The 57,671-nt window shown below is 63.8% G+C and carries 39 protein-coding genes; 30 read left to right on the top strand and 9 right to left on the bottom strand.

Annotated elements, in window-relative coordinates; all coding sequences use genetic code 11:
- Positions 1 to 217: 217 nt before the first annotated feature.
- From FFY45_RS15885 to FFY45_RS15860, 6 genes are all read left to right on the top strand, one after another.
- Entirely contained in the window at positions 218 to 2,974 is a 2,757-nt protein-coding gene (locus FFY45_RS15885) for a TonB-dependent receptor plug domain-containing protein (RefSeq protein WP_439333548.1), read from the top strand.
- Positions 2,975 to 3,046: 72 nt separating this feature from the next.
- A complete protein-coding gene (locus tag FFY45_RS15880; protein ID WP_176341171.1) occupies positions 3,047 to 7,390 on the top strand; it encodes an Ig-like domain-containing protein in 4,344 nt (1,447 codons plus the stop codon).
- The gene (locus FFY45_RS15875; RefSeq protein ID WP_176341170.1) at positions 7,387 to 8,985 is read left to right on the top strand and encodes a family 43 glycosylhydrolase; all 1,599 of its coding nucleotides are present in this window, start codon (positions 7,387 to 7,389) and stop codon (positions 8,983 to 8,985) included. The genes FFY45_RS15880 and FFY45_RS15875 overlap by 4 nt, the downstream gene beginning before the upstream one ends.
- A 191-nt stretch (positions 8,986 to 9,176) precedes the next feature.
- Entirely contained in the window at positions 9,177 to 11,540 is a 2,364-nt protein-coding gene (locus FFY45_RS15870) for a S9 family peptidase (RefSeq protein ID WP_176341169.1), read from the top strand.
- A gap of 560 nt (positions 11,541 to 12,100) precedes the next feature.
- Entirely contained in the window at positions 12,101 to 15,016 is a 2,916-nt protein-coding gene (locus FFY45_RS15865) for a TonB-dependent receptor domain-containing protein (protein ID WP_176341168.1), read from the top strand.
- 166 nt (positions 15,017 to 15,182) lie between these two features.
- Entirely contained in the window at positions 15,183 to 17,558 is a 2,376-nt protein-coding gene (locus tag FFY45_RS15860; protein ID WP_176341167.1) for a glycoside hydrolase family 127 protein, read from the top strand.
- 331 nt (positions 17,559 to 17,889) lie between these two features.
- Here the strand turns inward: FFY45_RS15860 and htpG are convergent, their stop codons facing one another.
- Positions 17,890 to 19,794 carry a molecular chaperone HtpG gene (htpG, locus tag FFY45_RS15855; protein WP_176341166.1) on the bottom strand — a complete coding sequence of 635 codons (1,905 nt, stop codon included), beginning with the start codon at positions 19,792 to 19,794 and terminating at the stop codon, positions 17,890 to 17,892.
- Positions 19,795 to 20,032: 238 nt separating this feature from the next.
- On the opposite strand from htpG, the gene rsmD reads away from it, so the two are divergent.
- From rsmD to ggt, 5 genes are all read left to right on the top strand, one after another.
- Positions 20,033 to 20,656: a 16S rRNA (guanine(966)-N(2))-methyltransferase RsmD gene (gene rsmD / locus FFY45_RS15850; RefSeq protein ID WP_176341165.1), complete on the top strand. Its 624-nt coding sequence runs from the start codon at positions 20,033 to 20,035 to the stop codon at positions 20,654 to 20,656.
- A complete protein-coding gene (gene coaD, locus FFY45_RS15845) occupies positions 20,653 to 21,159 on the top strand; it encodes a pantetheine-phosphate adenylyltransferase (protein WP_006448932.1) in 507 nt (168 codons plus the stop codon). The genes rsmD and coaD overlap by 4 nt, the downstream gene beginning before the upstream one ends.
- A gap of 47 nt (positions 21,160 to 21,206) precedes the next feature.
- Positions 21,207 to 21,704: a hypothetical protein gene (locus tag FFY45_RS15840; protein ID WP_023904336.1), complete on the top strand. Its 498-nt coding sequence runs from the start codon at positions 21,207 to 21,209 to the stop codon at positions 21,702 to 21,704.
- Between the two features lie 234 nt (positions 21,705 to 21,938).
- The gene (locus FFY45_RS15835; RefSeq protein ID WP_003489796.1) at positions 21,939 to 22,223 is read left to right on the top strand and encodes a YfhL family 4Fe-4S dicluster ferredoxin; all 285 of its coding nucleotides are present in this window, start codon (positions 21,939 to 21,941) and stop codon (positions 22,221 to 22,223) included.
- Positions 22,220 to 23,998 carry a gamma-glutamyltransferase gene (gene ggt / locus FFY45_RS15830; protein WP_176341164.1) on the top strand — a complete coding sequence of 593 codons (1,779 nt, stop codon included), beginning with the start codon at positions 22,220 to 22,222 and terminating at the stop codon, positions 23,996 to 23,998. The genes FFY45_RS15835 and ggt overlap by 4 nt, the downstream gene beginning before the upstream one ends.
- Positions 23,999 to 24,151: 153 nt before the next feature.
- Here ggt and FFY45_RS15825 read toward each other — a convergent pair whose 3' ends face one another.
- On the bottom strand, positions 24,152 to 24,520 hold the full coding sequence (locus FFY45_RS15825) for a hypothetical protein (RefSeq protein WP_176341163.1): 369 nt from the start codon (positions 24,518 to 24,520) through the stop codon (positions 24,152 to 24,154).
- A gap of 512 nt (positions 24,521 to 25,032) precedes the next feature.
- Here FFY45_RS15825 and FFY45_RS15820 point away from each other — a divergent pair.
- Positions 25,033 to 26,775: a glycoside hydrolase family 9 protein gene (locus FFY45_RS15820; protein WP_176341162.1), complete on the top strand. Its 1,743-nt coding sequence runs from the start codon at positions 25,033 to 25,035 to the stop codon at positions 26,773 to 26,775.
- A gap of 386 nt (positions 26,776 to 27,161) precedes the next feature.
- Here FFY45_RS15820 and upp read toward each other — a convergent pair whose 3' ends face one another.
- Positions 27,162 to 27,794 (bottom strand): uracil phosphoribosyltransferase, encoded by a 633-nt coding sequence (gene upp / locus FFY45_RS15815; protein ID WP_006448928.1) that lies wholly within the window; start codon positions 27,792 to 27,794, stop codon positions 27,162 to 27,164.
- A 151-nt stretch (positions 27,795 to 27,945) separates the two neighbouring features.
- Here upp and FFY45_RS15810 point away from each other — a divergent pair, with 151 nt between their 5' ends.
- From FFY45_RS15810 to FFY45_RS15795, 4 genes are all read left to right on the top strand, one after another.
- Positions 27,946 to 30,504 carry a TonB-dependent receptor gene (locus FFY45_RS15810; protein WP_176341161.1) on the top strand — a complete coding sequence of 853 codons (2,559 nt, stop codon included), beginning with the start codon at positions 27,946 to 27,948 and terminating at the stop codon, positions 30,502 to 30,504.
- Positions 30,501 to 31,637: a phytase gene (locus tag FFY45_RS15805; protein WP_176341160.1), complete on the top strand. Its 1,137-nt coding sequence runs from the start codon at positions 30,501 to 30,503 to the stop codon at positions 31,635 to 31,637. Before FFY45_RS15810 ends, FFY45_RS15805 begins: the two co-directional genes overlap by 4 nt.
- A complete protein-coding gene (locus FFY45_RS15800) occupies positions 31,634 to 33,013 on the top strand; it encodes a purple acid phosphatase family protein (RefSeq protein WP_176341159.1) in 1,380 nt (459 codons plus the stop codon). The genes FFY45_RS15805 and FFY45_RS15800 overlap by 4 nt, the downstream gene beginning before the upstream one ends.
- A 243-nt stretch (positions 33,014 to 33,256) precedes the next feature.
- A complete protein-coding gene (locus FFY45_RS15795; RefSeq protein ID WP_176341158.1) occupies positions 33,257 to 33,964 on the top strand; it encodes a glycosyltransferase family 32 protein in 708 nt (235 codons plus the stop codon).
- Positions 33,965 to 34,184: 220 nt separating this feature from the next.
- Here FFY45_RS15795 and FFY45_RS15790 read toward each other — a convergent pair whose 3' ends face one another.
- Positions 34,185 to 35,681 carry an aminotransferase class III-fold pyridoxal phosphate-dependent enzyme gene (locus tag FFY45_RS15790; RefSeq protein WP_176341157.1) on the bottom strand — a complete coding sequence of 499 codons (1,497 nt, stop codon included), beginning with the start codon at positions 35,679 to 35,681 and terminating at the stop codon, positions 34,185 to 34,187.
- Positions 35,682 to 35,802: 121 nt separating this feature from the next.
- Here FFY45_RS15790 and FFY45_RS15785 point away from each other — a divergent pair, with 121 nt between their 5' ends.
- The 13 genes from FFY45_RS15785 (at position 35,803) to FFY45_RS15725 (ending at position 48,847) form a co-directional block, all read left to right on the top strand.
- The gene (locus FFY45_RS15785) at positions 35,803 to 36,234 is read left to right on the top strand and encodes an Lrp/AsnC family transcriptional regulator (protein WP_006448917.1); all 432 of its coding nucleotides are present in this window, start codon (positions 35,803 to 35,805) and stop codon (positions 36,232 to 36,234) included.
- A gap of 254 nt (positions 36,235 to 36,488) precedes the next feature.
- The gene (gene queA / locus FFY45_RS15780) at positions 36,489 to 37,559 is read left to right on the top strand and encodes a tRNA preQ1(34) S-adenosylmethionine ribosyltransferase-isomerase QueA (RefSeq protein ID WP_176341156.1); all 1,071 of its coding nucleotides are present in this window, start codon (positions 36,489 to 36,491) and stop codon (positions 37,557 to 37,559) included.
- An 81-nt stretch (positions 37,560 to 37,640) separates the two neighbouring features.
- Positions 37,641 to 38,786: a tRNA guanosine(34) transglycosylase Tgt gene (gene tgt / locus FFY45_RS15775; protein ID WP_176341155.1), complete on the top strand. Its 1,146-nt coding sequence runs from the start codon at positions 37,641 to 37,643 to the stop codon at positions 38,784 to 38,786.
- Positions 38,787 to 38,917: 131 nt separating this feature from the next.
- Positions 38,918 to 39,271: a preprotein translocase subunit YajC gene (yajC, locus tag FFY45_RS15770; protein WP_006448914.1), complete on the top strand. Its 354-nt coding sequence runs from the start codon at positions 38,918 to 38,920 to the stop codon at positions 39,269 to 39,271.
- A gap of 191 nt (positions 39,272 to 39,462) precedes the next feature.
- The gene (secD, locus tag FFY45_RS15765) at positions 39,463 to 41,307 is read left to right on the top strand and encodes a protein translocase subunit SecD (protein ID WP_176341154.1); all 1,845 of its coding nucleotides are present in this window, start codon (positions 39,463 to 39,465) and stop codon (positions 41,305 to 41,307) included.
- Between the two features lie 91 nt (positions 41,308 to 41,398).
- Positions 41,399 to 42,367, top strand: a complete 969-nt coding sequence (gene secF / locus FFY45_RS15760; RefSeq protein ID WP_104551151.1) for a protein translocase subunit SecF — start codon at positions 41,399 to 41,401, stop codon at positions 42,365 to 42,367.
- A gap of 472 nt (positions 42,368 to 42,839) precedes the next feature.
- The gene (locus FFY45_RS15755; protein ID WP_176341153.1) at positions 42,840 to 43,511 is read left to right on the top strand and encodes a PhoU domain-containing protein; all 672 of its coding nucleotides are present in this window, start codon (positions 42,840 to 42,842) and stop codon (positions 43,509 to 43,511) included.
- A gap of 76 nt (positions 43,512 to 43,587) precedes the next feature.
- A complete protein-coding gene (locus tag FFY45_RS15750; RefSeq protein ID WP_176341152.1) occupies positions 43,588 to 44,271 on the top strand; it encodes a hypothetical protein in 684 nt (227 codons plus the stop codon).
- 81 nt (positions 44,272 to 44,352) lie between these two features.
- Complete coding sequence (locus FFY45_RS15745; RefSeq protein WP_176341151.1) at positions 44,353 to 45,084, top strand: hypothetical protein; 732 nt, start codon at positions 44,353 to 44,355, stop codon at positions 45,082 to 45,084.
- A 451-nt stretch (positions 45,085 to 45,535) separates the two neighbouring features.
- Positions 45,536 to 46,021: a hypothetical protein gene (locus FFY45_RS15740; RefSeq protein WP_176341150.1), complete on the top strand. Its 486-nt coding sequence runs from the start codon at positions 45,536 to 45,538 to the stop codon at positions 46,019 to 46,021.
- A gap of 93 nt (positions 46,022 to 46,114) precedes the next feature.
- Positions 46,115 to 46,327: a hypothetical protein gene (locus FFY45_RS15735; protein ID WP_053841515.1), complete on the top strand. Its 213-nt coding sequence runs from the start codon at positions 46,115 to 46,117 to the stop codon at positions 46,325 to 46,327.
- 476 nt (positions 46,328 to 46,803) lie between these two features.
- Positions 46,804 to 47,460 carry a hypothetical protein gene (locus FFY45_RS15730; RefSeq protein ID WP_176341149.1) on the top strand — a complete coding sequence of 219 codons (657 nt, stop codon included), beginning with the start codon at positions 46,804 to 46,806 and terminating at the stop codon, positions 47,458 to 47,460.
- A gap of 466 nt (positions 47,461 to 47,926) precedes the next feature.
- Positions 47,927 to 48,847 (top strand): CPBP family intramembrane glutamic endopeptidase, encoded by a 921-nt coding sequence (locus FFY45_RS15725; RefSeq protein WP_176341148.1) that lies wholly within the window; start codon positions 47,927 to 47,929, stop codon positions 48,845 to 48,847.
- 329 nt (positions 48,848 to 49,176) lie between these two features.
- On the opposite strand, the gene FFY45_RS15720 is transcribed toward FFY45_RS15725, so the two are convergent.
- The 4 genes from FFY45_RS15720 to ptsP form a co-directional block, all read right to left on the bottom strand.
- Positions 49,177 to 50,454: a carbohydrate porin gene (locus tag FFY45_RS15720; protein ID WP_176341147.1), complete on the bottom strand. Its 1,278-nt coding sequence runs from the start codon at positions 50,452 to 50,454 to the stop codon at positions 49,177 to 49,179.
- A gap of 185 nt (positions 50,455 to 50,639) precedes the next feature.
- Positions 50,640 to 52,379 carry a PTS fructose transporter subunit IIC gene (locus FFY45_RS15715; protein WP_176341146.1) on the bottom strand — a complete coding sequence of 580 codons (1,740 nt, stop codon included), beginning with the start codon at positions 52,377 to 52,379 and terminating at the stop codon, positions 50,640 to 50,642.
- A 149-nt stretch (positions 52,380 to 52,528) separates the two neighbouring features.
- A complete protein-coding gene (pfkB, locus tag FFY45_RS15710; RefSeq protein WP_176341145.1) occupies positions 52,529 to 53,485 on the bottom strand; it encodes a 1-phosphofructokinase in 957 nt (318 codons plus the stop codon).
- Complete coding sequence (gene ptsP, locus FFY45_RS15705) at positions 53,482 to 56,001, bottom strand: phosphoenolpyruvate--protein phosphotransferase (protein ID WP_176341144.1); 2,520 nt, start codon at positions 55,999 to 56,001, stop codon at positions 53,482 to 53,484. The genes pfkB and ptsP overlap by 4 nt, the downstream gene beginning before the upstream one ends.
- Positions 56,002 to 56,178: 177 nt before the next feature.
- Between ptsP and FFY45_RS15700 the strand changes: the two genes are divergently transcribed.
- Entirely contained in the window at positions 56,179 to 57,171 is a 993-nt protein-coding gene (locus FFY45_RS15700) for a LacI family DNA-binding transcriptional regulator (protein WP_023904310.1), read from the top strand.
- A gap of 247 nt (positions 57,172 to 57,418) precedes the next feature.
- Here the strand turns inward: FFY45_RS15700 and FFY45_RS21985 are convergent.
- A partial coding sequence (locus FFY45_RS21985; RefSeq protein ID WP_217902622.1) for a hypothetical protein occupies positions 57,419 to 57,671 on the bottom strand: 253 nt, incomplete at its 5' end.

Genomic DNA, 57,671 nt, shown 5'->3' with positions numbered 1-57,671 from the left:
GAGAGCAGCGTCGTCGTCTTGCTTGGATAGTTGCCGCTTCGTGCGGCAACTCACTGGTGTCGTGTTTGTCGCGATCGATCTCTCATCTTGCGCTGTCGCAGTGCGGCTTGGCCGTGCGCGCAGGTTGGCCGTTGTCCCCACGAAAGCACAAGGAATTCCGATGTCGCCCAGCCGCTCCGCCTTTCTGTCGCAACCCCTTGTTTCCACGCGTCATCCGTTGGTCAAGGCAATTATCCTGGTCTTGTCCATCGTTGCAGTGCCGGCAGGCGCACAGCAGCGCACACCCGACGACGACGCCACCCAGACCCTGGATCAGATCAACGTCACCGGTACCCATCTGCGCCGCGTGGATGCGGAGACGGCCAGCCCGGTCATCGTGGTCGACCGGCAGCGCATCGAAGACAGCGGCAAGAGCACGCTTGGCCAGTTGCTGCAGCAATTGCCGGCGATGGCCGGCTTCATGCCGGGCCCGGCGCTCAACTCCGGCTTCAGCCATGGCCGCGCGCTGGTGTCGCTGCGCAATCTGGGGCCCGAACGCACCCTGGTGCTGGTCAACGGTCATCGCATGGCCGGTCCTGCGAGCAGCGTGGCCTCGGCGCCGGGCGTGGACGTCAATGCGATTCCCGCATCGATGGTCGAGCGGGTGGAAGTGCTCACCGATGGAGCCTCGTCGGTGTATGGCTCCGATGCGATCGGCGGCGTGGTCAACATCATTCTCAAGGACAAGTACGACGGTTTTGCCGCCACGGTCGATTACGCACAGAGCACGCATGGCGATGCCAACAGCCGCACGCTGGGAGTGGAATGGGGCAAGACCTGGGAGCGCGGCGGGTTGATTCTCGGGCTCAGTCGCAATTCGATGAACCCGGTATTCAACCGCGATCGCGGCTACGCGGCCAAGGCAGTGGAATATCTCGACGGCCAGGTCAGCGAAATCCGTGGCGGCAACACCCGCGCGTTCTTGAACGACGGGCGCGTGCTCACACCCGTGGCCGGCGTTGCACCTGGCGCTGTAGGTGAAGACGCGTTTCGCCCCTATCAACGCGCGACCGACAGCTATAACGTCTACGACGCGCAGTATCTGATCACGCCGATCGAGCGCACCAACGCCTCGTTGCACGGCAGTTTCGAGTTCACTCCGAACGTGCAGGGCTATATGGACGTGTTCTGGACCCGCAGCAAGACCACTTCGCGGCTGGATGCGTTCGGCATGGAGATGCAGGGTGCGGCCGACAATTACTACAACCCGTTCGGCGATCAATTGGACCGCTATCTGTTGCGCTCCACGCAAGCCAATACGCGCGTCTACACTGCGACGATGTTCCAGACCAACATCGTGGCCGGGCTGCGCGGGCGCGTGGAAGGCACCAGTTGGCAATGGGACGCCGCAGCCGGTTATGCGCGCTACAAGGACACCTTGGTGCGCACCGGGTTTTCGATCACCTCTGCGTTGAACAACGCGGTGGGGGCCTCGTTCCTTGACAGCGATGGGGTGGTCAAGTGCGGTGCGCTGGGTGCGGTGATTGCCGGCTGCACGCCGATCAACATCTTCAACCCCAACGACCCTGCCACCATCGCCGCATTGCGCGGCACCCAGCGGCCGGTGGATCTGATCGACGAGAGCCAGATGCGCTTTGTCGATATCAGCGCCAACGGCGATCTGTTCGAACTGCCGGCCGGGACGGTGCAGGCCGCCGTCGGCCTGGTCTATCGCACCAATAAGTTTGCGCAAGGCACCAGCAGCGAGGTGGCGGCTGCCGATGCCGACGGCAATTGCGACTACAACGATGGCTGCATCCTCAAGCAGGGGCGCGACGAATCGGTACGCGAAGCGTATGCAGAACTGCTGGTGCCGCTATTGAAAGAGGTGCCGTTTGCCAACAGCCTGAATCTCAATCTCGGTTCGCGGTATTCCAAGTACGACGCCTGGGGCGCCACCACCAACAGCAAGGTCGGCATCGAATGGCGGCCGATCGCCAACCTGCTGGTGCGCGCGACCGGCTCGCAGGTGTTTCGCGCGCCGGCGCTGGGGGATCTGTATGGCTCGCCGTACACGGCTGTGGTAGATAACACCGGCGATTTCCAGGACCCTTGCGAAGGCTTCACCGGCACGCCCAATCCGGCCTGCGCGAACGTGCCCAACGATGGCAGCTTCCGCAACACTGCGCAGTTCGATGTGGTGACGTCGGGTGCGAACAACGTCGGTTTTCAGCTCAAGCCCGAGCGCGGTCGCTCCTACAACGTCGGCCTCGTCTACGACCCGGATCGGATGCCCGGCTTGTCGCTCAACGTGGACAGCTGGCGCGTGGTGCTGGACGACATGCTGTCCGGTGTGGGCCTGCAGCAGGTGGTCAACGATTGCTTCGAGGGACGCGACGCCGCGTTCTGCCCGTTGATTCAGCGCGATGCGGCGGGTCAGCTGACCCGCGTGTCGGTGCCGTTTTCCTACAATAGCGGCAAGGTGGATATCCGCGGCTACGATGCCGGCATCCACTACACGCTGGCCGAGACCGCGTGGGGCGATTTCTCTGCCGGTCTGGACGCGACCTTCTTCTCCAGCTTTCGTTTTGCCGGCGAAACGCATAACTATGTTGGCGAAAATTCCAGCTGGGGCAACATGCCGCGCTGGCGTGCGGTGGCCAATCTGGCCTGGGACAACGGGCCGTGGCATGCAAGCTGGACCACCCGCTATCTGGGCCGTACCGTCAACGGGAGCGCGTACGACGATTTTTGCGCCGACACCGAAGCCGATGGCAGCTGCCGTTACTTTCCGATCGGGTCGGTGGTCTATCACAACGCCTCGCTGAGCCGGAAAATCGCGTCGCTGCATAGCACGCTCGCGCTGGGCGTGGATAACCTCGCTAATCGCGCGCCGCCGCGTTTTTATAGCTACTCCAATGCGGCCAACACCGATGCCACCACCTACGACACCTTGGGCCGTTACTTCTGGAGCAGAGTGCGGGTGGAGTTTTGAAGTGCCGGTGCAGAGGTTGATCGCGTGGACTTGCAGCTTTCAAAACGCCTGCGCCTACGCAGATCCGGCGTGATGTCGTTCCTGGATCGGCACCGGCGCTGGCCTCGCCTGCTCCAGCGTTCCGGTGCGGCCGCGCTGCTCTGTGGGTGTGCGGTCTTGAGCGTGCCGTCGGCAACCGCCAACGAAACGCAGGACACGCCGATTGCGGCGACCAACGCCGCCATCGGCGAGCCACGTTTTCGCGGGCTCGCGCATCCGGTGCCAAACAGTGGTGTGGCCTTCGCGCCTGGCGGACAACTGGCAAGGATCTATGCCGCCGATATCGCACACGGGGCCGGGCAGGTGCCGGGCAAGGATTTCTGGATCGACCGCATGCTGGCGCGCGACGGGGAGGACGGTGGGGCAGGCGATAACAACCAGTGGTTGTTGACACGTGGCCGCGCCGCTTATCTGGCCGATCACCAACCTGCGCAACCCGGCTTCGTTGGCCAGGTGGCGTACTGGCATGCCACCGACTACGACGCGCTGCTGCGGATCCAGTCCATGCAGGGTACCCAGCCGGTGCAGTGGAAGGAGGACGCCACGCAGCGACGGCAAACGCCCAGTTATTTCAGCAGCGTGTACGACGATGCCGGCGCAGGCGTGCGCATGCGGCTGGTGAAATACATCACCGAACAGAATGTCGCAGTGGCCAGTCTCACCTTTTCCAGCCTTGATGGCGCAGCGCATGCACTATCGGTGCAGGCGCTTTCGCCGATGGCGCAGCATGCAGACGGCAATGAATTGACCGGCGCCTTCGCTGCCTACAACGCAATCACCACGGTGTTTCCACGCATGTCTGGCGATGGCTTTCAGGTGCAAGGCAAGCGCCTGGTGCGTGAGGTGGCCGTGCCCGCCACCGGCGAGACTGCTGCAGTGAAAGTGCAGTTGGGCCTGCTCACGCACGAATTGCCCGAAGCGCGCGCCGAGTACCTGCGCATCGCCGCGCAGTCGCCACAGCAGGCCTACCAGGCACATGTCGCCAGCTACAACCGCTGGTGGGTGGACAACCTGCCGTATCTGGACACGCCCGACGAGAACATCACCAAGAGCCTGTTCTATCGCTGGTGGGTGCTGCGCTTCAATTTTCTCGATGCCAACGTGCCGGGCAACGACTACCAGTTTCCGGTCGCCATCGAAGGCGTGCTTGGTTACAACAACGCGATCGTGCTGACCACCGGCATGTTTCTGGATGACCTGAAGTATCTGCGCGATCCGCTGTATGCCTACGGCAGTTGGCTCAGTGCAGGCGAGACCGCCGGCGGCGGCAAGTACACCGACAATCCCGGCTCGCCGGAACACTGGTCCAACTCCTATGCGCAATACATCACTGCTTCGGCGTGGCGGTCGATGCAGTTGCATGGCGGGCCGGCCGCACTTGCGCAAAAACTGGCGCGTTATGGCAGCGGCGATGTGGATGGTGTCCTGGCCGCTTACGACCTCAATCACAATGGATTGATCGAGTACGACTGGGCCGCGATGACCGGCAACGACGCCGATGTGGTGTCGTTCGATTGGGCCAAGCAACATGGCCAGATCCGCATGGATCGCACCGAAAGCGCCTATGTGTATGCCAACGCGCAGGCGGCCGCTCAGGCTGCATTGCTGGCCGGCGACACCGAGACGGCGCAACGCATGCAGGCCACCGCGCAACGCATCCGCAAGGCGGTGGTCGAGGTGCTGTGGCAGGACCACAGCGACTCTGCCGACTCGGTGGGCCTGCACGGCGATCTGCTCAAGCACCGCCAGGCCAGCGGGCCGCGCTTACCGGTGGACTGGAAGGAGACCAATAACTATTACCCCTTCAGCGTGGGCTTGATGCCCAAGCAGGGCGAGCCCGACTATGACCCCAAATATGTGCGCGCACTGCGCCTGTTCGCCGATGCGGCGCAGTACCCGCTGTTTCCGTTCTATACCGCCAACCAGGTCGATCTGCAGGCGCGCAGCAGCGGCGCCGATGCCGGCAGCAACAACTTTTCCACCATCAACGCCACTGTCGCGTTCCGTCTGTTGGGCGAGGCGCTGCGCGATTACCCCAGCCCGTTTCTGAGCGCGCAGAGTTACCGCACATTGCTGTACTGGAACGCGTGGGCGCCCTACATCGACGGCGACAACCGCTACCCGGACCAGAACGAATTCTGGGCCAAGGGCAGTGCAGGCAACGGCGGCAAGATCGGCTACCGCTCATGGATCCACCACACCCAGTTGGGTGCGACCAACTTCAGCATGATCGAGGATGCGATGGGCTTGCGTCCGCGCAGCGACGAGAGGATCGAGCTGTATCCGATCGATATCGGCTGGGCGTATTTTGCCGCCGAACATCTGCGCTATCGCGATCGCAACCTGAGCATCGTCTGGGACCGCACCGGCACCCATTACGGTGGCAAGGTGGGCAAGGGATATAGCGTGTATCTGGATGGACGGCTGGCGTTTCGCGTCGACCGGCTGGCACACGTGATCTACGACCCGGCGAGCGGCAAGGTGAGCGCAGCGCCGGATGCGGTCAATCGCAATGGCGTGGCGCAGGTGCTCGACGCACACCCTCTGCAACTGGCTGCGATGTCGCAGGTGCGCTTTGCGAGCACCTCGCGCACCGCCCAGATCCTGGCCAAGGCCGGTGTGGATGTGACACTGCCCACCACTGCCAGCCGTAATCTGGCCGAAGGCGCCGCTGTCACCGCCAGCTTCGCCGCACCCGGATTTGCGGCAGCTGCAGCGGTGGACGGCAGCACCGCCAGCACGCCGTTGTGGGGCACGGTCGGCTCGCCGTTGGCTAGCGACTGGATTGCGCTGGACTTGGGCCAAGCACGGCAAGTGGATCAACTGGTGCTGTATTTCTATCGCAGTTCTTCGCCCGCTGGTGAGCAACACGGTTTTGCGTCCGGCACCATTCCTGGTTACGCCGCGCCGTGGATCTATGCCGTGCAGTACCAGGACGGCGCCGGCAACTGGAAGCGCGTTCCTGGGCAGGTGCGCGATACACCGTTTGCGCAGGGCAATCGCAACCGCGTGCGCTTTCCGCCGATCCGTGCCCGTGCGCTGCGTGTAGTGGTGACCCACGCCGGCAGTGCGCGCACAGGCATCAAGGAAATTCAGGTCTTCGACAGCGGTATGCCCGCACCTGCACTCGCCGGCAATGCGCCGCCGCAGGTGCAGGCGTGGCAGCTGGACGATCCCGGTTCCGATGGCAGCGTGGTGGTGGATGGCCGCGTGGGCGACGACGGCTTGCCCAACGGTGCGCTGCAAGTGCGCTGGCAGACACACCACGCGCCCGACGGCGGTGAAGCGCTGTTTGCGGATGCTGCCGCGATGCGCACCGCGGTGCGCTTCACCCGCGCCGGGCGCTACACGCTGCGGCTGCTGGCTGACGATGGCGCGCTCGCCGGTCATGCCGATGTGCAGGTGGATGCGCCCGAATCGCCGGCACTGCAGCAGGTGCCGTTACAGGGCATGGCCGCTGCCAGCGCCGAGGTCACCAGTGCGCATCACCGCGTGGCGGCGCTCAACGACGGCTTCATTCCCGCTGCCGGCAGCGTGCCGGGCAATACGCGTCGCTGGGGCAGTTATGGCCGCGCGCAACCTGTATCGGTCTGGTTGCAGTACCAGTGGCCACGCCCGGTGCGTGTCTCGTCCAGCACGCTGTCGTTGTGGGACGACCAGCCCGATGGCGGCGTGGCACCGCCCTCCAGCTGGAAGCTGCAGTTCCTGCGCGACGGGCGCTGGCAGGACATCGTGACCAAGGGCGGCTACCCGATTGCCGGCGGCGGCGCAGCGAGCACGGCGACTTTTGCGCCCATCGTGACAACCGGGCTGCGTGCAGTGCTGACCACGCAAACGACGACGACCGGGCATGCGGCAGTCGGCGTGGACGAATGGCAGGTGTTTTCCGAACTGCCCAGCCAGCTCGAGACGATCGACCTGCGCACTGCGCCCGGGCAGCCGCCCTCGCTGCCACAGGAAATCACCGCGTTCTTCGCCGACGGCAGCGTGCTGCCGGTTGCGGTGCAGTGGGCGCAGTTGCCTGCGGATCGTTTGAGCGGGGAGGGCGCAGTGGAGCTGCAAGGTTTGGTGGAAGGCGCGATTCCGATCAAGGCCACCCTCTGGTTGCGCGCCACGCCGCCGGGGCAGATCACCACCGTGCAGGCGTTGCCAGTGGTGAGCGCGATGGCTGGGCATGCGCCGACGCTGCCGGGGTTTGTCAGCGTGCAGTACAACGACGGTTCGCGCGAACGGCTACCGGTACAGTGGCCGGCGCTGACACCTGCGCGCTACGCGCACCCCGGCGAGATCGCATTGACCGGTACGGCCCAGGGGCGAGCGCCCACCGGGCAGGTGTCGGTTCCGCTGACGGTGCAGATCAAGACCGCCACTCCATGACGCGCATCCTCACGCGCGTGTTTGCGCTGGCATGTGCAGTGTCGCTGGCCAGTGTTCCAGCATGCGCCGCAACGCCAACGCCAACGCCAACGCAAGGCAAGCGCCTGCATGCACCCGGCAACCCGATTCTGGCCGATGGCAGCAGCTATTCGGCCGACCCGGCGCCGCTGGTCGCCAACGGCAAGCTGTACATCCTGGCCGGGCGCGATACCGCCGCGCCCGACCAGAACGCATTCGTCATGCCGGGTTGGCAGATGTTCGTCAGCAGCGACCCGGGCAGCGGGCAATGGATGCATTACCGCGATCTTCTGCGCCCGCAGCAGGTGTTCGCCTGGGCAGAGAAGCGCTACGCCTACGCCGCACAGATCGTGCAGGGGCCGGATGGGCGCTATTACCTGTATGCGCCGGTGCAGCAGCGCAATTCGCCAAACCCTGATCCGTTCGCCATCGGCGTGGCGGTGGCCGACAGCCCGCTCGGCCCCTGGACCGATGCGCATCCGCAAGGACCGGTGGTGTCGCAGTCGGTGCCAGGCACCAACGCCATCCAGAACATCGACCCAACCGTGCTGGTGGACGAGGATGGGCGGGTGTATCTGTACTGGGGCACCTTCGGCGCGTTGTACGGTGTGGAACTGCAGCGCGACATGGTCAGCTTCAAGGGCACGCCGGTGCGGGTGGAGACGCTGGCCGGCTATTTCGAAGCGCCCTGGCTGTTCAAGCGCAACGGCAGCTACTACCTGGCGTATGCGGCCAACAATGCCGGCCGCGATTCCGCCTGCACGCCCACGCTGTATCACGCGTGCATCGCCTATGCGAGCGCGCCGACTGCGCTGGGGCCGTGGACCTATCGCGGCATCGTGTTGCCGCCGGTGTCTTCGACCACCTCGCATCCCGGCATAGTGGCCTTCAACAAGCAGTGGTATCTGGTCTATCACACCGCCGATGCGCGCGGTGGCGGGCATTTTCGCCGCAGCGTGGCGATCGATCGCCTGGAGTGGGACGACAGCACGCAACCGGCGCGCATTCGCACCGTCATACCGACCCGGCGCCCGCAGCCGGCCACACCGCCGCAGCGCAATCAGGCGCCTGCCGCTTACGCCACCGCGTCCAACGGCCCGGACATTCCGCTGCAGTACTGGATGGCCGCGCTCAACGACGGCATCGTCAAGGCCAATCCGCTGCCGCCGCAACTATGGGGAAGCTGGACGCCGGACAATCCGCCGCAGCAGTGGATTCAATACAGCTGGTCACAGTCGGTGACCCTGGACCGCACCCGCATCGTGTTCTGGGCCGATCAGCCGGCCGGCGCGCAGATCGGCGTGGCGCCGCCTGCGCGTTGGCATCTGGAATTTCGCCAGGGCGGGCAATGGCATCCGGTGCAGCCGAGCGACAGCTACGGCACGCGCGTCGATCGCTACGAAGCGGTGTCGTTTGTGCCAGTGACCACGCGCTGCGTACGCGTGGTGCTGGAGGCCTCCGGCGCCGGAACCCACCACGCCGCGCTGGCGGTGCAGGAATGGGAAGTGTTGGCGCCGCAGCCGCAGCGTCTGCCTGCAGCGAGCGCTGCCGACAGTACACACTGCGATGCGCATTAACGCGGCTGAAAAAGCGCTGGCGCCCACGCTGCGGCTGGATGCTGGCGACGCTACGCAATCGTCGGCGTGCAGGCAGCCCAATCAGGGTGTGCCCGACTCGGGCAATCACCGCATTGCATCAACCACGCTGTCCCATCTCGACTTGCATGACAGGTGTTGATCGTGACCACGCTCCATTCCCGGACAAACGCATGAAGCCAACGCTGCACCACACACAGACATCCCGGTGGCACACCATCGCAGCGTGGTGCCTGAGCATCGCGCTCTGCCCGCTATCGGCAAGCGCAGTGGCTGCATCGGTCGCAGCCACGCCCACACCCCCGCCCACACCGGCGCAGTACGCGCAGGCTATCGGCTTGTCCGATCACTACGCGTCCCTGGTCGACCAGCAACCGACGGCGCCAGTGTGGATCGATGCGGGACGCTTTCTGTATCGGCGCGGTGTTGCGCGCACCAACCAGGCGCCGGCCATCGAGTACCGCCTGGTGGATGCCGCCAGTGGCCGCAATACGCTGGCCTTCGATCATGCGAGGTTGGCGGCGGCGTTGACCCAGGCCGGTGAGCAGGACATCGATGCAACGCAACTGCATCTGGAGGACCCCACGCTGCAACAGCAACGCCTGGGCTTTCAGCTGGCGAAGCTGGGCTGGCAATGCGATCTGGCGCGCTACCGCTGCGAACATGTGCCCGAGCGCGATGTGCCGGCCGAGACGATGGACATGCGTCTGCCGTTCAAGCAGGGCGAACGCGAGGCCAAGGTGTCGCCGGATGGCCGCTGGCGCGCCTGGGTGGAGCACGCCAATCTGGTCATCGCCCCGGTGGGCGGTGGCGAGCGCAGCGTGCTCAGTCGTGATGGTCGTGCCGATGATTACTACGCGCTCGACAGCATCCAGTGGTCGCCGGATTCGCAGCATCTGGCCGCGTATCGGGTCAAGGCGCCACCGCCGCGCATGGTCTATTACATCGAATCCGCACCGGCCGATCAGGTGCAACCCAAGTTGCACCAACAGGTCTATCCAAAGCCCGGCGATGTGTTGCCGGTAATGCAGCCGGTGTTGTTCGACATCGCCACGCGTGCGGCGCATCCGGTGGCGATGACCTTGCTGCCCAATGCCTTCAGCTTGAGCGAGATGGTCTGGTGGAAGGACAGCCGCGGCTTCACCTTCGAATACAACGCGCGCGGCCATCAGCTGTATCGGGTCATCGAAGTGGACGCACGCACGGCCGCCGCACGCACCTTGATCGAAGAAACCTCGCCCACCTTTATCGAATACTCCGAACTCAGTGGCGACCACGAGAACGGCGGCAAGCACGCGCGGCGCGATCTGGCCGATGGCAGGCAGATCCTATGGGCGTCCGAACGCGATGGCTGGGAGCATGTGTATCTGTACGATGGCCGCAGCGGCGAGGTGATTCGCCAGGTCACCCGCGGCGATTGGGTGGTACGCAAGCTCGATTACTTCGACGAGGCCGCAGGGCAGCTGTATTTCACCGCCTCCGGCATGCAGCCCGGCGAAGACCCGTACTACCGCCACGCCTATCGCATCGGCCTGGACGGTAATGGACTCACTGCATTGACGCCAACCGCCGCCGACCATCAGGTCAGTTACTCGCCGGATGGAAAGTGGTTGCTGGACCTTTACTCGCGCGTGGATCTTGGGCCGGTGCTGGAGTTGCGGCGCAGCGTCGATGGCAGCCTGGCGCGCACGGTGGAGCGTACCGATCTGAGTCGTCTGCAGGCCGCTGGCTGGCAGCCGCCGTTGCCGTTCCATACCACCGGGCGCGATGGCAAGACCGAGATCTGGGGCGTGATCCAGCGCCCGCAGCAACTGAATCCGCAGCAGCGCTACCGCGTGATCGAATACATTTACGCCGGCCCGCAGGGCTCGTTCGTGCCGAAGAGTTTCACCACGCGCGTGCCGGCGCTGACCGGGCTGGGCTTTGCGGTGGCGCAGATCGATGGCATGGGCACCAACAATCGCGCGCGCGCCTTCCACGATGTGGCCTGGCGCAATCTCAAGGATGCCGGCTTGCCGGATCGTATTGCCTGGCATAAGGCCGCCGCCGCGCAATATCCGTGGTACGACATCGCCGGCGGTGTCGGTGTGTACGGCACCTCGGCAGGCGGGCAGAACGCGTTGGGCGCGTTGCTGTTTCATCCGGAATTCTATGTGGCGGGCGTGGCCAACTCCGGTTGCCACGACAACCGCATGGACAAGATCTGGTGGAACGAACAATGGATGGGCTGGCCGGTGGGGCCGTGGTACGCCGAGTCGTCGAACGTGGAAAACGCAGCACGGCTGCAAGGCCATCTGCTGCTGGTCACCGGCGACATGGACATGAATGTCGACCCGGCCAGCACCTTCCAGGTGGCCGACCGCCTGATCAAGGCCGGCAAGGATTTCGATCTGCTGGTGGTACCTGGCGGCGATCATGGCGCCGGTGGCGATTACGGCAAACGCCGTCTGCTGGATTTCTTCATGCGCTGGATGCAGCAATCGCCAACGCCGCAATGGAATCGCAACCCGGCAACGCCGACCACGCAGGCACCGTGATGGATGCGGCCTGCGTGCCACGGCACGCTGCCTGATCGCGCACTGTGTGCCCTGGTGGAGTGAGCAGTGCGCGCAGGAGCAATGTGCATTGCTCGCTGTCATTTTTGCCGGCGCGCCCAAACATCAGTACAGGTAATGACAAGCGATACGTCAACGCAGCTGCTTCGAAAATTGCCGCGTAACGGCACGCCCAGCTGCGGACTGGACTGCCAACACAACGCCAACCGATGATCGTTCAGATGCGAACCATGCTGTTTTCCGCATGCGTGGTCGCCAAATGCGACAAGACGTGGCGCGTGCGCACAGGCACATTGTGACCAGCTGATGAAACTGGAGCGCATGGGCGACTTCAGTGCGGAATTATCTCTTTAGACAACGCGCGTCGTTGCGTGGCCTCTGCTGGTCGCGCGCATCGCAGGTTGTCTGCGTGTCCACCGTATGGCCGTCGCCAAAGATGTCGCTGCGACGCCCGCTGCCACTTGTCTCCACCCGCGCTGGTGCACGCCGGCACGGGCGTGTGTTGCCTGCCGTTTGTCTGTCGTTTGAATCAGGAGCCCCGCATGCCGATGTTGCTGTTGCCTTTCTCACGGACCACCGTTGCCAGTGTGCGGCCCGTGCCGAGCATGCTTGCCAGCGCTCTGGTACTGGCACTTTCCGCAACTGCGGCCGCACCCGTGGCTGCGCAGCAGGCAGGCAGCACGAGCGATGCGCCGCAAACGCTCGATAGCGTGGTCGTCACCGGCTCGCGTCTGCGCCGCGTGGATACCGAAACCGCCAACCCGGTGATCACCGTCAGCCAGGAACAGATTGCCGCCACCGGCAAGGCCACCGTCGGCGATCTGCTGCAGGAGCTGCCATCGATCGCCGGCAACGCCACCAACCCGTACACCAACAACGGTGGCGGCACCGGCGCCTCGGCGATTTCGCTGCGCGGCCTGGGCGACAAACGCACGCTGGTGTTGGTCAACGGCATCCGGCTCGCCTACAACGACGTCAACGCGATTCCGGCCAGCATGATCGAGCGCATCGAAGTGCTCAGCAATGGCGCCTCTGCGGTGTATGGCTCAGATGCCATCGGTGGGGTGGTCAATTTCATCCTGCGCAGCCAGTTCGACGGCGTGCAGTTCAGCAGCGACTTCGGCACCAGCAGCGACTTCGGCACCAGCAGCGAGGGCGATGGCAACCGACGCAACTTCGCCTTGACCACCGGCAAGACCTGGGAACGCGGCAGCCTGATCGGCGGCCTGTCGTACCACAACATCGACCCGGTCTCGGCGGCGGCGCGCGACTATTCCAAGGACGCGCTGGCATTGACCAACGGGCAACCGGTGAAGCAGGGCTCGTCCGCCACGCCCACCGGCACGGTCAATTTCAACGATGGTTCGGAACAATCGAATCAACTCGCGCAGGCCAACGGTTGCGGGCGCGTCACCCTCAATAGCGGCGTCAGCGGCCGCGCTGGCCCGGGCGATTTCCATTGTTACAACGCCAGCGCCGACTCCTACAACTACCAGCCGTTCAACCTGCTGCAGACCCCGCAAAAGCGCACCAATGCGTTTTTGTTAGGCACTTATCGCTTTACCGACAATGTCGAAGGCTACGTCAACACCTGGTTCAGTAAAACCGAATCCGCCTCGATCATCGCGCCGATTCCGATCTTCTCCAATGGCGACAACATCCTGGTGTCGTCGCAGAGTTACTACAACCCGTTCGGGGTGAACTTCGGCACCGATCGCAGCACCGGCACCTCCTACAACGACCTCAATACGCGCGCCACCGTGCTGGGCAATCGCAGCTACCAATACAACACCTACAACTTCCAGATCAGCCCGGGCTTGCGCGGCCGCTTCGGCGACAGCTCCTGGCAGTGGGACGCCAACTTCAACTACGGCAAGGTCAAACAGAAGTCGATCAACAACGGTTTTCTCGACTACGCAACGTTCAATCAGGCCATCGGCCCGTCGTTCCTGGACAGCGATGGCGTGGTCAAGTGTGGCAGTGCGGGCGCGGCGGTTGCCGGCTGTACACCGCTGAATTTCTTCAACCTCAACGACAGCAGCAACCTCGCCACCCTGCAGGGCATGGTGGTCAACCCCATCGTGACCAGCGTCTACACAGTCAAGCAGTTCGAGGCCAATGCCAACGGTTCGTTGTTCGATTTGCCGGCCGGCACCGTGAGCCTGGCAACCGGCATATCCTATCGCAAGGAGCGCTCGACCACCGCCTCCGATGCGCTGTGGACTGGCGATGAAGACGGCCTGTGCGGTGTGATCGAGTTCTGCGCATCCACCTTGAGCGGCAGTTTCGACGTCAAGGAAGCCTATGCCGAAGCCCTGTTCCCGCTGCTCAAGGACTTGCCCGGCATCAACGCGTTGAACATCACGCTGGGCACGCGTTTTTCCGACTTCAGCTCGGTCGGCAGCAAGACCAACAGCAAGGTGTCGCTGGAATATCGCCCGATCGAAAATCTGTTGCTGCGCGGCACTGTTTCGCAGGTGTTCCGCGCGCCCAACATTAACGAGTTGTATGCCGGCGTGGCCGGCGATGCGGCCACCGTCAACGACCCGTGCAACGGTTACACCGGCGGCAACAGCGTGGCCTGCGCAAACGTGCCGACCAACGGCAGCTATCAGCAATCCGATGGTCAGGTGTCGGGCAAGGTGTCCGGCGCGGTGGTGGCCGGTTATCAACTCAAGCCGGAAACCGGCAAGTCCTACGATGTGGGACTGGTCTACGACCCGCAGTGGATCGATGGCCTGTCGCTGAGCGCGGACTGGTGGCGCATCGATCTGGAAGACACCATCACCACGGTGTCGGCGCAGACCGTACTCAATCAATGTTTCGCCAACTCGGCCAGCTCCTTCTGCGCGCTGATCCATCGCAACGGCAACGGCACCATCAATTACATCGCCGAGCCCACCGTCAACCTGGGCAAGCTCTGGGCCAAGGGCATCGATTTCAATCTGACCTATCGCCTGCCATCCACGCCTTGGGGCAATTTCACTGCAGGGCTCAATGGCACCTATCTCACCCGTTACGATGTGCTGCCCGATACCACCGATCCCAGCTCGGTCACCATCCACAACGTGGGCCGCTACACCCAGGCCTACGGCAATTTCCCGCGCTGGCGTGCGCTGGGGACCGTGAATTGGGCGTTGGACGATTGGAGCGCCACCTGGCGCATCCGTTATGTGGGCAATACCGCCATCGGTAATTCGGATCCGGACCAGAGCCTGTCGGCCGATTCCAGCGAGCCGACGGTGGTGCGCAAGATCGGCGCCTACGTCTACAACAACCTGCAGCTCGGTTATAACGTGGAGCCCTGGCATACGCGCTTTGAAGTGGGCGTGGACAATATCGCCAACAAGCAACCACCGTTGTATTACTCCAACAACGTGGGTAACGCCAACACCGATGTGGCGACCTACGATCTGCTTGGTCGGTTCTATTGGGCACGTGCGACGGTGAAGTTCTGATCGCCGCCGCTTCGTCGCTGCGGTTTCAATACACTGGTGCGCGCCACCCGATCCGGTCGGGCGCGCGCAGGCGGTGCCACGCAATCGCTTCTCTGGCGGCTTCTGCCAGTGTGGGTTGTAACGGCGCGCGCAGTCTGCGCGCACCGACAGGAGCTAAGCTGATCCTATGACCGATGTCTTCGTTACCGAGCACACCACCGACCACGCGCTGAGCTTGTCGCGGCGGCGCTTTCTGGCCTGGAGCAGTCTGGCGGTTGCTGCGGGTTTTCTGCGATTTCCTGCGCAGGCCAACGCCGCACAACCGGGCAGTATCCGCGCGGTACCGTTGGCGCAGGTCAGGCTGACCCCATCGCTGTTTCTGGATGCGCTGCAGACCAATCGACGCTATCTGATGCGGCTGGAGCCGGACCGGCTGCTGCACAACTTCGTGCTGTACGCAGGTCTCGATCCCAAGGCGCCGGCGTATGGCGGTTGGGAAGCGGACACCATCGCCGGACATACGCTGGGGCACTATCTCAGCGCATTGGCCTTGATGCATGCGCAGACCAGCGATGCGCAATGCCGCACGCGTGCGCGTTATCTGGTCGCAGAGCTCGCACGCTGCCAGGCGCATGCAGGCGATGGCTACGTGGCCGGATTCACGCGCAAGAACGCCGCAGGCAAGATCGAAAGCGGCCGCGCCGTGTTCGATGAACTGAAGAAAGGCAAGATCGACCCGGCGCCGTTCTATCTCAACGGCAGCTGGGCACCGCTGTACACCTGGCACAAGTTGTTCGCCGGCCTGCTCGACGTGCATGCGCATTGCGACAACGCGCAGGCGCTGCAGGTCGCGGTGGGCCTGGCTGGCTATCTGCAAGCGGTGTTTTCCGCACTCGACGATGCGCAGCTGCAAAAGGTGCTGTCGTGTGAATTCGGTGGCCTCAACGAATCCTTCGTCGAGCTGCATGTGCGCACTGGCGATGCGCAGTGGCTGGCGTTGGCGCAACGCCTGCATCACCACGCCGTGCTCGATCCGCTCATCGCCCAACGCGACGAACTGGTGCACCAGCATTCCAACACCAACATCCCCAAGCTGATCGGCCTGGCACGCGAGTACGAAGTGACCGGCGATGCCGCCTCGGGCGCGGCGGCGCGCTTCTTCTGGCACACCGTCACCGATCACCACACCTACGTGATCGGCGGCAATGGCGACCGCGAATATTTCCAGCAGCCCGACAGCACTTCGAAGTTTCTCACCGAGCAGACCTGCGAGCACTGCGCCAGCTACAACATGCTCAAGCTCACCCGCCATCTGTACCAGTGGGGCCCGCAGGCGGAGTTCTTCGATTACTACGAGCGCACGCTGCTCAACCACGTGATGGCACAGCAGCATCCACGCACCGGTATGTTCACCTACATGACACCGATGCTGGCCGGCGAAGCGCGCGGCTGGTCCTCGCCGTTCGACGATTTCTGGTGCTGCGTCGGCAGCGGCATGGAGGCGCATGCCCAGTTCGGCGATTCCATCTATTGGCAGGACGGGCAGGGCGTTTACGTCAACCTCTACGTGCCCTCCAGCGTGCGCGATGCCGCCGGGCTGGACATGACCCTGCACAGCGCGATGCCGGAGCAGGGCAGCGCATCGCTCCGCATCGATGCTGCGCCGGCAGAGCAGCGCACGCTCGCGCTACGCGTGCCCGGCTGGGCGCAATCGCCGATGCTGCAGCTCAATGGTCAGCCTGTCGATGCGGCCGTCAGTGACGGTTATCTGCGCCTCACCCGCGTCTGGCGCGCTGGCGACACGCTCAACTTGTCGTTCGAGATGCCACTGCGCCTGGAAGTCGCAGCGGACGACCCGGCCTGGGTCTCGGTGCTGCGGGGACCGCTGGTCTTGGCTGCGGACCTGGGCGATGCGGCAAAGCCCTGGTCGGGCAAGACCCCGGCATTGATCGGCGGCGATGAGGTCTTGCAGCGGCTACAGCCCGTTACAGGCCAGGCCGCGTTTGACTACAGCGACGGCGCACAGCACTGGCGGTTCTCCCCGTTCTACGCCCAATTCGATCGCCGCAGTGCGCTCTATCTGGAACACCGCGATACCGCCGCATGGCAGCAGCAACAGGCCGAGCAGGCCGAAGCAGAAGCGAAACAACAGGCGCTCGACACGCGCGCACTGGATCGCATCGCCCTGGGTGACGAAGCATCCGAAAAAGCCCACGGCCTGCAGAGCGAAAGCTCCTACGCGCTCAGCTACCGCCGCCGCGCCGGCCGCGATGCCCGCACCGGCGGCTTCATCGCCTTCACCCTGCGCAACACCGCGCAGGCCCGCATCCTGCGCCTGCGCTACTGGGGCGACGAAACCCGCCGCCGCTTCCGCATCCTCGCCGACGGCGAACTCATCGCCAACGAACGCCTGGACGGCAACCGCGGCCTGGATTTCGTCGATGTGGATTACGCCTTGCCAGCGGCTGTCGCCGGCCGCGCAACACTGCAGATCCGCATCGAGCCGGAGACCGGCTACTCGGCAGGGCCAGCGTTCGGGTGTTGGGTGTTGGCATCGGCGTAAGCGCCGGCCGTCACAGCTTCAATGACGTTGCCTGCGCTTTGGCCGGAGCGCGCACCATGCGCGCAGGTTTCGGGCACACCTGGCCATGATTCCGGGAACGAAGACTCGGCACCAAAGCCCGACCGATGATCTTTTGTCTGTTGCCACCTTCGGCAGGACTGTCGCCACCCTCCCATCCGCGTGATGCGTTCCGGAGGAGTGCGAGCCGTTGTCGGATCGATTGGTGTCGGACACTGCTGCCGCCGCTCTTCCAACAGTCGCCCTGAGAGAGGCGCAAAAAAAAGACCGGCGCATGCGCCGGTCCTGTTGTGTCACACGTGTGTCGTAAGCCTTACGCCGACAACTCCAACAACAACTTGTTCAACCGCTTCACATACCCGGCCGGGTCCTTGAGACTATCGCCCGCAGCCAACGCAGCCTGGTCGAACAGCACCCGGCTCAAATCGCCAAACCGGTCCATATCCTGTTCCGCATCCAGCTTTTCGATCAGCGGGTGGGCCGGGTTGAATTCGAACACCGGCTTGGTTTCCGGCACGGCCTGGCCGCTGGCTTCCAGCAGCTGACGCATCTGCAGACCCAGGTCGCCCTGGCCGATGGCCAGGATTGCCGGGGAGTCGGTCAGGCGGTGCGAGACGCGTACTTCGGCCACGTCGTCGCCGAGTGCGGCCTTGATGCGCGAGGCCAGGCCTTCCTTGGATTTGGCGACTTCTTCCTGCGCCTTCTTGTCTTCTTCCGAATCCAGCTTGCCCAGGTCCAGGTCGCCGCGTGCCACGTCCACGAACGACTTGCCGTCGAACTCGGTGAGGTAGCTCATCAACCATTCGTCGATGCGGTCGGTGAGCAGCAGCACTTCGATGCCCTTCTTGCGGAACACTTCCAGATGCGGGCTGTCCTTGATCTGCGCGTAGCTTTCGCCGGTGAGGTAATACAGCTTGTCCTGGCCTTCGGTCAGGCGACCGACATAATCGGCCAGGCCCACGCTCTGCGCGCCAGTGGTGTCGTGCGTGGAAGAAAAACGCAGCAGGCCGGCGATCTTTTCGCGGTTGGCATAATCTTCGGCCGGGCCTTCCTTCAGCGCCTGGCCGAAGTTGCGCCAGAACGTCACATACTCTTCGGGCTTGTCCTTGGCCAGTTTTTCCAGCATGTCCAGCGCACGCTTGGTCAGCGCGGACTTCATCGAATCCACCACCGGGCCGGATTGCAGAATTTCGCGCGAGACGTTGAGCGACAGGTCGGACGAATCCACCACGCCCTTGATGAAACGCAAGTACAGCGGCAGGAACTGCTCGGCCTGATCCAGCACGAACACGCGCTGCACATACAGCTTCAGGCCCTTGGCCGAATCGCGGTGGTACAGGTCGAACGGCGCGCGGCCGGGCACGAACAGCAACGAGGTGTAATCCAGCTTGCCCTCGACTTTGTTGTGGCTCCACGCCAGCGGGTTGCCCGCATCGTGCGCAACGTGCTTGTAGAACTCCTGATACTCCTGCTCGCTGATCTCGCTCTTGGGGCGAGTCCACAGCGCGCTGGCGCGGTTGACCGCTTCCCACTGCGGCTCTGCCGGCGCATCGGCGTCTTCGCCGTGATGCTCCTTGCGCATTTCGATCGGCAGGCCGATGTGGTCGGAGTACTTCTTGAGGATGCCGCGCAGCGTCCAGCCGTCGGCAAAGCTGTCTTCGCCTTCTTTCAGCTGCAGCACGATGCGGGTGCCGCGCTCGGGCTTGTCGATGCTGGCGATTTCGAACTCGCCTTCGCCACGCGAGGACCAATGCACGCCTTCGTTGGCGGGCAGGCCGGCGCGGCGCGAATACACGTCGACCTGGTCGGCGACGATGAAGGCGCTATAGAACCCCACGCCGAACTGGCCGATCAGGTTGGCGTCCTTCTTCTGGTCGCCGCTCAGGTGCTTGAGGAAGTCGGCAGTGCCGGACTTGGCGATCGTGCCCAGATGCGACACCGCATCTTCGCGGCTCATGCCGATGCCGTTGTCGTCGATGGTGACGGTGCGCGCGTCCTTGTCGTAGTCCACGCGGATGCGCAATTCGCCGCCGCCTTCCAGCAGTTCCGGCTTCACCAATGCTTCGAAACGCAGCTTGTCGGCGGCGTCGGCGGCATTGGACACCAGCTCGCGCAGGAAGATTTCCTTGTTCGAGTACAACGAATGGATCATCAGCTGCAGCAGCTGCTTGACCTCGGTCTGGAAGCCAAGCGTCTGCTTGTCGGTATCAACGGTCATTGGGGTCGTGCTCCGTGGTGGCCAAGGCCGCAGTGCGGCCGATGGCCTGGGGGATGAGGTCGCACGGGGATTTTTTCAAGGCAAGCCGGTGGATCCGGCAATGTCGGCGCACTGCGACACCAGCGGCGCCAGCGCCGGGCAGCGCTATCATGGCGGCCCCGTTTGCCTTGCCTTGCTCCATGCCGCCACGCGTCCTGCCACTATCCCGCGCTTGCTGTCCTCTATCAGGAACGTTGCGATGAGCCGCCCCGCACGGCCGGCGCCGCGTGGCGCGGAGGGGCAGGTGCGCATCGTCGGCGGGCGCTGGCGCAACACCAAGCTGGCGGTGCCGGATCTGCCGGGCCTGCGCCCGAGCAGCGACCGGGTCCGCGAAACGGTATTCAACTGGTTGATGCCGCGCCTGCCTGGTGCGCGCGTGCTGGACCTGTTCGCCGGTTCCGGTGCGCTGGGCCTGGAAGCGGTGTCGCGCGGCGCTGCACATGCGACCCTGATCGAGCGCGACCCTGGCCTGGCGCAGCGGCTGCGCGAGCACGTGGCCAAGCTGGATGCGGCCGATCAGGTGCAGGTGCTGCAGGAAGACGCGTTGCGCTGGCTGGAGCGCGCACCCGCCACGCAGGCCAGCATCGTGTTCGTCGACCCGCCGTTTGCCGCCGGCCTGTGGCCTAGCGTGCTGGAACGCCTGCCCGCGCACCTCACTCCGGATGCCTGGCTATATCTGGAAGGCCCGGCCGAACTACCGCCGCAGGTGCCGGCCGGCTGGCATCTGCACCGCGAAGGCGCCACCCAGCAGGTGCGCTATGCGCTGTATCGCCGGGCCGCTGCTACACTGAACAGCGACCCGACCCTGGTAGTTTCCGTATGAGCGTGGCCAACAGCCGCACTGCTGTCTATCCCGGTACTTTCGACCCGATCACCAACGGTCATATCGACCTGGTGAATCGCGCCGCGCCGTTGTTCGAGCGGGTGGTGGTCGGTGTTGCCTACAGTCCGTCCAAGGGGCCGGCGCTGCCGCTGGAGCGCCGCGTCGAGCTCGCCCAGGAAGCCTTGGCCGCACATGCCAATGTGGAAGTGCGCGGCTTCGATACGCTGCTGGCCCACTTCGTGCGCGACATGGGCGCCGGTGTGCTGCTGCGCGGTCTGCGCGCGGTGTCCGACTTCGAATACGAATTCCAGATGGCCAGCATGAACCGCCATCTGATCCCGGAGGTGGAGACGCTGTTTCTGACCCCGGCCGAGCAGTACAGCTTCATCTCGTCCTCGCTGGTGCGCGAAATCGCGCGGCTGGGCGGGGACGTGTCCGGCTTCGTTCCGGCTTCGGTCGTCGAGGCCTTGCGGCAGGTGCGGCAATCCCGCGCGCAGGCCTGATTCTCTAGCAGTCACATCACCACATGCTTTTCAAAGGGAGGAGTTTCATGAAACACACAATGCGCGCGCTGGTGCTCGCTTCGATCGCCGCTCTGGCCGTCACCGCCTGCAAGAAGGAAGAGCCGGCACCGACCGCCGCCGCAGCCCCGGCTGCGCTGACCGCACCGTCCAAGGACGACAACGCCGGCTGGAAGAAGTACCTGCAGGAAGTGGTTGGCCAGAACCTGGGCGCCACCACCAACAGCCCGTTCCTGTACTACTTGCCGCCGGAGTCCGATGCCGAGTTCGCCGGCAGCTACGAGCGTCAGCTGGAAAGCGTCAAGACCGCACTCGCCCGCGGCGTGCAGCCGGGCAACATGCTGGCCTTCGGCTCGTCCGCCTCGACCAAGATGGCCGACCTGATCGACGCCGCGTTCAAGGACGTGCCGGCCGATTCGATGAAGGGCGTGCGCGTGTTGTTCATCGGCAATGCTGCCGAGAATGCGCGCGTGCAGACCATCGTCCAGCCCAAGGGCGTGGAATACACCTTCGTTGAAGCGAAGTAATGCCGTACCAGGCCGGACGCGCGGGAGGGCGCATCCGGCCGCAGCATGCGGATCCAGCAGCATGCTGCTGAATTCGCATGCCACCGGAGCCGGCCGTGTCAGGCCGGTCTCCGACAGCGCCCACGGCGTTGTCCCCTGGTTGATCCGCGCCATGTGCGCCCGCCTGCAGCAGTACGTTGCGTTCCAGCGCCTGCGGTTGAATCGCGCTGCCTCGCATCGCATGGTGTTGCCGATATGTCGCTGAAAATCAACGAGCTCTGCGTCAACTGCGATGTCTGCGAGCCGGCGTGCCCGAATCAGGCCATCTCGATGGGCGAAACCATCTACGTCATCGACCCGGCACGCTGCACCGAGTGCGTGGGCCATTTCGACGAGGCGCAATGCGTGGTGGTGTGCCCGGTCGAATGCATCGACCCGGATCCGGCCATCCCGGAAACCCATGATCAATTGCTCGCCAAGCTCATGCAGCTGCAGCGCGATCACCCCGAACTGTACGAACAGGAGCCTCCCGCCCCGTGAGCATTTTTTCCCGACATTTCTCTGCGCGCGGCCTGTTGCTGCTGGCCTTCGTGCTGGCACCGCCGGCGTGGTCTGCCGATGGCAGCAAACCTGCGGCGGCTGCAAGCTCGCCGGTGGCGGCGCATCCGCCGGGCGCGGCGATTGCCAGCGGTCACACCCTGGCCACCGATGCCGGCCTGCAGATCCTGCGCGAAGGCGGCAATGCCTTCGATGCGGCCATCGCGGTGTCGTCCACGCTGGCGGTGGTCGAGCCGATCAGTTCGGGTCTGGGCGGCGGTGGCTTCTTCCTGCTGCACGATGCCAAGACCGGCAAGGACGTGATGCTGGACGCGCGCGAGTACGCGCCCGAGTCGGCCAGCGAGGCGCAGTTCCTCGACAAGAAGGGCGAGCTGGATCGCGACCGCTCGGTCAACGGCCCGTGGTCGGCCGGTATTCCCGGGCTGCCCGCCGCGCTGGTGGAGCTGGCCTCCAAACACGGCCGGCTGCCGCTCAAGCAGTCGCTGGCACCGTCGATCCGCATCGCCACCGAGGGCTTCCCCGTATACGCGCGCATGGCCAAGGGTTATGCCTCGCGGCGTGAAGTGATGGAGCGTTACCCCGGCACGCGCGAGGTGTATCTGCGCGGCGGCAAGCCCATTGCCGAAGGCGACATCTTCAAGCAGCCCGAACTCGCACATACGTTGAAACTGCTTGGCGACAAGGGCTTCGACGGCTTCTACAAGGGCGAAACTGCCAAGAAACTGCTGGCTGGCGTCAAGCAGGCCGGTGGGCAGTGGAAGGCCGCCGAGCTGTCCGGGTATCGGGTGAAGGAGCGCACGCCGATCCAGTTCGATTACCGCGGCTGGAAGATCACCACCGCGCCGCCGCCGTCCTCCGGCGGGATCGCACTCGCTGCGATGCTGCAGATTCTGGAAGGCTGGGACCTGGACAAGCTAGACGACGCGCATCGCACCCATCTGGTGGTGGAAGCGATGCGCCGCGCCTACCGCGACCGCACCTTTTTCCTGGGCGACCCGGACTTTGTCGCCGTGCCGCAGCGCGTGCTGACCAGCAAGGATTACGCGCAGGGCCTGCGTGCCACGATCAACCCGGAGAAGGCCACTCCCAGCGATCTGCTGTCGGGCAATCCCACCCCGCTGGAAGACGACGAGACCACGCATTTCTCCATCATCGATGGCGAAGGCAACCGCGTTGGCGCCACCCAGACCGTCAACCTGCTGTACGGCTCCGGGCTGATCCCCAAGGGCACCGGCGTGCTGCTCAACGACGAGATGGACGACTTCGCGCTCAAGCCGGGCACGCCGAACGCCTTTGGCGTGATGGGCTATGCCGCCAACGCGCCCAAGCCGGGCAAGCGCATGCTCAGCTCGATGACGCCGACCTTCATGGAATCGGCCGACAAGGTCGCGGTGATCGGCACCCCGGGCGGCAGCCGCATCATCACCATGGTGCTGCTCGGCATCCTGGGTTACGACGCCGGTCTGGACGCGCAGCAGGTCAGCGCCTTGCCGCGTTATCACCACCAGTGGCTGCCGGACGTGATCGAGGCCGAAAGCAACGCGTTCTCGCCGCAGACCGCCAAGGCGCTGCAAGCGATGGGCCACGCGCTCAAGCTGCCCGGCGACACCGCCGCCGGCGGCCGCGGTTCCAGCCACGTGTGGGGCAACCTGCAGACCGTGGAATGGGACAAGCGCAGCAACGTGCTCAGCGGCGGCAGCGACCCGCGTAACCCGGTGGGCAAGGCGCAAGTGCAGCTGGCGACGCCGGCGCGTTGAGTGCGGCCATGTCCTGTACTCGCATTGCGAAGGACGCAATACGCATGTCGGTGCCTGCATAGCGACGCAGGGTGGGCCACGGCCCACCCTGCGCTGCCCGCAACAGCCTGTCAGCGGCGCATGCGCCAACACTGGCGCGATCGCCGCATGCGATCAGTTGAGCTTGAAGTAGGTTCCGTTGTGCTGTGCGTCGTAGCAGGTGGCGCCTTGCAGACGTTTGTCGTTGGTGTTGCCGGGTGACTGTGGATAGACATGGCACGCCAGATACGGAGCCGGGTTGCCGGTGAAACGGAGCGTGAAGTGTTGCTTGTCATCGGTCGCACTGGTGTGGACCCCGCCATTGGCCAGGATCGTGACCTCGCACGTGGCCTGCGGCGCGGTTTCGCACTGGTGCAATAGCGTCTGCAACGGTCCTGTGATGTTGGCGTACATGCCGGAGATCCAATTGTCGAGGGTCTGGTTGGCATTGGCGTTCCATTGCTTGGTCGCCAGCGCGGTCTGACTCAGGGTCAGCAGACCCATCGACAGCATTGCGGCGAGGCATCTCCCTATGCGCGGACGCCGCCGCATGCTGCATGGCCTCGAGCCAGTGCGGGTGGAATGGGAGAGGCGTGTGATCGGCTGGGTAGTCATCTGTGATCCTTGGATGATGAGGAAGGCCATGCCCTGGCCACTCGGAATGGCGAGTGCGCGGCAGGTCGATGCGGTGCGGTGATACATGGCATCGCCGCACCGCCAAGGTAGATCGATGCTGCTGGAAAGAATTGGCGGAAATGACGGCAATTGCCGGGCTTTCAACGTGAAGTCGCTGCCTGCGGTGAGCGGTTTGCAGCGTTTCCGCGAAAGGGCCGACCAACCCGGTGGAATTGCTGATACCGCACTGCGCGCATCGGCAGCCGGTCGCAGAATCGGAGCAGATCGCGGCCTGCACTGCGGTAGGGTGATGGTGCGTGGCTGGGCAACCGATGGCACGCCCCGGCCAATGTCGGCAAGGTGTGCTTGTCGCTGCTATGCAATGCCGCCACCATTGGGGCATGAATCCTTTCCACGCCATCCCGACCGTCGTTCTCGCGCTTGCTTCTGCAGGCTGTTCCGCCCAGACCGCGGATGAACCTTCCGTTGGCCGAATCCACGTCAATCAGCTCGGCTATCTACCCGGTTCGTCCAAGCTTGCTGTCGTCGGGTTGCCGCTAGGCGCGGCAGCCGGCTCGGACCGCTTCACAGTCGAAGATGCGCAGGGCCGCCGCTTGCTGGAGGGCAAGCTGCAAGCCGCCGCGCCATGGTCGCCGGCCGGCCAGCAGGCGCGGGTGGCGGATTTTTCCGGCGTGCGTACAGCAGGCACGTATCGCTTGAAAATCGACGGGCTGCCGGCGTCCGATCCGTTCCCGATCGCGGCCGGCGCGTACCGCCCGGTGCTCGATGCATCGCTGAAGGCGTTCTATTTCAATCGCGCCAGCACTGCGCTGCCGGCGCAGTTTGCCGGGCGCTATGCGCGTGCGGCTGGGCACCCGGATACGCAGGTGCGTATCCACCCTTCCGCGGCATCGGCCACGCGTCCGGCCGACAGCGTGATCAGTGCGCCCAAGGGCTGGTACGACGCCGGTGACTACAACAAGTACATCGTCAATTCCGGCATCAGCACCTACACCTTGCTGGCGGCCTACGAGCAGTATCCGGCGCTGTTCAAGGCGCAGGCGCTAACCATCCCCAACGATGCGCCCGGCGTGCCCGGCATCCTGCAGGAGACCTGGTGGAATCTTGAGTGGATGCTGGCCATGCAGGACCCGGCCGATGGCGGCGTGTACCACAAGCTCACCGACAAGCAGTTCGATGGGTTGGTGATGCCCGAGCAGGCCAAGCAACAACGCTATGTGGTGATGAAGGCCACTGCGGCCACGCTGGATTTCGCTGCGGTGATGGCGGCGGCCAGTCGCGTGTATGCACCGTTCGAGAAGCAGTATCCGGGTGTGTCCGCACGCATGTTGAAAGCCGCGCGCAGTGCCTGGGCGTGGGCGCAGCAGCACCCGGATGTGATCTATCGCCAGCCGGATGACGTGCGCACCGGCGGCTACGACGATGCGCAGGTGGACGACGAATTCGCCTGGGCTGCGGCGGAGTTGTATGTGACCACGCGCGAGGATGGCTTCTACGATGCGACGATCGCGCGCAATGTGCCGGCCAGCGTACCGGGCTGGAGCAATGTCGGCGGACTGGCGTGGATCTCGCTGGCCGAGCATCGCGACCAGCTCACCCCGCATGCCGACCGTGCACGCATTGCGCGTGAGATCACCGGTCTGGCGCAGCGTCTTGCCGATGAGTGGCAGGCTTCGCCATGGCGTCTGGCGATGACGGACACCGACTTCGTGTGGGGCAGTAATGCAGTCGTGCTCAACCGCGCGATGATGTTGATGCAGGGCTACCGGCTGACCCGGCAGCGGCCATTTCTGGATGCCGCGCAGTCGCAGCTGGATTACATTCTGGGGCGCAATCCGCTCGGGTTGTCGTTCGTCACCGGGGTAGGGCTGCGCAGCCCGCTGCATATCCACCATCGCCCTTCCGAAGCCGACGGCATCGACGCGCCGGTCCCGGGCTGGCTGGCCGGCGGCCCGCAACCCGGGCAGCAGGATGCTAAGGACTGCAAGGTGGCGTATCCCTCAAAACTGCCGGCGTTGTCGTATCTGGATAACGCCTGCAGTTATGCCAGCAACGAGGTGGCGATCAACTGGAATGCGCCGCTGGTGTATGTGAGTGCTGCGATTGAGGCGTCTACGCGGTGAGGCGGGCGTTTTTCGACGCAGTGCCCGATGCCGCGGCTGTTCCTTCTCCCACCGGGAGAAGGTGGCTCGTAGCGCCGGATGAGGGTACGGCGTCGGCAGGAACACTGACACACCGTACCCTCACCCCAACCCCTCTCCCGGAGGAGAGGGGCTTAAGCTGCTGCAATTTTATGCTGCCTGCGTACCAAAGGTTCGGTCACCTGCATCTCTGGATGACGCCTTTAGCTATGCCAGCAACATGATCGAGATCTGACGCGCTGCAGTTGTTCCTTCTCCCACCGGGAGAAGGTGGCGCGTAGCGCCGGATGAGGGTACGGCGTCGGCAGGAACACTGACACACCGTACCCTCACCCCAACCCCTCTCCCGGGGGGAGAGGGGCGTTAGCTCACTCCACCCGCGTACCAAAAATCCGGTCGCCTGCATCGCCCAGGCCGGGCAGGATGTAGCCCTTCTCGTTGAGGTGATCGTCGATCGCGGCGGTGTACACCTCCACGTCCGGATGCACCGCTTCCAGCGCTTTCAGGCCTTCCGGTGCGGCCACTAAAAAGATGCCCTTGATGCGCCGTGCGCCGGCGCGCTTGAGCATGTCGATGGTGGCGATCAGGGTGCCGCCGGTGGCCAGCATCGGGTCCAGGATCAGCGCGTCGCGTTCTTCCAGGCGGCCGGTGAGGCGTTCGAAGTAGGGCACCGGCTGCAGGGTTTCTTCGTCGCGCTGCAGGCCGACCACGCTCACGCGCGCGGCCGGAATCAGCGCCAGCACGCCGGGCAGCATGCCCAGACCTGCGCGCAGGATCGGCACCAGGGTGATTTTTGCGCCGGCAATCCGCTGGACGGTCACCGGCCCGGCCCAGCCGGGTTGCACGTGCGATTCGGTGTCCAGATTGGCGGTTGCCTCGTAAGCCAGCAACGTGCCCAGCTCGGTGACCAGTTCGCGGAAGCCCTTGGTGCTCAAGGCGGCATCGCGCAGCAGACCGATCTTGTGTTGAACGAGGGGGTGGCGAACTTCGACGATTTTCATGGGCAGCGACAGGCGGGAGAGACCCACAGTGTGCCGCAGCCGGCGGCAGCGTCGCCACACATTGCGCGTGATCGCGCTTGCAGATGTCATGTCAGTGAAACGTCGTAGACATAGTGTGCCCACCCATTCTTAACCAATTGGGGAAGCACCCGTGCTCAACAAGACTCCGCTCTGCCTGGCGATCACGCTGACGTTGGCTGCGGCCACGTGGAGCCCGCTGGCGCTGGCGGCCGAGGGTGCTGCTGCTGGCGGCGCTGCAAGCGCCGCGGCCATCGATCTGGAGCGTCTGGAAGTGCGCCCGCAAACGGAATCGCAGGTACGCGCGGTCGATCTCAAACGCAGTTCCGATGCCATCCAGGATGCGGTCGCGTCCGATGCGATGGGCCGTTACCCCGACAAGAATGTTGCAGAATCCTTGCAGCGCCTGCCCGGCGTCAGCGTGACGCGCGATCAGGGCGAGGGCCGCTTCGTGGTGATCCGCGGTCTGGATTCGGCGCTCAACAGCGTCACCATCGACGGCATGACCATGGGCACGCCGGAAGATGGCACGCGCTCGGCGCCGCTGGACGTGATTCCCTCCGATTCCACCGAGCGCCTCAAGGTGGTCAAGTCGCCGACTCCGGACATGCCGGGCGATTCCATCGGCGGCGCAATTCAAGTGGAGTCCACCTCCGCATTCGATCGCGATGGCCGCACCTTGCGCGGCTCGGTCGAAGGCAGCCACCAGTCGCTGTCGGGCAAGACCAGCCCGAAGGGCGCGTTCAACTACAGCGATATCTTCGATGGCACCTTCGGTGTGGCAGTGGGTGTGAACTACCAGGATCGCGAGTTCGAATCCGACAACACCGAAGTGGCCTACGACAGTTTCGATGGCGGTGCGGCCGATGATTTGTTTGCCGGTGAAGTGCAGCGCCGCAAATACTTCATCGAACGTACCCGCATGGGCGCGAATCTCAATCTGGATTGGCGCCCGGACGAAGACAACCGCTATTACCTGCGCACGCTGTACAGCCGTTTCGACGATGCCGAAACGCGTCAGCGCACCATCTTCGGTCTGAGCGATGGTGAGGTCAGCGCCAATGGCGATGGCACCTACAACGTGGCCGATCTGCCCGCAGATTCGATCTCCAAGCGCGTGCGCTATCGCACCAAGAAAGAAGACACCATGGCCTTGAGCGTGGGCGGCGAAAATCGCCTGAGCGCGGCCACCGTGGATTACAAGCTGGGCTACACCAAGACCACCGAGCGCGTGAACGATGAAATGGAAGCGCGCTTCAACTATGACGGCGACGATCTGTCGGCCACGGTCGATCAGAACAGCGGGATTCCGCGCCTGGGCTTCTCCGACAACGGCTGGCAGAGCAACGACGATTTCGTGTTCGACCGCTTCGTGCTTGCGCCCAAGCGGGTGGACGACAGCGAGCGTAGCGCGCAGGTCAACGTGCGCTTCGATGGCGAGCATGCCAGCCTGAAGATGGGCGTGCTCGGTCGCTGGCGCGAGCGCGATGTCAATGTGGACGAACGCGAGCTGCGTCGCGGCCCGGCGATCGACTTGAGCGACTGGACCACCGCCGCGCCGGAACACCGTGGCGGCACCTTGGGCGAAAGCATCGGCTCGGATGGCATGCGCCGCTACTGGAACACCTCCGGCAATCTGTACAGCGCACGTCCGCAGGATGTCGGCGGCAATCAGCAGGTCTCGCTGCAGGACGACTACACCGCCACCGAAGATGTATTTGCGACGTACGCAATGGGCACCTGGGACATCGGGGCGCTGCGCATGATTGCCGGCGTGCGTGTGGAGAACACCCAGTTCAATGCCACCGGCAATCAGGTGGACGTGGCAGAAGACGGCCGCTCGGCCACGGTGACGCCACGCGAGGCGTCCAGCAGCTATACCAATGTGCTGCCGGGCCTGCACCTGCGCTACGACACCGGCAACGACTGGGTGCTGCGGTTTGCGGCCAACAAGACCTTGTCGCGCCCGTCGTTCGGCGATGTCTCGCCGCGCGTGAGCATCAATCGCGGCGATGAGGAAGTGAGCATCGGCAATCCCGATCTCAATCCTTACCGTTCCACCAATCTGGATCTGTCGTTCGAAAAATACATCGGCAGCACCGGCCTGATCTCGTTGGGCGTGTTCAACAAATCGATCGACGATTACATCGTGCAGACGATCAGTACCAACGATGCGGAATTCCCGGATTTGCAGGTCACCCGCTCGATCAATGGCGACACCGCAAAAGTACGCGGCGCCGAGTTCAATTGGCAGCAGACCCTGGACTTCCTGCCCGAAGGCTGGAATGGCCTGTTGGTCGGTGCCAGCGCCACCGTGCTGGACAGCGATTTCGATCCCGGCCTGAGCGACCGCGCCGGTGAGGACTTCACCTTGCCGCGTTCGTCCAAGCGGATCTACAGCGGCCATCTGGGTTATGAAAAATATGGCTTCAGTGCGCGTGTGGCAGCGGTATATCGCAGCGAATACCTGGACACCATCGGCGCCAGCCGCGCATACGATATCTATGTCGCCCCGCACACACAGCTGGATTTCAGCATGAACTATCAATTCAACAGCCACGTCAGCCTGTATCTGGAAGCGCAGAACCTGCTGGACGAGCCGCTGGAGCTCTACCAGGGCGTGCCCACACGCACGCTGCAGAACGAAGAATACGGCCGCACCTATGCGCTTGGCCTGAAGGTGGCACTGTGATCGCAACGCGCACGCGGCTCCAGACCACGTTACTCCACAGCACACTGCTCGCCACCGCGATGGCGCTGACCGCGTGCGCCAGCGCACCGGTCGACCGCGAAGCCGACGAGGCGCTGCTGAAAGACCCCTTGCTCAGCGAGGCCAAGGTGGCGCACGAAGTGGTGCCGGAAGCCTTCATCACCACTTCCACGCCGTCCGACAATCTGGACTCACCCGCCAGCTGGAGTGCGCCCGATGGCAGCCGCTGGCTGATCGCCACTGCCAAGGCCACGCATGCGTTGGTGGTATTCGATGGCGACAGCGGCAAGCGCCTGCGCGTGGTCGGCGGCAAGGGCAAGGTCCTGGGCAAGCTGGATCGCCCGAACGGGATCTCGGTGGTCGACGATCTGCTGTTTGTGGTCGAGCGCGACAACCGCCGCGTGCAGGTGTTCTCGCTGCCGGACTTCAAGCCGTTGACCAGCTTCGGTCATGATGAACTGCGCGAGCCTTACGGCCTGTGGGTGCGCAAGCACGGTGGCGGCTACGAAGTGGTAGTCAGCGACAACTACATGTCGCCGGCCAACAAGGATCTGCCGCCGCCGGTGGCCGACCTCGGTCAGCGCTTCCGGCGTTATCAACTGAACAACGCAGGGCAGGGCTGGCAATCGCGGCTGACCCAGAGCTTCGGCGATACCACCGAAGCGGGTGCGGTGCGGATTGCCGAATCGGTGTTCGGCGATGAAGCCAATGCGCGCTTGATGATTGCCGAAGAAGACGTGGCCGTGGGCACGCAGCTACGCGAGTACGGCATGGACGGGCATTATCGCGGCCGCAATGTTGGCACCGGCCTGTTCAAGGCGCAGGCCGAGGGCATGACCTTGCTGGCGTGCAGCGATGGCAGCGGGTACTGGATCGCCACCGATCAGTTCAAGGACCGCAGCGTGTTCCAGGTGTTCGATCGCCAGAGCCTGGCGCATGTGGGCGCATTCGCCGGCCGGGTGACCGCCAATACCGACGGCGTGTGGCTGGATCAACGCGGCGATGCGCGCTTCCCCGGTGGCGTGTTCTACGCCTTGCATGACGACCAGGCGGTGGCGGCATTCGACTGGCGCGATATCGCGCGTGCGCTGCGCTTGAAAGAGTGCGCGCCATGAGCGCTGGGCGTGCGTCGGTATACGCGCTGCTCTCGCTCATCGCGATGAGCAGCGCTCAATCGTTTGCCGCCGAGCGGGCCGCCGAACCGAATACGCAGGTGCCGGCGGGCTCCACCCACTATGTCGCCGACGGCTTTCCGGACCGCATCGTCGCCACGCCCGCGCAGGATGCGGCGACCGGTTTCGCGGTGGCCTGGCGTACCGATGCCAGCGTCAACCAGCCGTGGCTGGAACTGGTCGTCGCCGGCGACTCGCCGGATGTGGGGACGCCGCGCCGCATTCGCGCCAGCACCGCCACGCTGAGCAGCGAAAACGGCAGCTCGCATCACCACCGCGCGGATGTCGATGGGTTGAAGCCGGACACGCTGTACGCCTACCGCGTGCAGGGCAACAGCACGTGGGGCGCGTGGAATCATTTCCGCACCGCCGCCAGGGCCGCCACCCCGCTGACGCTGCTGTATTTCGGCGATACCCAGAACAAGAATCTCAGCCTGGTCTCGCGGGTGATCCGCCAGGCCTGGCGCAGCGCACCGGACGCGCGGCTGGCACTGTTCGCCGGCGATCTGGTCAGCGGCAAGGACGGCCAGGACGACAACGAGTGGGCCGAATGGTTCGAAGCCGGGCGCTGGTTGCTGGAAGGCACCGCAGTGGCGCCGGCGCCGGGCAATCACGAGTATCACGAAGAGGGCGAAGACACCCCGCAGGCAACGCGCACGCTCGGCAGCCATTGGCCGGTGACCTTCGCCTTGCCGCGCAACGGGCCGTCGGCCACCGCGCGCACCAGCTACTGGTTCGACTACCAGGGCGTGCGCATCGCCGTGCTCGACGGTACCTCCGTGCTGGATCTGGGCACCGGCCCGGCGCAGGCGCAATGGCTGGACACCGTATTGGCCGATAATCCGCATCCGTGGTCGATCGTGCTGATCCACCAACCGTTCTTCTCGCCGCGCGCCGATCGCGAGAACGAAAAGCTGGTCGAGCAGGTGCTGCCGGTGATCCGTCGCCACAAGGTCGATCTGGTGCTGCAGGGCCACGACCACACCTACGGCCGTCGCGGCGATGAGGCCGGGCAGGCGACGCCGGTGTTCGTGGTGTCGGTGGCGGGGCCCAAGCAGTACCGGCTCTCGGACATGGCCCGCAAGACCATGCGCCCGGTCGGCGAAGATACCCAGCTGTATCAGGTGCTTCGCATCGACAACCAGAAGTTGCTCTACGAGTCGCGCACCGCCACCGGACGTCTCTACGATGCCTTCGAGCTCAAGCGCGATACGAGCGGGGCCAAGCGGTTGATCGAACACGAAGCAGGGCGCATCGCCCCGCGCGATTGCCCACGCAGTGCAACGCTCAAGGGACGGGCGGATCGCTGCTGGGAATGAGGGCGCTGTGACGAAATTGAAAGAATTTGGGCGGCTCGGCGCACGGAGTTAGGGAGATGTGAGGAAACTTCGCTGATGCATTGATTTTTCCAATGGTTACCTCGTATGCCAATTGAAAAGTGTGAGTTACATCACACAAAAAATGGGCATAGGGTGTGGTTAGCCGGATCTCCATCCGGGTAGCCGGGTGTTAGGTCGGCGCTGGATGGAGGTGTTGGTGCCCCCAGCCCCCGAGAAACCACCATGATTCCCCATGTGTTTCATCTGACCGCGCCGACCAAGCAATTGCAGTGGGAAGAACGCAGGATCCAGGCCCGTCTGCAGCGGCTCTTGCCGGACTGGGTCTGCTACGTCTGGGATGACGCGGACAATTCGGAACTGATGCGTCGCGCGTTCCCGGAATTCGCCGAGCGCTACGAGGCGGTCCGCTTCGGCGTGATGAAGGCCGATATCGCCCGATGTGCCTATATGCACGCGCACGGCGGCTTTTATTTCGACACCGACTACAAGCTGCTGCAGCCGCTGGGCGCCGACCTGTTGGTACAGCAATGCGTGCTGCCGATCGAAGATGGCGCGCTAGGCAACGATCAGTTCAAGATCGGCAATGCCGTCTTCGGTTCCCAGGCAGGGCATCCTTTGTGGCGCGCCTTTATCGAGCACATTTTCAATGTGCATGCGCCGGAGACGCTGGAAGATCACCGGCAGATTCCGATGATCTCCGGCCCGCGCGGTCTGACGCGCTTCTACAACGCGTATGGCGAGCAGTTCTCCGGCATCGTGTTCCCGCCGCGCGATGCATTCCATCCGGACCGTACCTGGTTCGGGCTCGGCCACCGCGGCGGCAAGATCGCCGTCGGCTCGCATCTGTGCTGGGCATCGTGGCGCGGCAAGTCGACGCGCCGGGCGGTGACCAATTACCTGCGTCGCAAGTTGAGCGCGGTGCCGATCTGATTGCTGCCGGTCGCCATGCAGATCTGTTGAACGGATTTGCATGGCGTCACCGGGATGATTCCCGCTGCGTCACTCAACGCGGCGTTTTGTGCGGTTCACGCTGGTGAAGGGCGCTTGCGCAAGCGCGCTTCGCATCGTGCTTGCTATGTCACAGATCTCGCGCCCTCAGCGCGGCAGCCCACGGGACTTCCGAGTTTCAGGCGTTGAGAGATGTCCAGCCTCAGGCGGCCTCGGCCTGCACCTGGCGCGGGCCTTCCTTGAGCGCACGCGCGATCAAGCCGACCAATAGATCGAGCTCGTCTTCGTCCATGGCGAAGTGCGGCGTGAAGCGCAGCGAATTCTCGCCGCCGTGGATCACGTTGACACCGCGGTGGCGCAGCCATTCCTCGGTGGAACCGGCGCCGTAACACTTGAACTGCGGTGCCAGTTCGCAGGAAAACAGCAAGCCGGTGCCCTGCACCTTGGTGATCAAGCCGCCCAACTCGGACTGCAAGGCTTCCAGCTTGGCGATCGCCTGCGCACCGCGGCTGCGGATGTTGGCGCGCACCTGCGGAGTGAACAACGCCAGCGTGGCACAGGCGACATCGAGCGCGCGCGGGTTGGTGGTCATGGTGTTGCCGTAGGTGCCCTTGCGATACACCTGCGCGGCGTGTTCGGTCACGGCCAGCACCGACAGCGGGTACTGCGCGGCGTTGAGTGCCTTGGAGTAGGTTTCCAGATCAGGCGGGTCGAGCTGTTCGAAGCCGGGGTAATCCACCACCGACAGCACCCCATGCGCACGCAGGCCGGCCTGGATCGAATCCACCAGCAGCAGACTGCCGTGCAGGCGGGTCAACTCGCGCGCCGCGGCATAGAACGCGGCTGGCAATGCGCGTCCCGGGTCGCCTTCGCCCATCACCGGCTCGAGGAACACCGCCTCGATGAACCAGTGATTGCGCGCGGCCTCCTCGAAGGCGCGCTGCAGCGCCGCCACGTCGTACGGCGCGATCGCGATCACCGAGTCTTCGTCGCGGTAACTGGCCAGGTACTTGGTGTAGGTCTTGCGGCTGGAATCGGAATACAGGCCGGGGCGGTCGGTACGGCCATGGAAGCTGCCCTTGACCACCACGCGCTTGATGGTGGCACCGGCATGCCGGGCGCCCGGGTCGGTGTGCAGCTTGGCGTTGGTGTCGACGATGCGTGCGGCCAGGCCGACGGCCTCGGAACCGGAGTTGAGACACATGAAGCGCGCAAACGGACAGCCTCCGCGCGTATGCCCGATCTCCGCGCGCAGGGCGCGGTCGAGCCGGCGCTGCGCCAGGCTGGGCGTCATCACGTTGGCCATCACCTGCGGGCGTGCCATGGCCTCGAGCACCGGCGCAGGCGTGTGGCCGAAGCCGAGCATCCCGTAACCACCGGCGTCGTACAGCACCGCACCCTTGAGCGTGACCACCCACGGGCCGCGCGCGGCCAGCGCCACGTACGGGGTCACCGCATCGTCGGCATAGAAGTTGATGAAGCCGTCCTGCACCGCGCCGATCTGCGCGTCTTCGTCCAGATCCAGCAGGTCGGCGACCTCGGCGCGCACCAGCGCGTATTCGGCGGCGGCCGCATCGATGGCCTGGGCGAGATCGTCGTGGGTGCTGGCCAGGCGCACGATGCTGGCATCGTCCAGGCCATCGGTCAGGCGGCGGCCGGCATGGGCACGCAGCGGGGCGAGTGGGGCAAGGACGGACATGGCGCATCTCCTACAAGGTGGCGTTCCCTTTCTATTATCGGCAGAAGATCGGCGTTTGGCAGCGTGAATCCGGGCAGGAAGTCGGGTATTTTCGTCGAATCAACGAACCATTTGGGCAAAAGTGAAAATCACTCCCTCCGACGAACGCCTGCTGTCGCTGTTGCGCGAGGACGCACGCGCCTCCACCGCGCAGATCGCGCGCCGGCTCGGGCTGTCGCGCACGACCGTGCAAAGCCGTATCGAAAAACTCGAACGCGACGGCGTGATCAGCGGCTATACCGTGCGCACCCACGACGCCTACGAACAGGGCCGCATCCGCGCGCACATCCTGATCACCGTGCTGCCCAAGAAGATGCCGGCCGTAGTCAAGGCACTGCGCGACATCCCCGAGGTGCGCCTGCTGCACTCGGTCAGCGGCGCCTACGACCTGATCGCCCTGGGCGTGGTCGGCGGCGTCAACGAAATGGACGTGCTCACCGACGCCATCGGCGCGATCGATGGCGTGGAGCGCACGACGACGTCGATCATTCTGTCGACGAAGTTTGAGCGGTAGGGACGGGAATCGTGAGTCGGAGATCGGGGGTCGGGGATCGTAAGAGCCATTATTCGCGAACAAACGAAGCCCCTCTCCCCCCGGGAGAGGGGTTGGGGTGAGGGTACGGGGGCGAAGCCCATGTGTCATTCAACTCTATGAGGCTTCGCCCGTACCCTGATCCGGCGCTGCGCGCCACCTTCTCCCGCCGGGAGAAGGATGTCCCCAGCATGTCCCGCTAAACTAGCGCCCCCAATCGCTGCACCGCCGAACCTTTGAAGAAGTCCGATTTCAACTATTCGCTACCCGACGAACTGATCGCCCAGGCGCCGCTGGCCGAGCGTGCTGCCAGCCGCTTGCTGGTGGTGCCGCCGTCACCGCAGGCGCTGGTCGACCGCCAGGTGCGCGATCTGCCCGAGCTGCTGCAGCCGGGCGATCTGCTGATCTTCAACGACACCCGGGTGATCCCGGCGCGCCTGTTCGGGCAGAAGGCCAGCGGCGGGCGGGTGGAGATCCTGATCGAGCGGCTGCTTGGTGAGCGCGAGGCGCGCGTGCAGATCGGCGCCAGCAAGTCGCCCAAGGCCGGCAGCCTGATCGCGCTCGATGCCGGTGGGCAGGCCGAGGTGCTGGGCCGCGATGGCGAGTTCTATCTGCTGCGCTTCGATATTCCTTCGCCGCTGCAGCAGTGGCTGCCTGAGGCCGGGCAGCTGCCGCTACCGCCGTACATCCGCCGCGAGCCGGGTGTGGAAGACCGCGAGCGCTACCAGACCGTGTTCGCCCGCGAAGTCGGCGCGGTCGCCGCGCCCACCGCCGGCCTGCATTTCGACGAGGCGCTGCTGGCGCAGCTGCGCGAGCGCGGGGTGGAGTTCGGCCATGTCACCTTGCATGTCGGCGCCGGTACCTTCCAGCCGGTGCGCGTGGATGCACTGGACCAGCACGTGATGCACACCGAATGGCTCAACGTCGGTGCCGTGCTGGTCGAGCAGGTGCGGCGCACGCGCGCACGCGGCGGCCGCGTCATTGCGGTGGGAACCACGGTGGTGCGCTCGCTGGAAAGCGCCTGGCGTAAAACCGATGCTGCGCCCGATGGCGAACTGCTTCCATTCGCCGGCGAAACCCAGATCTTCATCCTGCCCGGCTACCGCATCCGCAGCGTCGATGCGATGGTCACCAACTTCCATCTGCCCGAAAGCACACTGCTGATGATGGTCTCGGCCTTTGCCGGCCGCGAACGCATCTTCGCCGCCTATCAACACGCCATCGCGCAGCGCTATCGCTTCTTTTCGTACGGCGATGCGATGCTGCTGTGGGGCAGGGAATGGGGAATCGGGAATGGGGAATCGTAAGGCAGTACCCGCCACGCGTTCCGACATTCGCCAACCGCTTCTCCGATTCTCCACTCCCGATTCCCCATTCCCGGCCTTTCAATGTCCCGACTTCAGTTCCAGCTTCAAGCCACCGACGGCCATGCGCGGCGCGGCCGTCTGACCTTTCCGCGCGGCACGGTGGAAACGCCGGCGTTCATGCCGGTGGGCACCTATGGCTCGGTCAAGGGCATCCTGCCGGAGCAAATCCGTGCGCTGGGTGCGGAGATCATCCTGGGCAATACCTTCCATCTGTATCTGCGTCCGGGTCTGGATGTGATCGGCGATCACGGCGGGCTGCACGGGTTTGCGCGCTGGGACGGGCCGATCCTCACCGATTCGGGCGGATTCCAGGTGTTTTCGCTGGCGCATCGTCGCAAGATCACCGAGCAAGGCGTGACCTTCTCCTCGCCCACCGATGGCGCCCGCGTATTCCTGGGCCCCGAAGAAAGCATGCAGATCCAGAAGGTGCTCGATTCGGACATCGTGATGATCTTCGACGAGTGCACGCCGTACCCGGCCACCGAGGAGGTGGCACGGCGCTCGATGGAGTTGAGCCTGCGCTGGGCGCAGCGCTCGCGCGATGCGCATGACGGGCTGGGCAACGATGCAGCGCTGTTCGGCATCGTGCAGGGCGGGGTGCATCCGGACCTGCGCAGCCGTTCGCTGGATGGGCTGCAAGGTATCGGTTTCGACGGTTACGCCATCGGCGGGCTGGCGGTGGGCGAGCCGGAGCATGAGCGCAATGCGATGCTCGAACACCTGCATCCGCGCCTGCCGGCCGAGCGCCCGCGCTACCTGATGGGCGTGGGCCGCCCCGAGGATCTGGTCGAAGGCGTGGCGCGTGGCGTGGACATGTTCGATTGCGTGATGCCTACCCGCAACGCGCGCAACGGCCACTATTTCACCTCGTTCGGTACCGTGCGCATCCGCAACGCCAAGTACGAGCGCGACCTGGACACCATCGAGCCGGGCTGCGGGTGTCACGCCTGCAGCAGCGGCTACACGCGCTCCTACCTGCGCCATCTGGACCGCTGCAACGAGATGCTGGCGCCGATGCTGGGCACCCTGCACAACCTCTGGTACTACGAGAAATTGATGGCCGACCTGCGCGCGGCGATCGCCTCGGGAACCTTTGTGGAGTTCCGGCGGTCCTTCTATGCGGCACGCGGCGCCATCACGCCGCCGTTGCCGGGGGAAACCAGCTGAAACCGGCCGTCCGCGCCCTTGCGCGGACGGTTGGGAACCCGCATGGCATAATTCCCGGCTGTTCCGCTTCGGCGGTACCTGAATAGCGAGCGGGCCGGTTGGCGCGCTGGCACCAAACTAGGATGCATTGAATGAATCTGCTCGATTTCCTGATCCCCGTCGCCCAGGCGCAGGCCACCGGTGGCGCGCCGGCCGCCGGCCCGATGGGAAGCCTGTCCACCTTCGCGTTGCCGATCATCCTGATCGCGGTCATGTATTTTTTGATGATCCGCCCGCAGATGAAGCGCCAGAAGGAGCACAAGTCGCTGCTGGAGAAGCTCTCGCGCGGCGATGAAGTGATCACCTCCGGCGGCGTTGCCGGCGTGATCAGCGACATCGGCGACAACTTCATCACCGTGGAAGTGGCCGACAACGTGCGCATCCGCGTGCAGAAGAGTGCCGTGGGCCATGTGCTGCCCAAGGGCACGCTGAAGTCCGCCAGCTAAGAGCGGCTCCAAAACTACTGCGCGCACCGTCAGGCGGGCGCAGTCGGTGCTGGGAACCGGTGGGTCGCAATACTCCCGTCCCGGCACCGCCCGCATCCACCTGACGACCGCTCGCGACCTTGTGTTGGCCGCTTGAAGTCGTTCTCACTGCTAGGCGCGTCGCCGGGATGGTGTCGCGCGGGACTGTCGCAATGCTCGAATTTCCTCGCTGGAAGTATTTCCTGATCCTGCTGGTGCTGGCGCTCAGCGCGCTGTATGCGTTGCCCAACGTCTACCAGAAAGACCCGTCCGTGCAGATCACCGCCAGCCGCGGTGCCCAACTCGACGACGCATTGCGTAGCCGCATCGACGCCGACCTCAAGAGCGCCGGCATCACGCCCAAGGCCGTCACCAAGGAAGGCGAGAGCCTGATGGTGCGTCTGCCCAACCTGCAGGCACAGACCCGCGCCAACGATGTGCTGCGCCAGCAACTGGGCGAGAACTACACGGTGGCGCTGAACCTGGCCTCGACCGTGCCGGACTGGCTGGCCAAGCTGGGCGGCCGGCCGATGGTGCTGGGCCTGGATCTGGTCGGTGGCGTGCATTTCGCCATGCAGGTGGATCAGAAGGCCGCGCTGGAAAAGCGCCTGGACGGCTTTGCCGAAGACATCCGCACCACCTTGCGCGATGGCCGCATCGCCTATCGCTCGGTCGAGCGTCGCGGCGACAACAGCATCCAGGTCAGCCTGAGCGAGGGCGCCAGCGCCGATGCCGCGCGTACCGCGCTGGCCAAGGCGCAGCCAACGCTGACCTATGACGTCAGTGGCCAGAACATCGCAGTGAAGGTCCCCGAGGCCGAACTCAAGCAGATCGCTAGCGGTGCGATCGAGCAGAACCTCACCACCTTGCGCAATCGTGTCAACGCGCTGGGCGTGTCCGAGCCGACCATCCAGCGCCAGGGCGAAGACCGCATCGTGGTCGAATTGCCGGGCCTGCAGGACACCGCCGAGGCCAAGCGCCTGATCGGTGCCACGGCCTCGCTGGAGTTCCGTGCGGTGGTCGAAGGCAATGCCGAAGATGCCGTGCGCAGCGGCACCATTCCGCCGGAAGCCAAGGTCTACCGTCTGCGCGACAGCAATGCACCGGTGTTGCTCAACAAGCGCGCGCTGGTGACGGGTGATCAGATGGTCAGTGCCAGCGTCAGCAACGACCAGAACGGCATGCCGGCGGTGGCGGTGACGCTCAACAACGTCGCCGGCCAGCGCATGCTCGACTACACCAGCGCCAATGTCGGCAAGCTCATGTCGGTGGTCTACATCGAGCGCATTCCCACCGTGACCATGGTTGACGGCAAGGAAGTGCGCAGCGTGCGGGTCAAGGAAGAGGCTCTGTCGCCGACCCGCATCGCCGGCGTGTTCGGCAAGAATTTCCAGACCACCGGTCTGGAAAAGACCGAAGCCGAGAACCTGGCCAAGTTGTTGAAGTCCGGCTCGCTGGCCGCGCCGATGGATTTCGTCGAGGAATACGTGATCGGCCCGAGCCTGGGTGCGGAGAACGTGGAGCGCGGCGTCACTGCGGTGGTGTTCTCGTTCGTGTTCACCCTGGTGTTCTTCACCATTTACTACCGCATGTTCGGCGCGATCACCTCGGCGGCGCTGCTGTTCAACCTGCTGATCGTGATTGCGGTGATGTCGCTGTTCGGCGCCACCATGACGTTGCCGGGCTTTGCCGGTCTGGCGTTGTCGGTCGGCCTGTCGGTGGACGCCAACGTGCTGATCAACGAGCGTATCCGCGAAGAGTTACGTCTCGGCGTGCCGCCCAAGTCGGCGATCGTTGCCGGCTACGAGAAGGCCGGCGGCACCATCCTCGACGCCAACCTGACCGGGTTGATCGTCGGCGTGGCGCTGTATGCGTTCGGTACCGGCCCGCTGAAGGGCTTCGCGCTGACCATGATCATCGGTATTTTCGCCTCGATGTTCACCGCGATCACCGTGTCGCGCGCGCTGGCGGTGCTGATCTATGGCAGCCGCAAGAAGCTGAAGTCTGTCGCTATTTAATGCGAGTCCCTCGCAAGAGCCCGCAGGTAAAATGCGAGTCCCTCGCAAGAGCCCGCACATCCATGTGCGGACTTTCCAGGAAAATCTTTGAATGAAAATTTTTCCGCTTCATCTGATCCCGAACGACACCAAGATCGATTTCATGCGCCTGCGCAAGCCGGTGCTGATCTTGATGCTGGTGCTGGCGATCGCCTCGATCGGCATCATCGTCGGCAAGGGGTTCAACTACGCACTGGAATTCACCGGCGGCACGCTGGTGCAGACCTCGTTCCAGAAGACGGTGGACGTGGACCAGGTGCGCGAGCAGCTGGCCAAGGCCGGCTTCGAAAACGCCCAGGTGCAGAACGCGCGCGGCGGCAACGAGGTGATGATTCGCCTGCAGGCGCGCGAGCAGCACAACAACCGCGACGATGCCGCCACCACCGTGGCCGAAGAAGTGCGCAAGGCCGTCAGCACCGCGCAGAATCCCGCTACCGTGCAGCCGGGCGAATTCGTCGGCCCGCAGGTCGGCAAGGACCTGGCCTTGAACGGCGTGTACGCCACGGTGTTCATGCTGGTGGGCTTTCTGATCTACATCGCGTTCCGCTTCGAGTGGAAGTTCGCGGTGGTCGCCAGCCTGACTGCGTTGTTCGACCTGCTGGTGACGGTCGCCTTCGTGTCGCTGACAGGCCGCGAGTTCGATCTGACCGTGCTGGCGGGCCTGTTGTCGGTGATGGGTTTTGCGATCAACGACATCATCGTGGTGTTCGACCGCGTGCGCGAAAATTTCCGTGCGCTGCGCGTGGAGCCGCTGGAAGTGCTGAACCGCTCGATCAACCAGACGCTCTCGCGCACGGTGATCACCGCGGTGATGTTCTTCCTGTCGGCACTGGCCCTGTACATCTACGGCGGCGAGTCGATGGAAGGCCTGGCCGAGACGCACATGATCGGCGCGGTGATCGTGGTGATCTCCTCGATCATCGTCGCCGTGCCGATGCTGAGCATCGGGCCGTTCGCGGTGACCAAGCAGGATCTGCTGCCCAAGGCCAAGGACGTGGAGGCGCTGGCGCGTCGTCCTTGATCGGTTGGCAAAAGGTGTGACGAAAAAACCGCGCGTTGCGCGGTTTTTTCGTTTCTGGCGTTGGACGTTGTAACTGCATGGTGTGCACTGTGACGCCACTACTCAAGATCTTAAACACGAGGGATTTCGTCGGACACGTGATGCCGATCGATATGCAGTACTTTGCGGTAGAGAGCCGCTGGCCAGGATGAAGCGCCGTATCCAACTGAGATACGCCTGCTCGGTGCGCAGGCTTTAGTGCCCAACGCGCACGCGGTCGTGCTGTTACGCCATTGTTTTCGTGTATTTCATACGCCTGTGTCCTTGCTGGATAAAGCTATAAGCCTCGCAATGGTGGAGTCCGCTTGCCATCGTTTAATCCTGTGATCGCGGCTAGGATTTCCCCATTCACAAAGCGCCAGCGATCGAAGATACTCCGTGCAACACCGCATTTCGGCGGTCCAATAGTAGTTAGGCGCCACTGGGGGAGACAATGGATCTGACTGAAGAGCAAGTTGAACGATTGATATCCGCATTCGAGAGGCGAGACAGGTGGCACGCCGAACGATTATTCCGGCGGGAGAATGAATTCTTTCACCGCTTGGCCAGAATTGAAGAAAAACTAGAAGAGATGTCTTCGCATCATGGATGCTGTGCACTCTCCGGTGGCTCTAACGAACGAGAGGGAATATTACAGCTCCTGACCGGCGTCCCGGGCAACATCGATTCGGATCAGAAGCACGTCAGGAAAAAAACTAAGAACTCGGCCCATCTCGTAATATGTGACCCGTACTTCTTTCAGTTCAACAAGCCGGCCAAAGGGTTTAAGAACAAGAATGACTACGTTGATTACCTGATCGATCTTCTATCGAGTCCAGAACTGAGATCAGTAGAGATCTTTCACCTTCCTGGGCCGGAGGGAATTATTTTCAAGAACTTCAAAAGGCGTATTGCTGAGCGAGGTGTCGACGCTTCGTACTACGAGACGGAATTGATACATGACCGCGTAATCATCGACTCTCATGGAAATGGAACATTGCTCGGAACATCGTTTGCCGGCGTAGGGAATAAGTTCTCGTTTGTGCTAACACTTCCTAGAACCGACGTCGACCAATTCTTGAAGGAATTGGGCCAGATAAAGCTGGACCTTCGCAGTGGCGCCTAACAATTCATTCAAGCCGAACTCGCTTCGCGAGTCGGCTTAATTCAGGCGTTAGCCGGCGCTATCAGGGATGGTTGTAATGAGCAAAGTAGAGAAAATGCCGAAGCTTGGAAATATTCCCGATCTTCACGGAAATGTTGAGGGGTTGAAGAGGCATTCGTTTGCGTGCGTATTTATCCCCGATCCAAATCTTTCACAAGATGACCGGAAGTTGCGGTCTTGGCTACTGAATACCGTGGCAAGTGCATCAAGGCACTACTTGAAGGCGAGAGAGTTAGTCCGGCGCCAAGAAGACTCAGATCAGTCGAAAGATGGTGGTGCAGTGTTCCACATCCTCGATGTATCGGAGGAAATTGAAGACTGCGTGATGGCAACGTACAGAGCGTGCATGGCAATTAGGAGGATGAATTCTTTTCAAAGTGCAAATGACTTCTCCAGAAGCTGCGAAGGGGAGATGGAGTCGCTGCGCCAAATTAGGAATCAGTTCGACCACATGCATGCACAAATCATCGCCTCAGAAACTGGTAATGGGCCTATATCCATAGTTTTCGGAGATGAGGGTAAAGTCATTAGGTTTAGAAGGCTGAGCATGGACACCGCCAGCTTGGGAGGGCTTATTGATGGCGCATATGAAGTGGTCGCCAGCCTTTATCCCGCTTTCAACGCGAATTCGCGAAAAGAGTCGGGTGGCCCAATCATGATGACCATAACTGCCTCAGTTGAAGTAACCGAAGCCGATGGAACCAAGAGAATTATCAAATAACTGCCGGTGCCGGCTAACCATTCGCTGCAGGCGCGACGACCCTGACGGGCCGCGGCCTGAGCTCAAACGTTAGAAGACAAGATGACCAAGCGCGAAGCAATCCACAAAGAACTAGCAGCCCTCTATAAGGAAGGCGCGGACCTGGCTGTCTCTTTCCAAAAGAAGGAAGAGAAGAAATTCCACTACGACTACCAATGCTGGTACACAAAGGCGCTGAAGGCCGTCGCCTCGTTAGCTCCAGATCGACACGCTGAATTTCGTGGCTACTACGAGGTAGATCCGAAGAGGAAGTCGCTTGGATACGGCACGTATGTCATTCAAGACTATCTTAAGGGTGTTGCGCCTGGTGGGTATCAATACGAGGGGTTCGACACGCGAAAGCAGGTGCTGCAATGCTTCCTCAATCAGCTAACAATCCTGAATGCAATTGAGGGGCGGATTGATTCGGTCTTGTCGAATATCGAGGGCGAGCTATACGCAGAACTGCAGGACAACGAGGTAGCGGTTGCTCGGCAACTATTAAAAGTGAGTCCCAGAGCGGCAGGCGCACTAGTTGGTGTTCTTATTGAAGGTCATCTGCAGAAAGTGGCTGATTCGCACGGAATCAAGATTGCCAAAAAGAACCCTACGATCGCCGATCTCAACGACCCGCTCAAAGCTGCCTCTGTAACCGATACGGCGAGTTGGCGAAAGATCAGTTTTCTAGCCGACCTTCGCAACCTCTGCTCGCACAAAAAGGATGTTGACCCTACTAAGGAGCAAGTGGAGGAATTGATCTCGGGAGCGGAGTGGCTAACTAAGAATGTCTTCTAACTATTCATTCCACCGGACTGCCTTCGGCAGCCGGTGAATTCAAACGTTAGGTAGCAGATGAGACAAAAGCCGTGTCCAACCTGCGGAAAGCCAATCACGTTCTCTTGGGCGGACTTGGTCTTTCTGAACAACTGGGGCAAAGCCAATTTGTTCTGTCTTGGCTGCAGGACATCTTGCACCATCAGTAATGCCGCCTCGCAGATCTCTTTTGTCCTCTCTGTTGGGGGGAGCCGCGCTGCTATACGTCCTGCTGTTCAACACCGGTTTGATACTCCTACCGGAATACGCAAAAGCAATCTTTTTAGTAGTTTCGGTGCCGGTGGTTATGCGTACTAGGGCACTCGCAACCGAGCGCTTCGCAGAGCTGGCAGTAAAGTGAGGCTGCTACCTAACAACTCATTCAAGCCGAAGTTGCTTCGCAACTCGGATTAATTCAAGCGTTAGCGCCCACATGAATCATCTCGAGCAGCTGGTGGCAGAGTGGTACGAGTATCGCGGGTACTTCGTCCGCCGCAACGTGCAGGTTGGGAAACGCGACAAGGGTGGCTACGACTGCGAGCTTGACGTGGTCGCCTTCCACCCGGAGAAACAACATTTGGTGCATGTGGAGCCGTCCATGGACGCTCACACTTGGGCCAAACGCGAGGAGCGCTTTGCCAAAAAGTTCTTGGCAGGCCGCAGTCATATCCCCGCTCTCTTCCAAGGCATCGTGCTCCCGTCAGAGATTGAGCAAATTGCGCTGCTCGGTTTTGCCAGCAATGCCAACGTCAAGTCGCTGGCCGGTGGCCGGATCATGACCACGGCAGAATTATTCGCTGAGATCGTCGCTGGTATTTCTGGCAAGCGCGTGGCAAAAGCCGCAATTCCAGAGCAATATCCACTTCTGCGCACCATCCAGTTCGCATGTGAGCATCGGCATGCTGCGGGTTGGCGCTAACAATTCATTCAAGCCGAACCCGCTTCGCGGGTCGGCTTAATTCAGGCGTTAGGCAGCAGCATCGAGCTCATTCGCATTTCAAAGGAGAACGCCATGGCTACGACAATGTATTTCAACAAAGTTGTGAAGGACCAAGAAGATGATGTCTCCTTTGACATTGAGCTTGGCCGCTCGTCCTTCTATCCAGATGACAGCATTTACCTAATTATCGACGGAAAGTCAGTGATCATGGATCTCGCTACTGCCAAGGAATTTGTAAATGCCGTGGCCTCGGTGGGTCGCTATCACGGGATGCTCGAAGAGTAACGATCGGCGGCTGCCTAACAATTCGTTCAAGCCGAGCCCGCTTCGCGGCCTCGGCAGAGCGTCGTAGAATTGTCACTCTGCCGTGGCCGCGCAACGGGCCGGCTTAACTCAGGCGTTAGGCCGTGGTGGGGCAACTGCGTTGGTGGTTGCCGCTTCGGTCGGTTAGCTGGCACGCATGCGGTCGGCTCCGGGGAGTATTCATCACCGTTGCTGGGTGCGGCAAGTCGGTGCTTCGCCCTTGTGCGTCGTTCCCGCGCTGCGCTCATTGCACTTGGCTTCGGTGGCATCACGCGCCGCTGCATCGCTGGGCAAGCTCCATCCCACAACTTGTGGCACACTCGGCCCAGGCGGCAGTGCTGGGGAGCATGGTTGCACCATCCGACCTTTGCGGCCACTCACTGCCTAACAACTCATTCAAGCCGAAGTTGCTTCGCAACTTGGCTTAATTCCAGCGTTAGGCCTGCCACTTGACCTCTATGAACGACAAGATATCGACCTCGTCTCTTCAGGCGATAGAGCTGTTCAAGCTCATCGTAAAGGCACCTCTTCAGAGTCTTCTCAATGGAGAAGTATTTAGTGTTGAAGAAGAATCGCAAGCTTCATCTCCGACAGCGCAAGTTTTGGATATGTCCGCGTCCTCGGACCTTGTCGTGAGATATCAAACGACCACGGCTGTATTTCTTGCTGCCAGCAGGCTTCTCTACAACAGTGAAGACGACTGCAATAAGTACCCTTTATCGCTTACTTTGCGAAACACTGTGAATGGCGTGTACGAAGTCACTGAGTTGAACAAGCTTCAACGTGCAGTTTCAATTCTAGAGTCGGGCGTTCCTGTCGTTGTTCCCCGCTATCTTTGCTTTGCAAGAGTCTTCCCGAAAGAAGAGCCAAAGAAATTGTACGATTTACTGGCCGTAGAAACCATTCCGCTAGTGCGGCACATATTTTCTTCAACTCACTTGAACCTTCCAGGACTCCGCCGCCGGATGGAGTCTGAAAAGAAGAGCGAGGTGATGCTGGATGCCAATCTGAAATCGCTGGCCGGCATTCGAAGTTCAGGAAACAATACGTTTCTTTTTATTGGCAAGAAGTACCTTGACGTTCACGGCCTGCCTTATCTCTACAAGCAAGCCTAAGAGTTCATTCAAGCCGACGCCACTTCGTGGCGCGGCTTAACTCAGGCGTTAGGCGGTGGTGCAGCAAATGCGTTGGTGGTTGCTGCTTCGGTGAGCTCGCGGCCGTGCATTCGGTCGGCTCCGGACAGCAGTCATCACCGCTGCCTGGTTGCGGTAAATTCGGTGCTTCGCCCTCGTACGTTGTTGCCGCGCTGCGCTCGTTGCATTTGGCTTCGGTGGCATCACGCGCCGCAGCGTCGCTGGGCAAGCTTCATCCCGCGAGCTGTGGCACACTCGGCCCAGGCGGCAGTGCTGGGGAGCATGGTTGCACGATCCAACCCTTGCGGCCACTCACTGCCTAACAACTCATTAAAGCCGAAGTTGCTTCGCAACTCGGCTTAATTCAGGCGTTAGGCCGACATGAAAGATCACGACCCGTCTGCAGATTCTCTGCTCCCCTGACTCATCTCTATCCAGCAAAGATGCCATGTCTTCTGATCGTTTCGACCCAAGCCGCACCCTTCCTGCAGAATCGGAAGGCATCGCGCGCCAGCGCATACGCGTCACCTTCCGGATGCTTGGCTCGCTCCTGCTGGGCGGAGTGGCGATCATGGGTTCGGTACTGGTCTTTCGGCAAGGCCTGCTACCGCTGATCGATACGGTGTTCCAGCCTGGACCCGCATGGCTCAGCGTGTTCAGACGTGCCGGCATCATCTTTGTGGCCATCGTGGGCTACTGGGCCTATGTGCACTGGCATGAAAGGCGCAAAGCGACCGAGCTGCAGCTGCAGCCGGTTCCCCTGATACTTGGCGGTGTAGGCGGCGCCGCTCTGGTAGCGTTGCCGATCGCCATGCTGTTCGCGTTCGGCGCCTACGAACTGGTGCTGTTTCGCGGCGCCTCGCCGGCTCTGCTGGGCGTGGCGGCCTTCATTGGAATTGCGGCCACCCTAGAAGAGCTGGTCCACCGGTGCCTGCTGTTTCGTCTGCTGGAGCGGGCTTGGGGAACAGTGGTGGCATTGGCGGTGCAAGCGGTGCTGTTCGCCCTGCCGCACTTGGAGAACGTGGCGCACGGTGGACCCGGCGATATCGTAGTCATGCTGATTTCGGTGACAGTGCTGGGCCTGCTATGGGGCGGGCTGTTCGTCCTGACGCGCAACCTGTGGGTGGTGGCCGCCAATCACTCAGCATGGAACTTCACCATCTTTCTCAGTGGCGTGCCGCTTTCCGGCATCGAGGACTGGCGCGCCGTAGCGCCGCTCGAAAGCCGCTATGCCGGGCCCGACTGGCTGACCGGCGGAATGTTCGGTCCGGAAAGTTCGCTGCTGGTGATCGTGTCAGCCACAGTCGTGGTTGTGCTGTTGCTGCGCGCGGCACGACGGCGTGGCGCCTTCCTCAAGCCGGCGGCCTAACAATTCGTTCAAGGCGACGTGCGTACCGCACGCGCCTTAACTCCGGCGTTAGGCAGTGGTGGGTCATTACAGCTTCGGCATCCGTCGTCGCGTGATCTTGCGTGTCCAGCGACTGGCTTGCGCGCGACCAGGTGGGCCGATAAAGCCTCATTACGTGCGATTGCGTACCGACGCGGCTCATCAAACTCGTCGGCCATATCCGGCAAATGCGCAAGCCAACCGAATCGATGCCATGCGTTGCACTGCAGTCAGATGCAACGCACCCGCCACTCACTTCAGGCAGTGGTGCCCGCCAAGCATGCGCGCAACGCGCGCAGCTTCTCGACGGGTCACAGATTCCAATCGATCCGCATGCCCGCGATCAGCGCGTTCTTCAGATCGTTGGTGCGTGTCGGCTCGTTGAACTGGTCCGGGTTGATCACGTAATGCAGGTTCGGCGCGATGCGCAGGCGCTTGGTGACCTGGATGCCGTAGCTGAGCTCCATCATGATCTGGTTGTCGGCTGGGGTGCCGGTGCCGCCGGCCGAGGCGCGGGCCAGGCGCAGGTTTTCGATCGCTTCGTCGCTGTACTTCTGTTGCGTGATCACAAACGCAATGTTGTCCTGCGGGCGGCTGGCAAAGGTGCCTTTCTGCACCAGGCCCAGTTGCACGAAGTGGTCCTCGATCGCCTGGCCGCCAGTGCTCTTGAGCATGGCGCCGAAGACGGTCAGGCCGCGGGTGCCGGACGGGTCGGGGTTGGTGACCTGTTGTTCGAAGCGGCCGAACAGGCCCGAGCGCCCCTGTTTGTTTTCATAGCCCAACCCGCTGAGCACGGCCGGATTGCCGTTGCGGTCGCGCAGCGGGTCGGTGTAATCGGAGTTGTCCTGCCAGCCGCCGAGTTCGTACATCGCGGCCATGCTGCCGTCGCCGCCCTTGTTCTTGTAGCCGACCGCGTACGGCACCACCACGCCGGTGGTGTCGTCGGTGCTCCACTTCAGGCCGTGCTGGCCGTCCTGGGCCTGCACCGGATTCACCTCATACGCGCCCACATGCACATAGACCTTGGGTGTGACCCAGGCGGTGGCGTGCGCGGCCCAGCTGGAGACAGGCCAGTAGGTGAAGTTGCTGGTGCGAAAAACGAAAGTGGGGTTGCCGCAGGCCGAGTTGCCCTGGAAGTACTGGCACAGGTCCGAGCCGAGGAAGTGGATATTGGCCACGCTGCGGCCGGCTTCCAGTTCCAGGCGGTCGTTGAAGAGTTTTTGCAGCAGGGTGAAGTTGGCCAGCCGCGTGCCCTGGCCGCCGTAGATTTCCTGCACCGAGGTGCTGTTGCTGATGCTGCTGTTGGCCAGGTTGGTGCCGTGGCGGTTGGTGACGTACAGCTTGACGGTGGCGCCGCCCCAGCCGAACAGGCGGTCCATGTCGACATCGGTGCCGACCATCAGCTGGCCGGCGTAGGCATCGCCGTTCTTGCGCCCGCCGTCGATCATCGAGGCCGCTTCGCCGGTGTAACCCAGCTTGAGCTTGAAGGCATCGGCAGCATCCTGCGCGTGGGCGAGCGGGGTCAGCGCCAGTGCCAGCGAGAGGCACAGCAGGCGGGGACGGGCATGGCGGGGGGCGAGGGCGGTCATGGCAGGACTCCGAACAAAGAGGGCGTGGCCGAGAAGGCGGACGCGACAGCTAAGGGGTGGGCAAGCCGCTGGCCGCGCACGAAGGTGCGCAGCGCAGCGGTGAAACCAGTCAGGGGTGACGCAGATCAGCGATCAGATGCGCCGGATGCGCGGTGTGGAATCGGTCGGGGCGGGGCGGCCGAACGTCAGGCGACGACGTCGGCCACTGGCTTCTTGAGCAGGCGCAGTGCCACTGCGGTGACCACCACGCCGACCACCAGGGCCAGTACGTAATTGAGCAGGTGGGTCACCGCGTTGGGAATCAGCAGCACGAAGATGCCGCCATGCGGTGCCTTCAACTCGGCACCGGCGGTCATCGAAATGGCGCCGGCCACAGCCGAGCCGATCACCAGCGCCGGGATGGTGCGCAGCGGGTCGCGGGCGGCATACGGGATGGCGCCTTCGGTGACGAAGGCCAGCCCGAGCACGCCGGCGGCCGTGGCCGAGCCGCGTTCTTCCACGGTGAAGCGGTTGCGGAACACCCAGGTGGCCAGCGCGATGCCCAGCGGCGGGGTCATGCCGGCCACCATGGCGGCGGCCATCGGGGTGTAGACCTGGCTGGCGATCAGGCCGGTGGAGAACGCATAGGCGGCCTTGTTGACCGGCCCGCCCATGTCGAAGGCCATCATGCCGCCGAGCAACAGGCCCAGCAGCAGCGCGCTGCTGCCCTGCATGCCGCGCAGCCAGGCGGTGAGCCAGGCCAGCAGGTCGGCGACCGGTTGGCCGAACACGTACATCATCGCCAGGCCGACCAGCAGCGTGCCCAGCACCGGCAGGATAAGCACCGGCTTGAGCCCTTCCAGGTTGCGCGGCAGGCGGATGTAGCGGTTGAGCGCAGCCACGCCGTAGCCGGCGATGAAGCCGGCAATGATGCCGCCGAGGAAACCCGCATTGAGGTTGGCCGCGACCAGGCCGCCGATCATGCCGGGCGCGATACCGGGGCGGTCGGCGATGGAGTAGGCGATGTAGCCGGCCAGCGCGGGCACCATCAGGGTGAAGCCGGCCTTGGCGCCGATCTGGAACAGCGACCAGGCCAACGTGCCCTGGTGGGCATCGTCGCCGGCATAGATGCCGCCGAGCGCAAACGCCAGCGCGATCAACAAACCGCCGGCGGTGACGAAGGGCAGCATGAACGACACGCCGGTCATCAGGTGCTTGTAGGCGCCGGTGCGGGCATTGCCGTTGTTTTCGGATTTGGCGGCGCCCGGAACCGGAGCTGTGCCGCCGTGCACGCCGGCTTCGGCCAGGGCTTTCTGGATGAGCGCCGGGCCATCGTTGATCGCCGGCTTGGTGCCGCTCTTGAACAGCCGCTTGCCACCGAAACGGGCCAGGTCCACTTCGCGGTCGGCAGCGATGATGACCACGTCGGCCGCGCGGATTTCCTCGTCGGTCAATGCGTCCTGCGCGCCCACCGACCCCTGCGTTTCCACCCGCATCTGGTAGCCGAGTTTCTTGGCCGCCTGCTGCAGGCCTTCGGCGGCCATGAAGGTGTGCGCGATGCCGGTGGGGCAGGAGGTGATCGCAACGATGCGCTTGCCGCCTGCGCCGGATGCGTCGGTCGTTGCCGATGTACTGGCTGGTGCGGTGGTGGCAGCCAGCTGGCTGACGGCGGCGGCTGGGTCGTCCAGCACCGCGCCCAGGCTCAGATGCAGCAGTTGCGCGTCGCCGAAGCGCGCGGTGTCGGCATCGGCATCGCCGACGATCAGGACGTGCGCGGCGCCGTTGGTCAGCTCGGTCGGCAGTGCGCCGAGCACGCCCTGGTCGCTGCGGATTTCGATCGTCACGCTGCGCTCGGCGGCGGTGGCCGCGCGGCGCAGCGCTTCGGCCGCCAGAACGGCTTCGGTACTGCGTTCGCCGGCGGCGATGACCACGATGGAAGAGGACATGGCAAAACTCCTGCTGTATTGCGGTCGCCGGTGAGGCCGGCGGGGGGAATGTGGGCGTTACGCGTGCGGGTGACGTGTGCCGGAATGACGGCAGCCGGAATGACGCGCGCAGACCTGCGTGGCGGTCGCCGGCAAGTGCAGGGCAGCGCTCACGACAGCGTCTCGATCACGACGTCGGCCGCAGCGCGGCGCACGCCGTCGGCGCTGAGCCTGCGCGCGTCGCCGCTTTCCAGCCGGCACATCGAAAACGCCGTGGCCAGCCGCGCGCACTGCTCCAGATCGGTGGCCGCATCCAACAGCGCGGCGGCCAGGCCGGCCACCATCGCGTCGCCTGCGCCCACGCTGCTGCCTTGCGCCAGTCGCGGCGGACGCGCAATCAGGCGCTGGTCGCGCTGCACGAACAAGGCGCCGTCTGTGCCCATCGAGATGACGACCAGCTGGATACCGCGCGCGATCAATTCGTGCGCGGCGGCGCTGAGCGCGGCGCGATCGCTCAGCGGGCGGCCGGTCCAGGCTTCGAGTTCGTGCCGGTTCGGTTTGACTGCGTAAGGCAGCGCGTCGCGTGCGGCGCCGAGTGCGGCCACCAGTGGCGCACCACTGGTATCCAGCAGTACGCGTGCGCCAGCGGCGCTGGCCTGCGCCTGCAACTGTGCCCAGCTGTCGTCCGGCAAGCCGGCCGGCAGGCTGCCGGACAACACCACCGGCAGGCCGGGGCGCAGCAGCGGGGCGAGCTGATCGGCCACGCCCTGCAGATGCGGCTGGTCCAGGCGCAGCCCGGGCAGGTTGATGTCGGTGGTGTCGTTGTTGCGCGCTTCGACCAGCTTGAGATTGGTGCGGGTCTCGCCGTCCACGCGTTGGCAGTGGTCGGTGATACCGCGCTCGCGGAACAGCGCCTCGAACACGCCGGCATTGCCTGCCCCGAGTACGCCGAGCGCGGCGACCTCAGTGCCCCAATCGGCCAGGCAGGCGGCCACGTTGATGCCCTTGCCGCCGGCGTCGTTGCGCACGCTACTGGCGCGATGCACCGCGCCCGGCTGCAAGTGCTCGAGCTGGATGGTCTGATCGATCGCCGGATTCAGCGTGACGGTGATGGCCTGCAGGCTCATGCCTGGCCCTCGCGTTTGACTTCAAGCGCGCGCACTTGCTCTGCGGTTTCGCAGTCCAGCGCCTGCTCGGCCAGCTGCTGCAAGGTGCTCAGCGCGGTGCCACGCAGGCGTGCCTTCACAGCCGGGATGTCGTTGGGCGTCATCGACAATTCCTGCACGCCCAACCCGGCCAGCAGGCTGGCGCCGAACGGATCGCCGGCCAGGCCGCCGCACACGCCGACCCAGCGGTCGTGCTTGCGCGCGCCCTCAATCGTGCTGCGGATCATGCGCAGCACCGCCGGATGCAGGCTGTCGGCTTCGGCGGCCAGCTCCGGGTTCTGGCGGTCGATCGCCAGCACGTACTGGGTGAGGTCATTGGTGCCGATCGAGAAGAAATCCGCATGGCGCGCAAGCACATCGGCCTGCGCAGCGGCGGCGGGCACTTCGATCATGATGCCGATCGGCACTTCCGGTGCGTCCAGCTCGGCGCGGATGCGTGCGCAGATTTCGCGCAGGGTGATCAGCTCCGGTACCGAGGTGATCATCGGGAACATGATCGACAGCCGCGCCCCGTCCTTGGCGGCGCGGTACAGCGCACGCAGTTGCGGTTCGAGCAGGTCGGGGCGACGCAGCAGCAAGCGCGCGCCACGCACGCCCAGGAACGGGTTTTCTTCGTGCGGCAATTCCAGATGGGCCACTTGTTTATCGCCGCCGATGTCCAGCGCCCGCACGATCAGCGGGCGGCCATCCAGCGCCTGCGCCATTGCCAGGTAGGTAGCGTGTTGTTCGTCTTCGCTGGGCGTGCGGCCGCTTTCCAGGAACAGGAATTCGGTCCGCATCAGGCCGACGCCTTCGGCCCCCTGGGTCAGTGCCATCGCCACCTGGTCGGGCAGGTTGACGTTGGCGCCGATGTCGATGTGGTGGCCGTCGGTGGTTTCTGCCGGCAAGGCGCGCTGGGCGGCTTCGCGCTCGCGGATGGCCTGCTGCTCGGCGATGTGCGTACGGGCCGCGTCCAGATCCAGCTCGGACGGATTGATGTACAGCCGCCCGCTGCTGCCGTCGATGATGGCGGTGACGCCGTCTTCGATATCCAGCAACTGGCCGCCGGCAGCGACCAGCGCCGGCAGGCCGAGCGTGCGCGACAGGATCGCGGTATGCGAGGTCGGCCCGCCTTGCGCGGTGGCCAGGCCGAGCACGCGCTCGGTGTCCAGGTTAGCGGTGTCCGACGGCGACAGATCGCTGGCGAGCAGGATGCAGGGCTGGTCGGGCAGGTCGGTGAGGCCGGCGCCGGCGGCGGCCGGGTCCAGCTGGGCCAGCACGCGGCGGCCGACATCACGCAGGTCCGCTGCGCGTCCGGCCAGCACCGGGTTGCCGAGTGCGGCCAGGCCCGAGGCGATCTGTTCCACCGCCTGATGCCACGACCACGCAACGCCGTGGCCTTCGACCATCAGCTGGCAGGTGCGGGTGATCAGGTCGGTGTCGTTGAGCAGCTCGGCCTGGGCCTTGAAGATCGCCGCGTCCGAGGCGCCGAGCCGGCGCTGGGTGTCGTCCTGGATCGCCGCCAGCTGCTGGCGGGTTCGGGTCAGCGCGTCGTGCAGCAATGCGCCGCCATCGCCCAGGCCGACCGGTTGATCGGCCACCTCGGTCTGCGCCGCACGCAGGCGGTGCACAATGCCGATTGCCACGCCCGGGCTGGCGCCGATGCCGACGATGGCCGGCTGCGCCTGTGGCGGGGTCCAGCCGATGACCGGTGCAGCGCGGCGTTGCGCGGCGCGTTCGGCATCGGCCTTTTCCTGCGCGGTCAGGCTGTCCATCACTGCGCGCAGGCGCTTGAGCAGCGCGCCTGCATCGCTGCCTTCGGCCGAGACGGTGATGCTGTCGCCGGCACGCAGACCGAGCTGCAGCAGGCCGACCAGGCTCTTGGCATCGGCGGCCTGATCGCCGGCACGCACTTGCGCACGCGCAGAGAAGCCACGAGCGGTCTCGGCCCAACGGGTGGCCGGGCGCGCATGCAGGCCGCTGGGGTAGGCGATGGTCCACTCGAATGTTTCGGCCAGGTCGGTGGCCGGTGCGGCGCTGGTGTCTGGCGCGCGGTCGCCGGTGAGCGCGGCCACGATCACGCCGGGGTCGTCGGTGGTGAACAGCGCTTCCAGCTGCGCCGGGTCCTGGATCAAGCGGGTCAGGCGGCGCAGCAGGGTGATGTGGGTGTCGGACTGGGCGGCGATGCCGACCACCAGCCGGGTGATCTGGCCGGGGTTCCATTCCACGCCCTCGGGCAACTGCAGCACGGCGATGCCGTCGCGGCGCACCAGGTGACGGTCTTCGCCAACGCCGTGCGGGATCGCCAGGCCGTGGCCGAGGAAGGTGTTCGCCAGGCCTTCGCGGCGCCGCATGCTGGCGTCGTAGCCCGGCGCAACGCAGCCGGCGGCGACCAGTAGCTGGGCGGCCTGGGCGATGGCGTCGTCCTTGTCGCGGGCATGCGCACGCAGGCGTACGAGTTCGGGAGTGACGGGAGCGACAGGCGACGGAGAGGACAAGACGGACTCCGGGGAGTAGGAACGGGCTAGACAGTAGTGTGGGAACGTTCCCACGCTCAGGTCAATGTGCACTGCACAAAAGCGCTGTAGTGCTTTCGGGTTAGCATCGAAGTTGAAGCAGCACCTGGGTGCAGGTGCGCACAATGGAGCGGGAACGGTCCCAGTGAGTATGTCTCAGTGAGCATCAGCATCAATGACGTGGCCCGGGTGGCTGGGGTATCCAAATCGACGGTCTCGCGCGCGCTGGGCACCGGCCCGGTGAGCGAGGAGGTGCGTGCCAAGGTCGAAGCAGCGGTGCGCCAGACCGGTTACCGGCCCAACCTGATGGCGCGGCGATTGCGCTCCCAGCAGTCCGGCATCCTGGGGGTGATCGTGGCCGATATCCGCAACCCGTACTTCACCGCGCTGATCCGTGCGGTGGAAGAGGTCGCCTATCGCGCGGGCATGCGCGTGACCCTGTGCAATACCGACGAAGACCCCGAGCGCGAGGCGCTGTACCTGCAACTGATGCAGGAAGAACGCATCACCGGGCTGATCTTCGCCCCGACCCGGGTCACGGTGGGGCGCATGCACGAACTCGCGCTGGATTACCCGACCGTGCTGGTGGACCGCGCCGGCCCCGGCAGCCGCTACGACAGCGTGGTGCTGGATAACGCCGCAGCGATGGGCGAACTGGTCGCGCATCTGCAGGCGCAGGGCTATGAACGCATCGGCGGGCTGTTCGGCACCAGCACCACTGCGGCCGAGCGCCGCAACGGCTATCTGGCCGCGATGGGCGCGCAGGGGCTGACGCCTGCGTACCGCGAAGTGGCGCCCACCGCCGAAGCGGCGATTGCCGAAGTCGGCCAATGGCTGGCCAGCGCAGACAGGCCCGAAGCCATCGTCACCAGTAACAGCCTGCTGTTGATGGGCGCGCTCAAGGCCGCCCGCACCGCCGGCTTGCGCATTCCCGACGACCTGGCCCTGGCCGGCTTCGACAACGAGCGCTGGACCGACTTGGTCGAGCCAGGCATCACCGTGGTCGAGCAGCCGGTCGAAGACATGGGCCGCGCGGCGATGTCGCTGTTGCTGGAACGGCTCAAATCGCCGCAGCTGCCGATCCGCCGCCTGGTGATGACCGGCCGTTGCGTGGTGCGTGGCTCCACCGGCGCCCGCAGGCCGGGTATCTAACCGTCCCGAAGTAGCGCCCAGCGCCGGCCAAAAATCCTGGCTCGTCGCGCGTGCGGTGCCCTCACCGCTCGCGGGACACGCCGTGAACACGGTCCCGCAATCGGCGAGGGCACCGCATCAGACAGTTGGCTGGTGACGTTATTTGAAGAACGAAGACACTGCAGCACACGGTTAACGGTTGCTCTGTTGGAAAACGCCGCACACCGACCATCCCGACTGGTCCTTGCCCGCCCACCGTCGCGGGACCTTACGCGGCATGGATGCCGCGTAAGAGCCTTATCTGTTCGGAATCTGGCAGTTTAGGTGTCGAGAGCCGGCGTGGGCCACCAGTGAGAGCCTGGATCTCAGCCGTTCGCACGTGATTATCTGCGCTGGGCAAACACTCCAACGCAAACCGTATCTCAAGTTTTTGGTCCACATAATCGTCGAACGTCTTGCGCCGACGGAATGGCATCAGGTGCTGGCGCATCAGTCCCTTGGGCACCGTTTCCAGTTTCATG

Origin of the sequence: Xanthomonas hortorum, assembly GCF_011305375.1 — a bacterium.
In the GTDB taxonomy this organism is placed as follows: domain Bacteria; phylum Pseudomonadota; class Gammaproteobacteria; order Xanthomonadales; family Xanthomonadaceae; genus Xanthomonas; species Xanthomonas hortorum_E.
Note: the sequence above shows the minus strand (reverse complement) of the source record. Positions and strands in the feature narration are given on the sequence as shown.

Excerpts from the sequence above, each read along its gene's own strand:
- FFY45_RS15800 (WP_176341159.1), top strand. The coding sequence starts at position 31,634 with ATGAGCGCTGGGCGTGCGTCGGTATACGCGCTGCTCTCGCTCATCGCG.
- rsmD (WP_176341165.1), top strand. The coding sequence starts at position 20,033 with ATGAGCCGCCCCGCACGGCCGGCGCCGCGTGGCGCGGAGGGGCAGGTG.
- FFY45_RS15880 (WP_176341171.1), top strand. The coding sequence starts at position 3,047 with ATGTCGTTCCTGGATCGGCACCGGCGCTGGCCTCGCCTGCTCCAGCGT.
- FFY45_RS15715 (WP_176341146.1), bottom strand. The coding sequence starts at position 52,379 with ATGTCCTCTTCCATCGTGGTCATCGCCGCCGGCGAACGCAGTACCGAA.
- FFY45_RS15725 (WP_176341148.1), top strand. The coding sequence starts at position 47,927 with ATGTCTTCTGATCGTTTCGACCCAAGCCGCACCCTTCCTGCAGAATCG.
- FFY45_RS15750 (WP_176341152.1), top strand. The coding sequence starts at position 43,588 with ATGAGCAAAGTAGAGAAAATGCCGAAGCTTGGAAATATTCCCGATCTT.
- FFY45_RS15875 (WP_176341170.1), top strand. The coding sequence starts at position 7,387 with ATGACGCGCATCCTCACGCGCGTGTTTGCGCTGGCATGTGCAGTGTCG.
- FFY45_RS15745 (WP_176341151.1), top strand. The coding sequence starts at position 44,353 with ATGACCAAGCGCGAAGCAATCCACAAAGAACTAGCAGCCCTCTATAAG.
- FFY45_RS15840 (WP_023904336.1), top strand. The coding sequence starts at position 21,207 with ATGAAACACACAATGCGCGCGCTGGTGCTCGCTTCGATCGCCGCTCTG.
- coaD (WP_006448932.1), top strand. The coding sequence starts at position 20,653 with ATGAGCGTGGCCAACAGCCGCACTGCTGTCTATCCCGGTACTTTCGAC.
- upp (WP_006448928.1), bottom strand. The coding sequence starts at position 27,794 with ATGAAAATCGTCGAAGTTCGCCACCCCCTCGTTCAACACAAGATCGGT.
- FFY45_RS15865 (WP_176341168.1), top strand. The coding sequence starts at position 12,101 with ATGCCGATGTTGCTGTTGCCTTTCTCACGGACCACCGTTGCCAGTGTG.
- FFY45_RS15820 (WP_176341162.1), top strand. The coding sequence starts at position 25,033 with ATGAATCCTTTCCACGCCATCCCGACCGTCGTTCTCGCGCTTGCTTCT.
- tgt (WP_176341155.1), top strand. The coding sequence starts at position 37,641 with ATGTCCCGACTTCAGTTCCAGCTTCAAGCCACCGACGGCCATGCGCGG.
- secD (WP_176341154.1), top strand. The coding sequence starts at position 39,463 with ATGCTCGAATTTCCTCGCTGGAAGTATTTCCTGATCCTGCTGGTGCTG.
- FFY45_RS15835 (WP_003489796.1), top strand. The coding sequence starts at position 21,939 with ATGTCGCTGAAAATCAACGAGCTCTGCGTCAACTGCGATGTCTGCGAG.
- secF (WP_104551151.1), top strand. The coding sequence starts at position 41,399 with ATGAAAATTTTTCCGCTTCATCTGATCCCGAACGACACCAAGATCGAT.
- FFY45_RS15860 (WP_176341167.1), top strand. The coding sequence starts at position 15,183 with ATGACCGATGTCTTCGTTACCGAGCACACCACCGACCACGCGCTGAGC.
- yajC (WP_006448914.1), top strand. The coding sequence starts at position 38,918 with ATGAATCTGCTCGATTTCCTGATCCCCGTCGCCCAGGCGCAGGCCACC.
- FFY45_RS15795 (WP_176341158.1), top strand. The coding sequence starts at position 33,257 with ATGATTCCCCATGTGTTTCATCTGACCGCGCCGACCAAGCAATTGCAG.
- FFY45_RS15790 (WP_176341157.1), bottom strand. The coding sequence starts at position 35,681 with ATGTCCGTCCTTGCCCCACTCGCCCCGCTGCGTGCCCATGCCGGCCGC.
- FFY45_RS15755 (WP_176341153.1), top strand. The coding sequence starts at position 42,840 with ATGGATCTGACTGAAGAGCAAGTTGAACGATTGATATCCGCATTCGAG.
- pfkB (WP_176341145.1), bottom strand. The coding sequence starts at position 53,485 with ATGAGCCTGCAGGCCATCACCGTCACGCTGAATCCGGCGATCGATCAG.
- FFY45_RS15720 (WP_176341147.1), bottom strand. The coding sequence starts at position 50,454 with ATGACCGCCCTCGCCCCCCGCCATGCCCGTCCCCGCCTGCTGTGCCTC.
- FFY45_RS15825 (WP_176341163.1), bottom strand. The coding sequence starts at position 24,520 with ATGGGTCTGCTGACCCTGAGTCAGACCGCGCTGGCGACCAAGCAATGG.
- htpG (WP_176341166.1), bottom strand. The coding sequence starts at position 19,794 with ATGACCGTTGATACCGACAAGCAGACGCTTGGCTTCCAGACCGAGGTC.
- FFY45_RS15740 (WP_176341150.1), top strand. The coding sequence starts at position 45,536 with ATGAATCATCTCGAGCAGCTGGTGGCAGAGTGGTACGAGTATCGCGGG.
- FFY45_RS15735 (WP_053841515.1), top strand. The coding sequence starts at position 46,115 with ATGGCTACGACAATGTATTTCAACAAAGTTGTGAAGGACCAAGAAGAT.
- FFY45_RS15870 (WP_176341169.1), top strand. The coding sequence starts at position 9,177 with ATGAAGCCAACGCTGCACCACACACAGACATCCCGGTGGCACACCATC.
- FFY45_RS15730 (WP_176341149.1), top strand. The coding sequence starts at position 46,804 with ATGAACGACAAGATATCGACCTCGTCTCTTCAGGCGATAGAGCTGTTC.